The organism is Telluria sp. Soil_C_11 (assembly GCF_057657395.1).
Map to the genome: position 1 here is coordinate 56204 of NZ_JBDGIN010000009.1, position 55590 is coordinate 111793.

Genomic DNA, 55590 nt, shown 5'->3' on the forward strand with positions numbered 1-55590 from the left:
CGACGAGCTGCTGCAACTGTCCCCGGCCAGCCTTTCGCCCGAGTTCCAGCCCAACGGGCGCCGCTCCGACGAACTGGCCCACGAGTACATGCGCCGGGCGATCGATGCCGGGACCTGCAGCTTCGACTGGATCCACATGCGCCGCGACGGCACCAGATTCCACGCCGACGTGCTGCTGAACGGCGTCGACATCGGCGGCAAGGGCATCGTGAGCGGCACCATCCGCGACATCACGGCGCGGGTCGAGACCGATGCGGCCCTGCGCGCCGCCAGCCAGCGCCTCGAGCAGAGCGAGCGCATGATCCGCACCGTGACCGACAACCTGCCGGCCCTGGTCGGCTACTGGGACGCGGAGCTGCGCTGCCAGTTCGCCAACCGGCCCTACCTCGAATGGCTGGGCCGCCCGGCCAGCGAGGTGATCGGCCACACGGCATGGGAATTGATGGACGAGGCCCAGATGGCCCAGGTCCAGCCCTACCTCGACGGGGTCCTGGCCGGCGAGCCGCAGTTCTTCGAGCGCCAGCTGCAGCGCAAGGACAGCGACCAGGTGATACAAGCCTGGGGCAGCTATATCCCGGACGTCGACGACGGCGGCCGTGTGCGCGGCTTCTACATGCTGCATTCCGACATCACCGAACTGAAACGCACCCAGTCGCGCCTCGAGGAAGCCCTGCGCGCGGCCGAAGCGGCCAGCAGCGCCAAGGGCGAGTTCCTGGCGAACATGAGCCATGAGATCCGCACCCCGATGAACGCCATCATCGGCCTGGCGCGCCTGCTCGAGGAAGCGAAGCTGGAGCGGCGCGAGCGGGCTTACGTGGCGCGCATGCAGATGGCGGCCAGGTCGCTGCTGTCGATGCTGAACGACGTGCTGGATTACTCGAAGGTCGAAGCCGGCCAGCTGGTGCTGGAACACACCGCGTTCCGCATCGACGACGTGCTGGCCAGCGTCGCCGTGCTGGGCGCGGCCGGCGCCTGGCACAAGGGCATCGAACCGGTGTTCGCGGTGGCCCCCGACGTCCCGGCACGCCTGGTCGGCGACCCGATGCGGCTGCAGCAAGTGCTGCTGAACCTGGTCGGCAATGCGGTCAAGTTCACCGAGCGCGGCGAGGTGGTGCTGGCGATCGAGGTGGCGGCCAGCGCGGAAGGCCGCACTGAACTGGCCTTTTCCGTGCGCGACACCGGCATCGGCATCGCCCCCGAACAGCAGCAGCGCATGTTCGAAGCCTTCTCGCAGGCCGACAGCTCGACCAGCCGCAAGTATGGCGGCACCGGCCTGGGCCTGGCGATCAGCCGCCGCCTGGTGGCGCTGATGGGCGGCGACCTGCGGGTCGAGAGCGCGCCCGGCGCCGGCGCCTGCTTCCGCTTCTCGGCCTGGTTCGAGGTGGACGCCGCGGCGCCGCCGGCTCCGCCGCTGCCGGAACACGTCGCGCGCGTGCTGGTGGCCGACGACAACGCCAGCAGCCGCGAGGCATTGGCGCGCGCACTCGAAGGCCATGGCTGGGAAGTCGAGCGCGCCGCCACGGGCGCCGAAGCCCTGTCCCTGCTGCGCGGCGCGCGGCGCTACGACCTGGCCTTCATCGACAGCGTGATGCCCGACCTCGACGGCGCCTCGGTGCTGGCCTTCGCGCGCGCCGACCGCGCCATCCCGATGCCGCGCTGCGCCCTGCTGGCGGCCGATCCGGAGCGAGAGCGCCTCGATGCGGTCTCGGCCGACCTGCGCGTCGACGCCGTGCTGGCCAAGCCCTTCACGCCGGGCGCGCTGGCCGAGGCGCTGGCGGAAATGGCGAACGGCGGCGTGCCGGCCCCGCCGCCGCCGCCGGGCTCGCTGGGCGGGCGCCTGGCCGGCCTGCGCGTGCTGGTGGTCGAGGACAACCTGCTGAACCAGGAAGTGGCCAACTACGTGCTGCAGCATGCCGGCGCGGCGGTCGACTTCGCCGGCAACGGCCGGCTCGCGGTCAGCATGCTGGCCGAGGGCACGCAACACTACGACGCGGTGCTGATGGACCTGCAGATGCCGGTCATGGATGGCTTCGAAGCCGCGGCCGCGATCCGCGCCATGGGCTTCACGGACCTGCCGATCCTGGCGATGACGGCCAACGCGATGGAGGACGACCGCCGGCGTGCCCTGCGGTCCGGGATGGATGGCTACCTGCCCAAGCCGATCGACGTCGACGAACTGGTGGGCGCGCTGCGCCGCCTGACCGGGCGCGCCGGGACGGCCGGCGACGAGGCTGGCGCCGGCCATCCGGACGAAGCGGCGACCGGCGGCGCGGCGGCGCTCCCGCCTGGCATGCTGCCGGGCATCGACCTGAAGGCGACCCTGCCCCGCTTCGGCGGCAGTTTCGCCGGTTTCGCCGCCGTCTTCAGGCGCTTCGAGAGCTCGCAGGGCGGCGTGGTCGCCGAAGTGCGCACCCTGCTGGCGGATGGCGACCGGGTGCGCGCCGGCCAGCTGGTCCACCGCCTGCGCGGGGTCGCGGCCAACCTCGGCGCCACCGAAGTGGCCAGCCAGGCGCTCGACCTGGAACAGGCGCTGCGGGGCGAGGACGAGGCTGCCCTGGCGCTGCGCCTGGCGCGCCTCGAGGCCGCCCTGGCCACCGTGCTGCAGGCGGCGCGCGATCTGCCGGCGGAGCCTGCCGATCCCGCCCCGGATGGCGAACATGCCCGGGATGAAATGGAACAACGGACGCTCCAGGACGCGTTGGCGCATTTACGCGATTTGCTACAGAATAACAACATGAAAGCCATGGCGCAGTTCGAATCGCTGCGCCCCGCCCTGGCGCGCATGGCCCCGGACGCCGTGGCGCCGCTGGCGGATGCGGTGGCGACCCTGCGTTTCGAGGCGGCGGCCGCACTGGTGGAGCAAATCGCCGGGAATCTGTGAAACGGGGAGAGTGATGAGCTGGACCGACATGGCCGTCAACGGTCGCATCCTGGTGGTCGACGACGCGATGGAGAACATCCAGATCCTGCACGCCGCCCTGCAGGACGAGCACGAGGTCCTGTTCGCGATGGACGGCGCGCGCGCGCTCGAGATCGCCCGCGCCCAGCATCCCGACCTGATCCTGCTGGACGCCGTCATGCCCGGCATGGATGGCTACGCCGTGTGCCGGGAGCTGTTCGCGTCCGAGGAAACCAGCGACATCCCGGTGATCTTCGTCACCGCCCTCAAGTCGCCCGAGGACGAGACCCGCGCCCTCGGCGCCGGCGCCGCCGACTTCATCAGCAAGCCGGTGAATGCCGCCGTGGTGCGCGCGCGGGTGCGGACCCAGCTGACCGTGAAGCGCCAGCGCGACGCCTTGCGCGCCCTGATCCTGACCGACTCCCTGACCGGGGTGGCGAACCGCCGCGCCTTCGACGAGCGCCTGGAGATGGAATGGCGGCGCTGCGGACGCGCACAGCTGCCGGTGTCGCTGCTGATGGTCGACATCGACCACTTCAAGCTGTACAACGACCATTACGGCCACCCGGCCGGCGACGCCACCCTGGTGCAGGTGGCCAGTGCGATGCGGCGCGCCGCCGCCCGGAGCCAGGACCTGGTGGCGCGCTACGGCGGCGAGGAATTCGCGATCCTGCTGCCCCAGCTCGACGAACAGGGCGCCACCGGGGTCGCGCGGCGCCTGATGCACGAACTCGAGATGCTCGACCTGCCGCACGCCGCCTCGCCCACCAGCCAGCGCCTGACGGTCAGCATCGGCATCTCGTCGATGGTGCCTGGCGAGCACGGCGCGCCCGGCGACCTGGTGCAGGTGGCCGACGCCCTTCTGTACCAGGCCAAGGCCGGCGGGCGCAACCGCTACCGCACGTCCACCGGCTAGGCCGGCTTCCTCGCGAACATGCCCATGCCCTCGACCGTGCAGACGGTCTCGCCATGCTGGTTGATGGCGACCCACTTCGACCACACCACGCCGCGGTCGGGCTTCGAGTTCGAGGCCTTCACCCGGGTGGTCTGGTAGCGCACGTTGAGCGTATCGCCGGCGCGCACCGGGGCCAGCCAGCGGACCCCGTCCAGGCCGGGCGAGCCCATGCTGGAGGATTTCGCCATCAGGCCGTCGACCACCATCCGCATCATCATGCTGCAGGTATGCCAGCCGCTGGCGATCACGCCGCCGTAGATCGACTGCGCGGCCGCCTCGCGGTCGATGTGGAAGGGCTGCGGATCGAACTGGCTGGCGAAGGCGACGATCTCGTCTTCGCTCACGGTGCGGGTGCCGAGGTCGATGTCCTGGCCCGCGAAAAAGTCCTCGAAATACCATTCGGTCTTCATGCCGCGGCTCCTGCGGTAAAACCCGGCTGGGCCATGAAGCGCGCCAGGTGGTGGTCGGAATCGCCCAGGCTCAGTTCGATCGTGCTCAGGCGCTTGAAGTAGTGCGCGGCCGGCAGCTCGTCGGTCACGCCCATGCCGCCATGCAGCTGGACCGCCTGCTGGCCGACGAAGCGCGCGGCCTGGCCGACCCGGTACTTGGCGGCGGACACCGCCTGGCGGCGTTCGGCGGCATCGCCCGCGCGCAGGCGCACGGCCGCCAGCAGGGCCATCGAACGGGCCTGTTCGAGGTGGATGTACATGTCCGCCATGCGGTGCTGCAGGGCCTGGAACTTGCCGATCGGGACCCCGAACTGCTGGCGCGTCTTCAGGTACTCGAGGGTGGCGGCGAACAGCGCGTCCATCGCCCCGACCGCTTCCGCGCACAGCAGGCCGGCGCCGTAGTCGAGCGCGGCTTCCAGGATCGGCCAGCCGGCGCCCGGCCGGCCGATCGCGGCGTCCGGCCCGACGCGCACGCCATCGAAGCGCACGTCGGCGCCGCGCTGGCCGTCCAGCATGCGGTATTCGGTGAGGTGGACGCCCGCGGCATCGGCCGGCACCGCGAACAGCGCGATGCCGTCCTCGTCGCGCTGTGCGCCGCCGATCCGGGCCGAGACCACCAGCACGCCGGCCTGGGCCCCGTGCAGCACCACTTTCTTCTCGCCGTCCAGCAGCCAGCCATCGCCGTCCTGCCCGGCGCGGGCGGCGCTGGTCACGATATCGCGCATGTCGTGGCGCGACTGGCGCTCGCCCAGCGCGCAGGCCAGTTTCAGTTCGCCTGGCGCCACTTTCTCGAGAAGATCGGCGTGGCCGCCGCCCAGGCGCAGGAACTCGGCGCCCAGCACGGTGGCGAAATACGGCTCGACCACCAGGCCGCGTCCCAGTTCCTGCATCACGACGAACATGTCGACCGCGTCGCCGGCAAAACCGCCCTGCTCTTCGGGCACCGGCAGCGCAGTCAGGCCCAGCTCGGCCAGGGTGGCCCAGGCCTGCTCCGACGTGCCGCCGGGGGATTGCACGATCGTCCGGCGCGTCTCGAAGCCGTAGTCGCGCGCGATCCAGCGCTTGAGGGCGTCGGCCAGTTGCAGCTGCTCTTCCTTGAAATCGAAGTTCATGCTCGTTTTCCTTACAGGCCCAGGATCATCTGGGAAATGATGTTGCGTTGGATCTCGTTCGAGCCGCCGTAGATCGAGGTCTTGCGGTAGTTGAAGTAATGCGGCAGCAGCGGCGCGGCGAAGTCGTCGTCGAAGGCGCTGTGTTCGCTCTCGCCGGCAAGATAGGCGTCGTCGAAGGGCAAGGCCATCGGCCCGGCGGCTTCGACCATCAGTTCGGTCAGGCGCTGCTGGATCTCGGTGCCGCGCACCTTCAGCACCGAGGCTTCCGGTCCCGGCGCCTTGGCGGCCTGCGCCAGCACGCGCAGCACGGTGGTCTCCAGCGCCATCAGCTCGATCTCCAGCTCCGCGACCCTGGCCCCGAACAGCGGGTCCTCGAGCAGCGGCCGGCCGTTCTTCCGTTCGCGGCCGGCCAGGCGCTTCAGGCGCGCCAGCTCGCGCTTGGAGCGGCCGACGGCGGCGATGCCTGTGCGCTCGTGGCCCAGCAGGTACTTGGCGTAAGTCCAGCCGCGGTTTTCCTGGCCGACCAGGTTCGCGGCGGGGACGCGCACGTTGTCGAAGAAGACTTCGTTGACCTCGTGGTCTTCGTCGAGCATGACGATGGGACGCACCGTGATGCCGGGGCTGTGCATGTCGACCAGGAGGAAGGAAATGCCCTCCTGCTTGCGCACGCCCGGATCGGTGCGCACCAGGCAGAAGATCATGTCGGCATGCTGGGCCAGCGTGGTCCAGGTCTTCTGGCCGTTCACGATGTAGTGCTCGCCCTCATCGTCCTTGCCCCGTACCGCGGTCGTCTTGAGCGACGCGAGGTCCGAGCCGGCGCCGGGTTCCGAATAGCCTTGGCACCACCAGTCCTCGCAGGACAGGATGCGCGGCAGGTAATAGTCCTTCTGGGCCTGGCTGCCGAAGGCCATGATCACCGGCGCCACCATGTTCACGCCGAAGGGCATGATGGGCGGCGTGCCGGCGCGCGCGCATTCTTCCTCGAAGATGTGACGCTGGGCCGGGGTCCAGCCGGGACCGCCGAATTGTTCCGGCCAGCCCGGCGCCACCCAGCCCTGGCGCGCCAGGATCTTGTGCCAGCGGACGTAATCGTCCTTGGCAAGGCGCAGGTGGTTGAGCACCTTGTGCTGCAGGTCGGACGGCAGTTCGGCTTCCAGGAAGGCGCGCACCCGGTCGCGGAAAGCCAGGTCATCGCTCGTATAGTTCAGGTCCATTCCATCTCCTCTTAGCGCGCCTAACAAAAACTGCATGGCGGCGTTGCACCGTCTCGCCGTACTAAAGTACTGTCTTCGACGCTGCGTCGGCGGGCCGCACCCCTTGCCCTGCAGCTTTTGTTAGGCGCTTATATTCTTCGGGTCGCGGCAAAAAAGCACGACCGTTCAAAAGATTGTACCCGAAAAAATGGACGAAAAAAAAGCGGGCCGCAGCCCGCTTCGGGATGATGCCGTGCTGCCGAAGGATCAGCGCGAGCGGCGGCGAACCAGACCGGCGGCGCCCAGCATACCGGCCAGCATCAGGGCGATGCTCGACGGCTCCGGAACCTCGGCGGCGCCACCGCCGTTGCCGGCGCCAACGCCGTCTTCGAGGGTCGCTTTGCCGATGGTGGCATCGACGATCTTGAAGCCGTCCGGCGTCACGATCACCGACATGCCGTCACCCGCCAGGGCGGCTGCCTTGGCCGAGCTCAGTCCCGTCACGTAGACACCGTCGATGCCTTGTTTCAGGGAGACTTTCATGTCGCTGCCGACACTGGCGCTGACTTTTTGATACAGCGCTTCCACCAGGGCATCACTGCCGGCGCCGCGGTTGACCCCGGCGATCACGCTGGAGTCACCCACTGCGCCAGCAATATTGCTGCCGCTGATGACGCCAACGCCGCTGGACGTCTGGATGACGTCTGCATGGGCGGCGCAAGCGCTGGCCATCAAGGCCGCTGCGATGAAGTAACGAATTGCCATTTTGCACTCCTTGCTCTGCGTTGAAGATTATAATTTCTACAATTGCAGAGCAACTCTACCATATCTGTTCGAAATCCTAAGTTCAATTGAATCGCATAAAAACAACGAGGCTCCCACTGGGGGGGGAGCCTCGTTTCCTGGCGCTACCACAACCTTCCGGCGCGCAATTTCAATGTTGCTTTACGATTAATACATCAGTTGCCGTTCTGTTTCACTAATGACAAGTACGGCATGGTGCGCGACGCCATCCGCGTGTCGGCCTTCAGCATGCCGGCTTCGTCCGCGAGGATATGGGCGGCTTCCTGCAGGTACACGTCCTTGGCGTTCTTGGCCGCCTTCTCGGCCGCGATTTCCGCCGCCAGGCTGCGCTCGTCGCCCTGCAGGCCGTCGTCGGAGCGCGGCGCGCCTTTCAGCGCCACGTTGCTCTTCTTCGGCGCGGTCGGATTCGGGGCCTTGGCGCGCTGTTCCTTGCTGCCCGGACCGGCGACCGGCTCGTCGCCCTTGCCGGATTCGTCCGCCAGGCGCGATTCGCGCAGGCGGGCCTTGGCTTCCTGGTTCTCGCGCTCCTTGCGGCGCACCGCTTCGTTCAGCGAGATCAGGTTGTCCTTGCGCAGCTTCAGGGCCTCGGCGATGTCCTGCTCGATCTCGCGGAACTCCTTGTCCTTGGCGACGCGGGCCTCATGGCGCTTCTGCAGCGGCGACACCAGTTCCTTCAGGTCGCCGGACGGCAGGTAGGTCGCCGGCTTGATCTGCACCCAGGGCAGCGCATTGTCATAGGACGACTCGCCGAAGTTCTCGGCGTCGGAGGTCACCGGCAGCTTGATGTCCGGCGTCACGCCGCGCAGCTGGGTGGTGCCGCCATTGATGCGGAAGAACTGGGCGATCGTCATCTTCAGCTCGCCGTACTTCATCTTGTCGCTCTGCGAGAAGCGGTCGAGGTTGATCAGGGTCTGCACGGTGCCCTTGCCAAAGCTCGGTTCGCCGATCACGATGCCGCGGCCGTAGTCCTGGATCGCAGCGGCGAAGATCTCCGATGCCGAGGCCGAGCCGCGGTTGATCAGCACGCCCATCGGGCCATCCCAGGCCAGGCCGGCGTTGGTGTCGCTCTCGACCTCGACGCGGCCCTCGGCGGTGCGCTGCTGGACCACCGGACCCTTGTCGATGAACAGTCCGGTCAGTTCGACCGCCTCGATCAGCGAACCGCCGCCGTTGTTGCGCAGGTCGATCAGCACGTTGTCGACTTTTTCCTTCTTCAGCTCGCCCAGGATGCGCTGCACGTCGCGGGTCGCGCTCTTGAAGTCCTTGTCGCCCTTGCGGCGCGCCTCGAAGTCCTGGTAGAAGGTCGGCAGCGAGACGATGCCGATACGGCGCTTCACGCCCCCGTCCCTGACTTCGATGATCTGCTTCTTGGCCGACTGCTCTTCCATGCTGATCTTCTGGCGCACCAGCGGGATCGTGACGTGCTTGCCGTCCTGGCCGGCATCGCCCGGCAGCACGTCCAGGCGCACGGTGGAGTTGCGCTCGCCGCGCACCAGCTGGACCACGTCGTCGATGCGCCAGCCCATCACGTCGGTGAACGGGCCGTTGCCCTGGGCCACGCCGACGATGCGGTCGCCCACCTTCAGCTTGCCCGACTTGTCGGCCGGGCCGCCGGGGACGATCTCGCGGATCACGGTGTAGTCGTCGCGCGACTGCAGCACGGCGCCGATGCCGTCCAGCGACAGGCGCATCATGATGTCGAAGTTCTCGGCCGAGCGCGGGCCCAGGTAATTGGTGTGCGGCTCGATCGCGGTGGCGTAGGCGTTCATGAACATCTGGAACACGTCCTCGTTGTTCAGCTTCTTGAGGCGGTTCTGGTAGCCCTCGTAGCGCTTGTCGAGGGTCTCGCGGATGCCCTTGTCGTCCTTGCCGGCCAGTTTCAGGCGCAGCCAGTCGTTCTTGACGCGCTTGCGCCACAGGTCGCGCGCCTCGTCGTCGCTCTTGGCCCAGGGCGCCTTCTCGCGGTCGATCTGCAGCGATTCGTTGGCGGTGAAGTCGAAATTGCCCTTGGCGACCAGTTCGCGCGCATAGGCCATGCGGTCGTTGAAGCGCTGCTGGTAGATGTTATAGATCTGGAACGGGAGCGTCAGGTCCTCGTTGTTGATCGCGTCGTCGAACCTGGTGCGGGCCGGCGCGAACTGGTCGATGTCGGCCTGGGTGAAATAGAGCTTCTCGCTGTCGAGCGTCTTGAAGTAGTTGTCGAAAATCTTGGCCGACATCGCATCGTCCAGCGGCACGGCCTTGTAGTGGTAGCGCGCGAGCACGCGCGACGCCCACAGCGCGGCCTGGGTCTGGGCCGCGGTCGGCTTCAGCTGGAGCGCATTGGGCTGGGCCGCGCTGGCCTGGACCGTGCTGGCCTGGGCCGGGTTGACCTGAACCTTTTCCGGCTGCGCCGTGACGACGTGCGCCGAGGCGAACGCCAACGCAACCATCAACATCTGCTTCTTCATTGTTCGTATCTCCGGGCGGAATATAAGGCGGCGGCAAGGGCCGATTGGACTTGGGCCGCGCGTGTGCGACCAATTCTACAGGATAGCGCGACGGCGTAGAGTCGGCTTGTATGCTTCTTCAGCCGAGCTTAAGTCGAAGACGGCCAGGCGCGGTCACGCTTTTACAAATTGAAACAGACCGGGGCGGAACCAATACAAAGCGACCGCTGTTGCCATGATAATCACCAGCCAGGGCCAGCTGCGCCACGCCAGCCGCCAGTCCACCGGCGACGGCCAGAACGACAGGAATTGCGGCGCCAGCAGCAGGGTCAGGGCCAGGTCGGCCGGGCCGAAGCGCCATGCGCCGCGGGTACGCCACCAGGCCACCGCCAGCGGCACCAGCAGCACCAGCAGCGGCGCCAGCGCGGCCGGTGCCGCGTTATACCAGCGCAGGTTGGCGAAGGTGACGGAACCGAGTTCCCAGGTGCGTCCGGTGCGGCGCGGGACGATCGAGAAGCCGGTCGGTTCCGCGCCCAGCAGCAGGCCGACGGAAAAATGCGCCAGCTCGTGGCACAGGGTCCCGGCCGCGCTGAACACGAAGAACAGCGGGTGCAGCGAGGTCACCAGCCAGATCAGGAAGGCCAGCGCCAGCGAGGGCACGAGGTAGAGCAGGATGTCGGCCATCCCGGCAGGTCCCGCTCAGCCCTTGTAGAAGCAGCGCCCGCAGGCCTGGCGGTAGCTTTCGTTGCCGCCGATGCTGACCTGCTCGCCTTCGCGGATGCGGCGGCCTTCCGCGTCGACCCGGATGTTCATGGTCGCCTTCTTGCCGCAGGTGCAGATGTTCTTGATTTCCTCGATGTCGTCGGCCAGCGCCAGCAGGTAGGCCGAGCCGGGGAAGGGATCGCCGCGGAAATCGCTGCGCAGGCCGTAGCAGAGCACGGGCACGCCGCGCACCTGGGCCAGGCGGTGCAGCTGCACCACCTGTTCCTTGGTCAGGAACTGGGCTTCGTCGACCAGCACGCAGGACACGTCCGGGGCGCTGTCGAGGAAATCGGTGGCCCTGTCGAACACGTCCACTTCGCGCTGCGGCCCCAGGCGCGAGGTGATCAGTCCGACGCCGTAGCGGTCGTCGATGGCGGCCGTGTACAGCTTGACCTTCTGGCCCTGCTCTTCGTAGTTGTGGGCCACCTGCAGCAGCGAGGTGGATTTGCCGGCGTTCATTGCCGAATATCGAAAGTATAGTTTTGCCACTGCAGTCGCGCCCGGATTCCACTCGTCTTAATAACTTGCAAAATTATAGCAAGCGGACCCGCAATCGAAAACCGCCCGGGCCGACAACCGGCGTCCGGGCGGCTGCTTGCTGGCCGCTTATTGGCCGCTTATTGGCCAGGATGGTATCTGCGTTCCAGCTGCTTCTCGATGTCCTCTTTATAGAACAGCACGTCCTTGAACTGCCCGCGGCTGTACATCTCGGCCTGGTCGCTGAAGTGCGGCGACTTCGGGTCCCCGCTTTCGCCGCCGGCCAGGATGCTCTTGGCGCGCACGCGCGGCCCGAACTCCACGGCCGCGACGAAACTGTTGCCGCGGTCGCCGTAGATGCGCCTGGTGGTCTGCTTCGCCACCATGCCGAACGAGGCCAGCGAGCCCCAGTTGGCCGAGGTGAAGCCGACCGGGATGCTGGGCTTGCTGTCGTCGTACTGCTGGTCGACCTCGCCGCTCAGGCGCTGGAAGCGGTTGATCTCGCCCCACGGCGTCTTCCAGCTGCCGAAGTCGGCCTGCAGCCTGTCGGAAGCGCGCGCCAGCGACTCCAGGCGCTCCTGGGCCGTGAGCCTGGTCTGGATGAAGTCGACCACCGGCACCTGCTGCGCGCGGGCGCGCGCGGCGTGTTGCGCGACCATGTCCTGGCCCCAGTACACGGCCAGCGAGGTCGGGGTGGAATCGACCGCCCAGCGCAGGTCCCAGCCGCGCAGCAGCGCCGCCTGCCCGGCCAGGCGCGCCTTCAGCGCGTCGCCCTCGGGCAGCGCTTCCCAGTCCTTCAGCAACGCCGGCACCAGCGGCTCGAAGGCCGTCAGGTAGGGGTCGTAGGCCTTGCCGATCAGGCCATCGATGGTCAGGTCCCGCGCATCGTGCAGCACCCGCTCGGCGTGGATGCCGCGCGCATTCTGCGGCAGCGACCACATATAGCCCGGATAGGCCTTGCAGTCAGGGCTGCTGGCGCCGAAGCCGGTGCAGGGCCAGTTGTTGGTGTTCGAGATATAGCCGCTCTCCGGATTGAAGACGGTGATGGTTTCCCTGACCTCGTGCAGGCCCTGCCACTCGGTGGCAGGATCGCTGCCGTCGACCGGATGGGTCCAGTCGAAGCGCGGGTCGCGGCGCGGGATGAAATTGCCGTGGAAGTAGGCGATATTGCCGTCGGCATCCGCGTACACGGTGTTGTTCGAGGAGTTGGTACGCAGCTGCATCACCTTCAGGAAGCCTGCGTAGTCGCGGGCCTTGGTGCGGCCGTAGGACTGTTCCAGCGCATGCACCGGATCGTCCATCATCTTCACCGCCACCCACTTGCCGCCCTCTTCCCGGATCACCGGGCCGTGGTGCGTGAAGTACGCGGTGACGCTGCGGCTGCGCATGCCGTCCGCGGTCTTGTACGGCAGCACGATGGTCTTGCTGCGCATGGCGCGCTGTTCGCTGCCGTACTTGTAGAAGAACTTGCCGTCGCGTTCGACCACGGTTTCCAGGTACTCGTCGATGACGTCGCCGCCGCCCGAGGTATGCATCCAGCCGAGGCGCTCGTTGAAGCCCTGGTAGATGAAGAACTGGCCCCAGGTCACGGCGCCGTAGGCGTTCAGGCCCTCTTCGCTGACCATGTGGACTTCGGGTCGGAAGTAGAACGAGGTGTGCGGGTTGATCATCAGCAGCGCGTGCTTGCCGGCGCTGCGCTGCGGGGCGATCGCGAAACCGTTCGAACCCTGCGGCTCCGGATCGAAGCCCTTGCCCAGGTCGGCCATCGCCATCGACATGGCCAGGGCGGGCGCCGGGCGCTTGCCATAGAAGGCTTCGAGGTTCTTCAGGCTGATCGACTCGATGTCGCCGCCGATGCTGCCCTCGCTGAAAGCCAGCGCCATCCACGGCTCGAAGCGGGTCAGCAGCTTCGGCTTGGCCTGCGGGTGGGTGGCCAGGTACCAGTTCAGGCCATCGGCCCAGCCGTTCATCAGCCTCTTCAGCCATGCCGGGCTGGCCGCATATTTGGCGCGCATGTCGGCCGGGTCGATGTAGAGCTTCATGCGCAGGTCGCGCCAGATCTCCTTCTCGCCTTCGACTTCGGCCAGGCGCCCCATCGCATTGATGTAATTGAGCTCGACCCGGTTGAAATCGTCCTCGGCCTGGGCGAACACCATGCCGAACACCGCGTCGGCGTCCGTCTTCCCGAACACGTGCGGGATGCCCCACTTGTCGCGCAGGATGGTCACGCGCTGCGCGGCCTGCTTCAGGCGCGCCAGTTCGGCGTGCGACAAGCTGGCGGCCGCCTGCGCTGCGGCCCTGGGGGCGGCGGCCGCCACCGCGGGCGGCAGCGCCGCCAGCATGGCCAGGCTCAGTGCGGCCGAGGCGATCGAACGGGTGGTCGGCATGGGGTCTCCTGTTTGTTTTTATCTTGTCGTCATGCGGCGCCGAGCAGCACCAGCTTCTGCTTCAGCACGTCGTTTTCGCCGATCAGGGTGGCGACCCGGTCCTTCAGCTCGGCCACCTGGGCCTTGAGGGCCCTGACCTGGTCTTCGGGCGTCTCGAACTCCGCTTCCTTCTTCGGCTTGGCGGCGCTCTTCTGCTCGCGCACCTGGCGCGCGGCCTGCTGCAGCTCCTTGCGTCCGCCGGCGACGGCCGCGACCTGGGCTTCGCGCGGCAGCGACGCCACGTTGGCGGCGGAACTGATCGAGATGGTGCCGCTGCGCACCGCCTCCACCAGCTCCGGCGCGGCCGCTTTCTGGATCCGCTCGATCTGGCTGATGGTGTTGGGCGACACGCGCGCGGCGCGGGCCACTTCCTGGCGCGTATTCCACGGCGGCGAGAACGGGACGGCCTGGTCGGCTTCGGTCTGCAGTTCGTCGTCGGTTTTCTGGACCACGCGCGCGGCCAGGATCTCCTTCTTGCGCAGCGCCATCAGGCCGCGCTGGAAGTCGGTGACGCTGCGGCGCGCCAGCTGGTTATCGATCATCCACAGCTTGACGTCTTCGATCGAGTCGAAATTGTCGTTCTGGACGGTGCGAAAGGGAATCCCGTGCTGGCTGCAGATGGCGTAGCGGTTATGGCCGTCGATCAGGACGTCGCGCCACAGGATCAGCGCTTCGCGGCACCCTTCGGTGAGCAGGCTGCGTTCCAGGGCTTCGTGTTCGGCGGGCGTGAGGGGGTCGACGTAGGTACGGAGTTCGTCGTTAATCGTGATGTTCAATTCAAATCCTTGCGTAATGCGATGGCTGTGCGCATGCTACACCATGCAAGGATTCAACTAAAGTCACGCGGCAATATTGGAAGCCGGTCCAGGAGTAAAGAACAACAGTGGTGCGGGCAGCCGGAATCGAACCGGCACGCCTCGCGGCGGCAGATTTTAAGTCTGATGCGTCTACCAATTTCGCCATGCCCGCGCCGGCCGGGATTGTACTACGAGCAGCACGGACAGTGTTAGTCGTCGAGTTCCGGCCGGGCGCAGGCTTCTGGCCAGGCATGCCATCGGTGCGTATATCATCATGGAACTTGTCGCCTTCGAATCAGGAGTCACCATGCCGATCCAGCGTTTTTTGACAGCCTCCGCGTTTGTCCTGGCAAGCGCCGCCACCCCGTCGGCTTTCGCGCACGCGAAGCTGCAATCTTCCGATCCCCAGGCCGGCAGCACGCTTCGCGCGGCGCCAAAGCAGGTCCGCCTCAAGTTCAACGAAGCGCTCGAGCCGGCGTTCAGCAGGATCAGGGTGACGGGCGCTGAGAACAAGGAGATCGCGCTCGCCGCGACCACCGTCGACAAGGCCGATCCCACCGTCATGACGGCCGCGCTGCCGCCGCTGTCCGCCGGCGAATACCGCATCCTATGGACCGCCATGGCCCGCGACGGCCATCGGGTGAAGGGCGAAGTCGTCTTCACGGTCAAGTGATGGGGCTGGACCTGCAGACGGTCCTGCACCTGTTCACTGCCCTGCTGAACCTGGCGGTGGCCGTGCTGACGGGGGCCAGCGCCTGCCGCTGGCGGCTGGCCCGCGACGGCTCCGCCTGGGCCGCGGCGCGCCGCCCGCCCATCCGCAAGGCCGCATGCGCCGGCGCCGTGCTCGCGCTGGCCGCCAACGGCGTCCTGCTGTGGCTCGCATCGGCGGCGATGGCCGAGGTGCCGGTCAGCCAGGCGGCCGGCGCCACCTGGACGATGCTGAGCGCCACCCACCTCGGACTGGCGTGGGCCATCGGAATGGCCGGGCTGGCGCTTGCCGCCGCCGGCGCCTTCATCCGGAGCGAGCGCAGCCCGGCGCCGGCGCTGCTGGCCCTGGCCGCGCTGGCCGTGTTCTGGTACTCGCGGAGCATGGCCAGCCATGCCGCCAGCGAAGGCGACTTCAGCCTGCCCTTGCTGGCCGACTGGCTGCACGGCGGCCTGACCAGCCTGTGGCTCGGCGAAGTACTGGTGGCCGGAGCGATCATGCTGGCGGGCGCCGCAGACATGAGCGGCGCCGACCGGCAGGCGCGCGCCGCATATGCCGGCGCCCTGTCCAGCTCGGCCACCCTGGCGCTGGCCGGCATCGTCGTCACCGGCCTGTACGCGGCCTGGCGCAACCTGGGCGGATTCGGGCACCTGCTCGGCAACCCCTACGGCACGACGCTCTTGGCCAAGCTGCTGCTGGTCGGGTCCGCGGCAATGCTGGGCGGCGTCAACCGCCTGTTCGTGATGCCGCCCTGGCTTGCCCGTGAATCCGCGGGACGGCCCGCAGCCGACGCGTTGCCGCTGCGCTTCCGGCACATACTGTGGATCGAAGCGCTGGTGCTGGTCGCGGTCGTCGTGCTGGCGGCCTGGCTGGCGGCGACGCCGACCCCGGCCGAACAGATGTAAGATGCCTGCCCCACACCGAGGAGGAAAACATGTTCATCGAAAACGCAAAAAGACTCGCGGCCGCCGCCCTGATCGGGCTGCCGATGCTGGCAAGCGCCGCCACCCAGGCCATCGAAGTCTACAAGAGCGCGACCTGCGGCTGCTGCGAAGCGTGGGTCGAGCACCTGCGCGCCAACGGCTTCCAGGTCAACCCGCACAACGTCGCCAATCCTTCGGACATGCGCGAGAAAATGGGCATGCCGGACCGGCTGGGCGCCTGCCACACCGCGGTCGTCGGCGGCTATGCGATCGAGGGGCACGTGCCGGCCGCCGACATCAGGCGCCTGCTCGCTTCGAAGCCGCAGGCGAAGGGCCTGGCGGTGCCGTCGATGCCGCCCGGCTCTCCCGGCATGGAAGCCGCGGTGCACGTGCCGTACGACGTGCTGCTGGTCCGCAAGGACGGCACGACGTCGGTCTACCAGCACTACGAGTGAGCGGATCGCCGCCTACAGCGCCCCGATCGCCAGCTGCAGCTGCTGCAGGCGTTCCCGGTTGACGCAGTAGCAGACCCGCTGCACGTCCGACGCGCCTTCGATCAGGCCGGCCTCCTTCAGGATCGACACATGCTGCGAGATCGTCGACGGCGCCAGGGGCAGCACGTCGGCCAGGCTCCCGAAGTAGCACTCGCCATAATCGATCAGGTGGCGCAGCAGCTGGATGCGCGCGGGATGCGCGAGCGCCTTGCACATGCGCGCCAGGTCGTCGGCGTCGATTTCCGTGGCGCGCGGGACAGCGGTGGCCGGGGGGCAGCAGGATGTTGACATGGGGGTCATTCGTGATTGGGCGAATGAAGGATAGTCGTCACGCGGCACCTTTGTCAAAGGCATCGGCGGCTTGCGGCCCGCTTTCGGCGGCGATGGCCTTCAGGTAGAACGCCAGCGAGGCAAGCGACATGGCCAGCAGCACGGACAGCAGCAGCGCCGGACCGCCGGCTGGGCGCAGGACCAGCGCCGCCACGAGCGGTCCGGCAGCCTTCGACAGCAGCGCAGGGCCGGCCATGGCGCCGGCGATGGCGCCGTAGTTCTCGCGGCCGAACAAGGCCTGTGGAATCGCGCCGCGCACGATCGTCAGGATGCCGTTGCTCAGGCCATACAGGACGCAGAACAGCGCCACGGCCCAGGCCTGCGCCCCAAACAGCACGAGCGCGAGCAATGCCGCGGGCAGCATCGCGAAGGTCAGCTTGCCGACCGCCTGCGGCCGCGCATGCCGTCCGAGCGTCATCTCCCCTACCCGCCCGGCCACCTGCATCGGCCCGATCAGGGCGGCCAGCAGGACCGCCGCCGCGGGCGCCTGGCCCAGGCGTTCGAGCAGGGGGATCAGGTGCACCGCCAGCGCCGAGAAGATGAAGGTATTGGCCGAGAATGCCAGCGCCAGGGTCCAGAACGCCGGGTGCCGCAAGGCTTCGGCGAGCGTATGGCTGCGCCGCGCGCCGGCGGGCGCCTCCGCACGGCTGCGGGCGGGATCGGCGCCCAGCCAGAGATGCAGCGGCATGCACACGGCCAGCTGCACCAGCCCGTAGCACAGGTAGGTGTCGCGCCAGCCGAGCGTCGACTGGAGCTTGGCGGTGAGCGGCCAGAACAGGGTGCTGGCAAAGCCGCCGAACAGCGTCAGGGTCGAAATCGCCTGCCTGGAGCCGGTGTCGAGCTTGCGGTTGATGGTGGCGAAAGCGGCTTCGTACAGGGTCAGGGCCATCGCCAGGCCGATCAGCGTCCAGGCGAGATAGTAAGAGACGGCGCCGGTACAGCGGCCAAGCCAGGCCAGCCCCGCGAAGCACAGGAGCGAGCCGGTCGCCATCACATGGCGGCCGCCGTAGCGGTCCAGCAGGATCCCGACCGGCGTTGCCGCCAGGCCCGCCACCAGCAGCGCCCAGGAAAAGGCGCCGAACACCAGTTCGGGCGCGAGGCCCAGCTCGCGCCGGATGCCCGGCGCCAGGATGGTGAAGGCATAGTAAAGCGATCCCCAGGACACGATCTGGGTGACGGCGAGGATGCCGATGGTCTTCGATGGCTGGTGCATGGCATGCTCCGGATCAGGCGCAGCAGCCCGCCTCGGCCGGCTTGGCGCAGCCGCAGGCGCCGGACGGGGACGGCGCCGGCACGCAGCAGGATGCCGCCGCCGCAGGGGACGCGTTGCAGCACGAGCTTACCGCATTGGCCGCCGCGTCCTCGTACGCCAGCCGCGTGTTGCAGACACCGGTTTCGGGAAGGTCGAGCTGGACGTCGTCGGCGGCCGCCAGATCGCCCGCCAGGGCCGCGGCCACCGAACGCACCTGCTCGTAGCCGGTCGCCAGCAGGAAGTTCGGCGCGCGGCCATAGCTCTTCGCCCCGACCGCGTAGTAGCCGGACTCCGGATGCGCGAGTTCACGGTGGCCGTGCGGGCGGACCGTGCCGCAGCTATGCTCGTTCGGGTCGATCAGCGGCGCCAGCGCATCGGTGCTCTCGAGCCAGGGGTCATGGCGCACCCGCAGCTCGCGGGTCAGCGCAAGGTCGGGCCGTGCGCCGGCCGAGCAGACGATCCGGTCGATCCCATCGATCACCGGCGCCACGCCGCCGGCCTCCTCGCCGCCGGTCTCTTCGCCGATAATGCGCACCCGGCCGCCGGCCTCGAGCAGCTGCGCGATCCGGAAGTTCTGGTGCAGTTCCAGCGCGCCCGAATCGCGCAGGGCTTTCAGGCGCATCCCCAGCTGGCCGCGCGCCTGCAGCCCGTCCGCTTCGCCGCCGCCGAACACCCGGGCCAGCTGGCTGCCGCGGGTCGCCCAGACGATGCCGGTTCCGGGGTGATCGTGGGCCAGCTGGGCGAGCGCGAGCAGGGTGCCGGCGGCCGAGTGTCCGGCGCCCACGACCAGTACCCGGCGCCCGGCGAAGCGTTCGCGCGCGGCGCCGAGCACGTCGGGCATGCCGTATTCGATCCGCCAGGCCAGCGCCGCCTCGCCGAGCGCCGGGATGCCGTCCGCGCCCAGCGGGTTCGGCTGCGACCAGGTGCCTGTGGCGTCGATCACCGCGCGGGCCAGGTACTGGCGCGGACCGTCAGCCGTTTCCGCGCGGATGAGGAAAGGCGCGCCATCGCGGCCCCTGGTCTTGACCTTGTCGAAGCCAACCCGGGTGATGGCGGTGACACGGTGGCCGAGCCGCAGATGGCTCCCGATCGCGGGCGTCGCGGCGAGCGGGGCGAGGTAATCGTCGAGCAGTTCGCCGGCGGTCGGCAAGGCCTGGTCGGCCGGCGCCTTCCATCCATGCCGAAGCAGCAGGCGCCGGGCGGCCTTGTCCACGTTGTACTGCCACGGCGAGAACAGGCGCACGTGCCGGTAGGTCGCCAGGTTGGCCCCCGGGCTGGCGCCGGCTTCCAGAATCAGCGGCGTCAGGCCGCGCTCGATCAGGTGCGCTGCTGCCGCCAGGCCCACGGGTCCGGCGCCCAGTACGGCCACCGGCAGTGCTTGTTTGTCGTTCGTGCTCATGCTTGCTCTCCTCGTCTGGCCGGCATTGGCCGGCTGTTGGTCAGCGCCGCGCTGCGCGGCGGTTTTTTATTCGTCGAATTACGAATAAGCGGAGATGAGAATGGCCGGACTGGAACCGGCCTGGCGCTCAAACATTCTTATTCGTGATTCGACGAATACAGAATATTGCGAACAGATCCACCGTGTCAAGACATTTCGACAAAACTCGAAACGTCATCTCCAGCCGGACCCGAAGGCCGGCAGCCGCCCCTTGCGCGCCCCACGCACAGCCGGCAGTGGCTTGTGGGCGCCTGTCGATTCGACTATACTCGAAGTATCGAATGGTTAGATTGGACGATCATGGAAAACAAGGACGCGGTGCTTGCCCTGGCTGCCCTCGCCCAGGAATCCCGGCTGGCGACTTTCCGGCTGCTCGTGCAGGCCGGACCCGGAGGGCTTGCCGCCAGCAGGATCGCCGAGGCGCTCGGCATGCCGCCCTCCTCGCTGTCGTTCCACCTGAAAGAGCTGTCCAATGCGAAGCTCATCGCGGCGCGCCACGAGGGCCGCTTCGTCATCTATGCCGCGCAGTTCGACACCATGAACACCCTGCTCGGCTTCCTGACGGAGAACTGCTGCGGCGGCAATCCGTGCTCCCCCGGCGCCGCCGCAGCGTGCGCGCCGGGCGCTTCCGCCTGCGGCTCCTGAGCAGCCGCCCGCCAATCCCGTTTCCGACCGAGATCCGACGTGAACGTACTTTTCCTCTGCACCGGCAACTCCTGCCGCTCGCTCATCGGCGAAGCCGTCTTCAACCACCTGGCCCCGGCCGGCTGGCATGCCATCAGCGCCGGCAGCCAGCCCGCCGGCAAGCTGAACGAACGGGCGCTCGCCCTGCTGGCCGGCAAAGGCATCCCGACCGCGGGTTACTACAGCAAGTCCTGGGACGGGCTGCCGGTGACGCCGGACATCGTGGTCACCGTCTGCGCCAGCGCCGCCGGCGAAACCTGTCCCGCCTATCTCGGCCCGGTCCTGCGCACGCACTGGGGCGTGGATGACCCCAGCCACGTGACCGGCACCGAAGCAGAGATCGGCGCCGCCTTCGAGCGGGCCTATGCGATCCTGCGCGCGCGCATCGAAGCCTTCCTGGCCCTGCCGCTGGACGCGCTGCAGAACGACCGGGCGCGCCTGAAAGCGGAGCTGGACCGCATCGGCAAGCTGCTGCCCTGACCGCCCTACGACGAAGGAGAACCAAGCAATGACATTTGCCAGACGAATCGTCGCCGAAGGCCTGGGCACGGCCCTCCTCCTGGCCGTGGTGGTCGGCTCGGGCATCATGGCCGAACGGCTGGCCGGCGGGAATGTGGCCATCGCCCTGCTGGCCAACGCGATCGCGACCGGCACCGGTCTCGTCGCCCTGATCCTGATGTTCGGAACCATCTCGGGCGCGCACTTCAACCCGGTCGTCACGCTGTCGGAAGCGTGGCAGAAGAACCTGCCGGCCGCGGAAGTCGTTCCTTACATCGCCGTCCAGATCGCCGGCGCCTTCGCCGGCGTCGCGGCCGCGCACCTGATGTTCGAGGTGCCGGTGTTCGCCGCTTCGGAGCACGTGCGCGCCGGTCCCGCGCAATGGTGGAGCGAGTTCGTGGCGACCTTCGGCCTGATCGCGGTCATCATCGGCTGCTCGCGCAGCCGGCCAGGCCTGACCCCGTTCGCGGTCGCCGCCTACATCACGGCCGCCTACTGGTTCACCTCGTCGACCTCGTTCGCCAACCCCGCGGTGACGCTGGCCCGCAGCGCCACCAATACCTTCGCCGGCATCCGTCCCGCCGATGCCTTCGGCTTCATCGTGGCGCAGCTGCTCGGGGCTGCCGCCGCGACGCCGCTGTTCTGCTGGCTGTACCCGGCGGCGCACCGCGATGCGACGGTGGCGGGCACCGTGGCGCGCAGCGACTTCCCCGATACCGAAGAACAACCGGAGCCCAAGCATGGCTGAGCCGCTACCGAACCTCCCCAACATCCAGCCGGAACTGCTGGACCTGCCCACGCCCGAGAAGCTCGAGCCGGCGGCCGGGATGAACCACCCGCCGCGCATCCTGATGCTGTACGGATCGCTGCGCGAACGCTCCTTCAGCCGCTTCCTGACGCACGAAGCCGCGCGCATCCTCGCGCATTTCGGCGCCGAGGTGAAGATCTTCGACCCGATGGAGCTGCCGATGGTGGGCAGCGCGCCCGAGACCCATCCGAAGGTGGTCGAGCTGCGCGAGCTGTGCCTGTGGTCCGAAGGCCAGGTGTGGTGCAGCCCCGAGCGCCACGGGGCGATCACGGCGGTGATGAAGAACCAGATCGACTGGATTCCGCTGGAAATGGGCGCGATCCGGCCGAGCCAGGGCCGTACCCTGGCGGTGATGCAGGTCTGCGGCGGGTCGCAATCCTTCAACGTGGTGAACACCCTGCGCCTGCTGGGGCGCTGGATGCGCATGTTCACGATTCCGAACCAGTCGTCGGTGCCGATGGCCTACAAGGAATTCGACGACGCCGGGCGGATGCGCCCGTCCGCCTACTACGACCGTGTCGTCGACGTGATGGAAGAGCTGTACAAGATGACCTTGCTGATGCGCGGCCGCACCGATTACCTGACGGACCGCTACAGCGAGCGCAACGAGCGGGCGCGCAAGGCGATCGACCGGCAGATCAGCCGCATCTGAGTTGCCTGGCCGAAGCAGGCCCGGCCGATCAGCACAGAAATAACGATACGCCTGGCAAGCGGCTTCGGCGTACTCAGCCGGCCAGCAGCCGCGCGATGCCCTGGCCGATCAACCGCGCCCCCGCCACCGCCAGCCAGCCAAGCAGGATCAGCTGGAAGACACGCAGCGGCAGCTCATGGCCGCGCCAGCGGCTACCGAAGCGCAAGGGGCCGTGGAAACGCGTGGAGAGGTTCGATGGTGCCAGCCGAAGTTTCATGATGGTCTCCGCTCATGGGCTCTTGTGTAAGGCCAGCATACGCCTGGACAGGTGCGCCTGCAAATACATGGACGGCCAAACGTACATGCCGGACGGATCTTGTCCTATCGGCAAGGAAGTCTATACCTTATCCATTCGAACAGCGCCTAAAAAAATGCCGCTGTCGCTTGCGCGGACAGCGGCCAATGCTCAGCCGATCACTGAGGTGGAGACACAAAGAAGTACAGAGAACTTACGGAGAACTACTGAACGAACATGACAGGAATTTGGGACGACCCAGGCGGCCACAAGGGCCGATGTGGGTTAAGGACTTCCCGTCCTCACGTCAGCGCAATCGCACAATCTCCGTGGCTGCGCCGACACGTTTCCATCGGCATATTTTTCCTGTCGAGGTTAAGATCGTCCCATGCCCCGTTTCCAAGCTGTGGACGTGTTCCGGGTGCTGGCGATCCTTGCCGTCATCGCCCTGCACACGGCCCGGCACGAGGGTCCTGGCGCGGTCGGGACCGCCTTCGATGCCGCCACTTTCCTGAACCAGGTCGAACGCTTTGCCGTTCCCCTGTTCTTCATCCTGTCCGGCTATTTCTGGTCGGCGAAATGCCGCGAGCGCGCCGATTACCTGCGCTGCTCGCTGGCGCTCGGCCGGCGCGTCCTGCTGCTGTTCCTGGCCTGGTGCGCCATCTATTTCCTGGTGTCGGAGCTGGACACGATCCGCCGGCTGGGCCTGACGGGCACGCTCGCCGCCTGGGCCGCGCGGCTCGGGGCGCTGCGCGGCGGCTACGCCACCATGCTGCTGCAGGGCGCCAAGGTCCACCTGTGGTTCCTGCCGGCGCTGGCGATCGCGGCCCTGCTCAGCGGCGCGCTACTGTCGCGCCACCTGGAGCGGACCCTGTTCACACTGGCCATCCTCCTGTACGCGATCGGCCTTGCCGGCAAGGCCTACGCCGACACCCCGCTCGGCTTCCACACCGCCTTCAACCTGCGCAACGGCCCGTTCTTCAGCCTGCTGATGTTCGCCACCGGCCACGCGCTGCAGCGGCGCGGACCGCAACCCTCCTGGGCGGCCACCGGCGCCCTGCTGGCCGGTTGCGGACTGCTGCTGCAACTGGGCGAAGTCGCCTGGCTGCACCAGCGCTTCGGCACCGGCATGGCGCAGGACTTCACGCTCGGCACCTGGCCGTTCGGCCTCGGCATGGCGATGATCGCGCTGTCCGACCTGCGCCTGGCGCGGATCCCGGCGCTGGCCGCGCTGGGTCCGCTGGTGCTCGGCGTCTATGCTTCCCACTACCTGTTCGTGGACGGACTGCGCGCCTTCGACGGGATCGAGGCCGGGCCGGCCGGCGGCTTGCGCTATGTGCTGCTGGTGTTCCTGCTGTCGCTGGCCTCCACCTGGATCGTGTCGCGGATACCGGTGGCGCGGCGCGTCGTCACCTGAGCCGGCTGCTGCCCGGCTAACGGACGCCGGGCTGCGCGCAACTACGGTAGGATCGGGCCATGTGTGGACGATTTGACCAAAGCCAGACCGCGCGCCATTACGCCAATCTGCTGGGCTGGACCGATGCCGTGTTCGACAGCGAGTCCGGGCCGACCACGAACGCCGCGCCAGGCACCTACCGGCCGGTGATGCACATCGAGGACGGCCAGCACCGCGTCGACGACGTGTTCTGGAGCTACCGCCCCAAATGGGCCGAGGGCAAGATCCCGATCGCCATCAATGCGCGGCTCGAAAAGCTCGGCAGCAGCTACTGGTCGCGCCTGCTCAAGAACGGGCGCGGCGTGGTGCCCGCCGAGGGCTGGTACGAATGGACCGGCGAAAAAGGCCACAAGCAGCCCTGGCACATCCACCGCAAGGACCACGCTCCCCTGTTCCTGCTGGCCCTGGCCAACTTCGGTCCCTTCGAGGAAAACCGCGCGGAAGCCGGCTTCGTGCTGGTGACCGACGACGCCTCGGGCGGCATGCTCGACATCCACGACCGCCGTCCGGTCGTCCTCGGCGCCGAGGATGCCGCGCTCTGGCTGTCTCCCGCCCTCAGTCCGCAACAGGCGCTCGAACTGGCCCGGCACGCGGCCGTGCCGGCCGAAGCCTTCGAATGGCACCAGGTCAGCAAGGCCGTGAACCGCCCCACTGCGGATGGCCCGCAGGTTGCCCAGCCGGTCGACGACGGCGACGACGGCGAATAAAAAGCCCGCAGGCCTTGCGGCTTGCGGACTGAACCCGGCCCCCGGAGAAAAGGCCGGGAGAGCAAAACTGTTCCCGGTCAGTGCTGGCAGCCGGCAGCGTCGCAGGCCGGAGCCGCTTCCTGCGCGACTTCCACCGGGGTTTCCGCCTGGTCGGAGAAGCCTGCCGTGCGCGCTGCCTGCCGGTTGCTGTCATAGGCCGGTTCGATGTTGGCGGCAGCGCCAGCCGCGCGCGCGGCGGACGGGGCCGGTTTAGCGGCAGGTGCAGCGGCAGGCGCAGCGGCGGACGTAACGGCAGGCACGACCGCCGCAGCATCGGCCATGGCCGGCGCGGCGTCGTCGCCGTAGGGCGTGGCGGGGGCATTGTTTGCCGCGGGCCGGGCAGTGCCGCTGGCGAGCTCCGCTGCGGTTTGCGATGGCGGGCCGTTGACAGGGTCGCTCACGCCGGCGCCGCATGCGCTCAACAGGAGCGCGGCGCCGCAGCACAGCACGGCATTGAGTCGGATACCCGATACGAGGGCAACGAGTTTTTTCATCTAAAGCTTCCTTACGGCAAAAAGCGAACGTATCCCTTTGACGGAAGGAAACTGCCAGAGTTCAATTTTTTCAAAAAAAATTTACCTAGCACGGATCAGGCGCACAATGTTATGAGCTGCGTCGTATTGCGCGCGGCAACTGACTCGCGGTGAACATGGTCTTACTACCAGACCGAAGGACATGAGCGAGGATTGCGCGATGGGTGAATATCTCAGGATTCAGGAAATGCTCAAGGAAGGCGAGGCGTATGCCGGCCTCATCCTGGGCAAGGAAGGCGAGCCGGACTACCACCTGGTTCTCCTGCCGGACGATGTGTCGGATGTCAGTTGGCCAACCGCGCGCGAATGGGCGGCTTCCCAGGATGGGGACCTGCCCACGCGGCGCGAACTCGCCCTGCTGTTCGCCAACCTGCGCGAACGCTTCGACCGGGTGTGGTACTGGTCGAGCGAGCAACACGACACCCGGCCGCAACTGGTGTGGGGGCAGAACTTCGCCAGCGGCATCCAGACCGTGTACGGCAGGCCCTTCCGCGGCCACGCGCGGGCGGTGCGGCGGATCGGCAGCAGCTGAGCCGTCCGCCGCCGCGCCGGCAAATCTGATTACTTGGCGGCGGTAGTCGACGCTGCCGGCACAGCCACGTTCGAACGGCCGATCGCCTGGTCCATATTGGCCAGGAACCACGCCGTCGTCGCCATCACGGCAACGTGGCGGCGCAGGTTGTCGGGATCGACCTTGTCGAAGGTGTCGGCCGTGGTGTGGTGGTAATTGAAATAGTTGGCCGAGTCGATCCACGGCTCGAAGGTCGGCACGCCCGACGATTCGAGGTCGTGCAGGTCGCCGGAGGCGATCACGTCTTCGCGGCGGAAGGCGCCTGCGCCGATCGGATACAGCGCGGCTTGCAGCGGCGCCACCAGCTTGGCCGACTGCAGGCCGACGCCGGCGCGCAGGCCGAACGGGCGGCCCGAACCGCCGTCGTCTTCGTAGGCGGCGAAGTGCTTCTCGGCCGCCGATTTGTAGGCATCGTTGTAGCCTTTGCCGCCGCGGCCGCCGTTTTCTTCGTTCATCCAGGCGACCACACGGATGGTGCGGCGCGGACGGTAGTCGAGCTTGCGGAGGGTGTCGATCACGCCCATGGCGCTGACCACGCCCGAGGCGTCGTCGTTGGCGCCGGTGGCCAGGTCCCAGGAATCCAGGTGGCCGGACACCAGCACGATCTCGTCGGCCTTGTCGGTGCCGGGCCAGTCGGCGATGACGTTGTAGCTGTCGGCGTCCGGCAGGGTCTGCGGGGTCACGGTCAGGTGCAGGCGCACCGGGCCGCGCTTGGACAGGCGCGAGATCAGCATCGAATCCTCGATGGTGATGGCGGCTGCCGGAATGCGCTTGTTTTCCGGCAGGTTGGTGGCGCCGGTGTGCACGATTCGGAAGGCGGCGCCGCCGACGGCGCGGACCAGGGCCGCCTGGGCGCCCATCTCGGCCGCCATGCGCGGGCCGGCGCCGCGGAAGGCGACGGCTTGCCCGTAGGCGGTGCCGGCCAGGCCGCGGTCGGCCATGTTCTGGTCGAACGGCACGTCGAACAGCACGATGCGGCCTTTCACTTCGGCCGCGCGCGCCTTCAGCTCTTCGAAGGTGCGCACCACGATCACCTCGGCCGTGATGCCCTCGGCCGGGGTCGCGCCCGAGCCGCCCAGGGCGGTCAGCACGACTTTCTGGGTGACGCCGGCCGGGCGGCCCTTGTAGTCGACCACTTCACCGGTCTCGACGCCGCGCACCCAGTGCGGCACCTTGACCGGCTGCAGGGTCACCTTGGCGCCCAGCTTGCGCAGCTCGTCGGCGACCTGGGTCACGGCGGCGGCGGCGCCGGCCGAACCGGACAGGCGCGGACCGACCAGGTCGGTCAGGTCTTCGAGGCGCTGGTAGGCATAATCGCTCTGCATCGCCGTATCGCGAACCTTGGCGAGTGCGGCCGGGTCATTGCCTGGCTGGGCAGCATTCGCGAAGCCGCTCAGCAGGGTGGCGGCAACAAGAGTCAGGGCGGGAAGACGGGTGCGGCGGTCCATGCGATTGTCCTTTGGTTCGGGTCGAAATGACTGAAACAATAACGCAATCGCCGTCGTTTTAGGAAATTTATTGCAGTAAATACATAGTTGGGGAATCGTCAGGCGGGCACGAGACGCACGAGCGTGATCTCGGATGGCGCCCCGAAGCGCTTCGGCGGCCCCCAATACCCTGTGCCGCGGCTGGTGTAGACCCACAGCGAGCGCACCCGGTTCAGGCCGGCAACGAAGGGTTGCTGAAGTGGCACGAAAAGGTTCCACGGGAAGAACTGGCCGCCGTGGGTGTGGCCGGACAGCTGCAGGTCGAAGCCGGCGTCCGCCGCCGCCGGCGCGCTGCGCGGCTGGTGGGCCAGCAGCACCTTCACGGCGACGTCGTCCGGCGCACCGGCGGCCGCCAGGTGCGGGTCGCTCTTGTGGGCAGGATTGAAATGCTGGGCCGTGAAATCGGTCACGCCGGCGATCATCAGGGAAGCCTGGCCGCGCCGGCGGATCACGTGTTCATTGAGCAACACGCGCAGGCCCAGGCGGCGCACCTCGGCGATCCACTGCTCGGCGCCCGAGTAGTATTCGTGGTTGCCGGTGACGAAGAAGGCGCCGTCCGGCGCCGACAGGCGCGCCAGCGGCTCGGTATGCAGGGCCAGGCGCTGCACGCTGCCGTCGACCAGGTCGCCGGTGATGGCGATGGCGTCGGGCTTGAGCGAATTGACCTTGTTGACGATGGCGTTCAGGTAAGCCCGCTTGATGGTCGGGCCGACGTGGATGTCGGAAATCTGTGCGATCGCGTAGCCGGCCAGTTCCTGCGGCAGCCCGGCGATCGGCACATCGATCCGCACCACGCGCGCGAGCCGGCGCGCATTGACGAAGCCGATGGCGGTCACGGCCAGCGCCAGCAGGGGCACGCCGACGGCGCTGTTGCGGACCAGCGCCGGACCGACCGCGCCGGTCAGCGTCAGGATCAGCAGGAGTACGTCGCGCGCGAGCGTCAATACCAGCAGCGAGGAAAAGAATCCCATCGCCAGCAGTCCGGTCCAGGCCAGCGGGCCGGACCAGCGACTGCGGCGCAGGCTGGGCGCGACCAGGCCGATGCGCACCAGCACGGCGGACAGCGCCAAGAGGATGATGCCGATGAGCATCCCCAACATGCCCACTTCCATGCCCGGCAGCAAGCGCAGGCCGATATACAGGTGCACCAGCACCAGGATTGCAAGAACGGAAACAGAAGATCGTCGGCGCGCCATGAACTCGGTGATCAATGGAAGACACTCGCTAGATGGGGCGGCCGGGCCCGACTGCAAGCCCTGCCGGTTCGAAATGTTTCGCTCTCTGATGCAGGTGTAAGAATCTGTATTAACGGGTGGCAGCCTCGCCGGTGGGGGCTATAGTACCGTCATGCCTGGCGTTGTTGCGATCATCCTGATCCCCGTTGAGGCCCAAGGAACAGCCATGTTGAACAAAAAATGCTTTGGTGCGGTACTCCTGGCCGCGGCCGCCGTCTCCTCCACGGCAATGGCTCAAGATCGGGGAGCGAACACCGTCATCGGCGCGCTGGCCGGCGCCGCCATCGGCGGCAGTGCGGGTGGACGCGATGGCGCCCTGGTCGGTGCCGCCATCGGCGCAGCGGTCGGCAACTCGGTGCGTACCGACGACGACTATTATTACCGCAACCGCGGTTACAGCTACAACAGCTACCCGAGCGGCTACTCGAACACCTACTATTCGAACGGCTACTACCAGCCGGCCCCGGCCGCCGTGTACGTCGAATCGCGTCCGCGCTATTACTACGAACCGCGTCCGGTGTACGTCGAATCGCGCCCGTATTACGACCGTGACCGCTACTACGATCGTGGCCGCTACTACGACCGCGGCTATGGTCATCACCACGGCGGCTGGCGCCGCTGATCGTCCCTGCTGACAGGAACCGCGCTCCGGCGCGGTTTTTTTTCGCCCGTTTTCTCCTTCCCTCCGCTAGCCCGGAGCGGCGGCGCCTGTGCCGCCGTGGACGGGAGGACACATGCTCGAAGCGGGCGACATCATCACCCTGACGGCCGGCGCCTGGCGCCTGCGCGAACCGCTGGCCAGTTCCAGCTACGGCCTGCTGTGGCGCGCCGAACCGGCCGGCGGCGGCCTGCCCGCCGTCCTGAAGCTGGTGAATACCGAACAGATGGCCCTGGCCCTGCCGCCGCAGCGCCGGCGCTGGACCGACTGCCTGGAAGCCGAGATCGCCTTCCTGCGCGCGCTGCGCCCGTGGGACCAGCGCCACGTCGTGCGCCTGCTCGACAGCGGCGAGCACCTCGGCCTGCCGGCGATGGCGCTCGAACGGCTCGACGGCGACCTCGGACGCCACCTCGATGCGCTGCGCGCACGCGGCGACGCCCCCTCCTTCGGCCAGGCCCTCGACTGGACCGCCCAGGTCAACCAGGCGCTGGCCAAGGTGCACCAGTACGGCTGGCGCCACCTCGACCTGAAACCGGCGAACCTGCTGGTGGACGGCGCCGGCGCGCTCAAGCTGGCCGACTTCGGCACCAACCGCCCGCTGGCCGACCGCGCCGCCCACTCCTACGCCGGCACCGCCAACTGGCAGGCGCCCGAACAATTCTTCCCCGGCGCCGACGGGCGCTACCTCACCGATGCGCGCAGCGATTATTTCGCGCTCGGCGCCCTGCTCTACCACGTGGTCACCGGCGCCATGCTGCGCTTCTGCAGCGCCTGCGGCGGCGCCTGGCGCGAGCACGGCCCCGCGGCCGCGGCCGTCCTGCGCAGCCGGCACGAGGGCGGGCTGCCGGCCATCCTGGCGCCGGACGAGGCCGCACTCTACCTGCGCCATGCCGGACTCGCCACCGCCGCGGCCGGCGAGGCGGCCCTTGGCCTGCTGCGCGCGCTGCTGGCCCCGCGGCCGGAACAGCGGCCCCGCCACGCCCTCGAGATCAGCCGCCTGATCGAGCGTGCGCGCGCCAGCTGGACGCATGACGCGATGCGGAGCGCGGCATGAGCGGCGCGGCGCTGTACCGCCTGGCGATTCCCTGGTCCGGCGCCGGCACCGCGGCGTTCGCCGCCTGGCGCAGCGGCCGCATGCTGGCCGCGGCCCTGCTCCTGCTGCTGTGCGCCCTCCAGCTGGCTTGCCTGCTGCGGACGCCCGACGCCTGGCTGCCGGGCCGGATATCGGTCGCCCTCGGCGCCGGCAAGGACGTGCTGCTGGACGGCGCCGCCCTCGGCCTGCCGCCAGGCGATGGCGCCCGGATCCGCTTGCGCCGCGATGCCGCCGGCAACTGGTGGGCCGCCGGCGCAGGAACCCATGCACCGTTGACGGTCCAGCATGGCGAACGCCGGCGCCGTGCCGGCAGCGTGCCGCTGGCCCACGGGCAGCGCTTCCAGCTCGGCGCCTCCACGTTCGACGTCGTTGCGGTCGAGGCCGGCAGCGTGACCTTCACGCGCGGCGGCGCGCACTGGCGCTACGACGGCGCCACCCTGCTGCGCGGCGGCCTGCCCCAGCCCGACTGCCCGGATGCCCGGCTGGCCGCGCGCGCGGTGGGCGCCTGGAACCGCCTGCTGCCTTCGCTGCTCGGCATCGACCGGCCGCTGGTCTTCGGCGGCAACCTCGATTGCGGCAACCGCATCGCCATCGCCGGCATCCCTGCGCCCGCCGCCACCATCAGGCAGACCGCCGAGGGGATGCTGCTGGCTGGCGGCGCGGGCGCCGACCAGGCCCCGCTGCGCCTGCAGCCGGCAGGCAGTCCAGGCGATGCCGTCCTGCTGGCCGAGCGCGAGGAAAGCCTGGACGGCGCCAATGCCCTGCAGCTGGGCCGCACCCGCCTGCTGCTGGAACGCAACGGCGACCTGCTGCACCTGCAGCCGGCGTCCCACGTCGCCCTGTACCGCGAAGCCCAGCTGCGCCTGCCCGACGGCGTGGGCTGGTCGTGGACGCGGCGCACGCACTGGCGCCTGCCGGAACAGGCGTTGCCGCCGCTGGGCGCCGCCCTCGCGCTCGCGCTGGCGGCCGGCGCGGCGCTGTTCCTGAGCGGCGCCGCGCGCCGCCTCGGGCACATGCGCAGCCTCGGCGCGCTCGGCGCCCTGCTGCTGGCCGCGAGCGGCGGCGTCCTGATGTTCCTGCAGAAGAGCGGCGCACCGGCCGGCATCGGCATCGTGCTGCTGGCCGCCTGGACCGCGCTGTGGTGCATCTGGCTGGCCGCCGGCCGCTCGCTGGCCGCCTGCGCCGCCGTGCTGCTGTTCGCGGTCGGCCTGCTGGCCCAGCTCGAACTGGGCCTGGGCGCGCCGGAATCGTCCTGGCTGCGCCACGCCGGTAAGACCGGCGCGCTGCTGGCGATCGGCGCCGGCGCCTGCGGGCTGCTGTGCGCCCTGCGCCCGCTGCGCGGCGCCCGGCCGCTGGCGCAGGCGCAGGTCGAACTGGCCCTGCTCCTGCTGAGCGGCGTGGCCCTGCTGCTCCTGCTGCTGCAGGTCGCGTTCGGCGACGAGACCGGGGTGTTCGACCTGCAGCCCGTCGAATTCGCCAAGCTGGCCCTGGCCGCCCTCAGCGCCCACTCGCTGGCGCTGGCCTCGGGCAGCCAGCCGGCGCCGGGCGGCCTGCTGCTGCGCGCGCTGCGCCTGGGCGCGCCGGCGCTGCTGTTCCTGGTGCTGCTGGCGGTGGCGCTGGTGCAGGTCGACGACTATTCGCCACTGATCCTGCTGGCGGTGTGGGGCGGCGCGATGGCGCTGGCGTTCGCGCTGGCCGGCGGCCGGCACCGGCTGGCGCTGGCCTGCCTGGGCGCCGCGCTGGCCGGCATCGCCGGCGTGGTCCTGCTGCGCGCCGCCGGCCCCGCCGAATTCGCACGCTGGAACTTCTATGCCGACCGTTTCATGGTCTGGCTCGACCCGGGCTCCCATCCGCACACGGGCCAGCAGCTGCTGCTCGGCGCCCAGGCCATCGCCGGCGGCGGCTGGTTCGGCGCCGACCATGCGTTCGGCCTGGCCGCGCTGGGCCAGGACGCCGGCGCGGTGCTGCGCATCCCCGCCGTCCAGGACGACTTCGCGCCGTCCTTTTTCCTGAACCGGCATGGCCTGGCCGCCGCCCTGCTGCTGTGGGGCCTGCAGGCGCTGTTCCTGGCCGGACTGCTGCACAGCGCCGTGCGCTGCTGGCTGGACGCCGCCGGCGCGCGGGACTTCCGCCTGGCCTGGCTGGCCCGCTTCCGCTGCTTCCTGCTGTGCGGCGGCGCAGCCTTCGTGGCCGGCCACTTCCTGCTCTCGTGGGGCACCAACCTTGCGATCTTTCCCGTGATGGGCCAGCCGATGAGCTTCCTGTCGGCGGGCGGCTCGCACCTGCTGTTTTTCATCTGCCCCCTGCTAGCTGTCGGCGTCGCCAGCGAACACGCAACCCGCGCTCAACATTAGAGGAGAACGAATCATGCCGGTCTACGTACAGCACGAAACCCTTGCCAGGATCAACGATGTGTTCAGCCCCGAGGCGATCTGGCAGGCGCCCGGGCTGGCCCTGTTCTCGCGCCGTCCGCTGCTGCGCGACCTGCTGGAACGCGCGCCGCGCGAGCAGCGCGGACGCGCGGCCACGCGTTGCTTCTCGCACGTGACGCTGGCGCTGCCGCAGGAAGAGGTCGACGACGACCGCCACCTCACGCGCGGCGCGCGCGTGCGCGACCTGGCCCAGGGCCTGGCGGCGCTGCACCAGAAGGATTTCGGCGACCTGCTCGGCGGCGATGAAGTGCGCTACCACGTGGTCGGCGCCGAAGACCTGGCCCCGGGCGAGGTCGAGGTCCGCTTCGGCCACGCGGTCTACCTGCCGGCGCCGGGCGAAAAGGTGCAGTACACGGTAAGCGTGTCGCGCGACAGCGCGGTGTGGAAGACGGTCTGCCCGGTCTACCCGAACCAGCGCCTGACCCTGATCGGGCATGACGAGCACGAAGCGACCCACGCGGCGCCCGGCTGGCCTTTCGGCGCGGAAGGCGCGATCCTGCTGATCAACGACGGCCCGGAGTCTCCGCTCGAAGTGCAGGTGCGGCCCAAGGACGCCTTCGAGTGCAGCTACGACCCGGCCGGCGGCTATTACACGATCCGCTCGCGCCGCGGCGGGGCCGACGCCGGCGGCGCCGCGCCGCGCCTGCTGCTGCGGATTACCCCGGCGCCGGGCGCGCGCACCAATCCATCGCCGGCCCCGGTCCGCAGCGCCGCCTCGGCTATCCCGGCCCCGGCCCGCACCCCGTCGGCGCCGGCGCCCTCGGCCCGCCCGGCAGTCTGGAAGCCGCGCCAGGCATTGGCGCCCGACATGACGGCGGTGCCGCTGGCCCGGCCGGCGGCCGGCGCGGCGGAAAGCGACGCCACCTATGCGCCGGTGGCGCGCCAGCGGGTGGCGCTGGCGGCGCTGGCCCTGCCGCGCCTGTCGCGCTACCGCGAGACCGGCGCCCAGGCGCTCGAGATCGGCCTGGACCGCGCCCTGGCGCCAGTCGCCCCGGGCGCCGACACCATCCTCGGCTTCGCGGTCGACGATGGCGACGTCCTGCACGCGGTCACGGCCGCCGGCCGCGAACCGGTGGCCGCCCCCGGCAGCTTCAGCCCGGTCGACGGCGCCAGGGTCGAGCTGCTGGCTCCTGCCCCCGAAATGGCCGAGCGCTACCTCGCCCTGCTGCGCCTGCCGCACGCGCCGGCGCTGCCGGTGGCGCCGGGCGCGCGCTTCCTGTTCGGCCGCGGCGCGCCGATGCTGGCCGGCCTGCGGGTGCTGGATTCGCCGCGCTTCCTGCGCGCCGGACCCGGCGCCGCCCCGTCCAGCGCAGACCGCCTCGGCCTGTCGCGCAACGCCTTCAGCTTCGAGGCCGGCCCCGACGGCTACCGCATCGCGCGCGCCAGCGCCACCCAGGCCCTGTACCACCTCGACGAGCAGTTGCGCTTCGTGGCGGCGATCGGCGATGCGACGCCCGAGCAGCCCTACCGGCTGCCGCCCGGCCACCACCTGGTCGCCGGCCACTACGTGCTGCGCTTCGACGCCTGACGATGAACGCCTCCAACCATTGGGCGCTTGCCGCCGCTTATGGCCTGGGCCTGGCGCTGACCCTGGTGCTGGCAGGCTGCCTGACGCCGCGGCGCTGGTGGCGCCGTCCGACCGCCGGCACGCTGGCCCTGGTCGGCGGCGGTACGCTGGCCTTCGGCACCCTGCTCGCGGGCCTGCTGCCGGCGGCCGCGCGGCCGGCGGCGGCGCCTGTCCCGCTGGCGGCGGCGGTGGTTCCCGCGCCGGCGATGGCGGCATTGCGCTACCGGGTCGTCGACGACCTGAACCTGCGCGCCGCCACGGCGACCGGTGCTCCCCGGCTGGCGGTGCTGCCGGCCGGGACCTTCGTCACGCGCACCGGCGCCGCCGACGGCGACTGGTGGCGGGTGCGCGCCCGTGTCAAAGGCAGGGAGGTCGAGGGCTGGGCCAGCAGCCTGTGGCTACGCCGGATCGACGAGGGGGCTGTCGGGGCCAAGGACTAGGCGCATCGGGTTGTAGCGCACGATGCCGACCTGCGTGGGCGCGGTCGGCACGAAGCCCAGCGAGGCATAGAAGGGCAGCGCGTGGTTCGATGCATTCACGGTGAAGGCGTTCGGATGGCCAGGCCCGAGGGCGGCCTGCTTCGCCGTCTCCCATAGCCTGCGCGCGATGCCGCGCCGATGGAAGCGGCTGTCCACGTACAGGCTGTAGACATGGCTGCGCTCGCGGATCGCGATGAAGCCGGCCAGCGTCCCATCCACCTCGGCCACGTGGTAGACATAGCCTTTGGCGAGGAAACCGCGCATGCCCTCCTCGCCCTGCTCGGCCAGGAACACGGCGCCATCGGCCGGCGTGGATTCGTGCAGGATGAATTCCCCGGCGGCGCGGCGCAGCAGCGCGGCGGCGGCCGGGATGTCGTCGGGGACCAGGGAGCGGATCAGCATGGTGTATCGAGTATAAGGGAAACCTGCCTCTAATCGTCGCTTGGCTTTTTGCCATTTCGGTTAGAGTAGGGGGATGCAGACTTCCGAAGGTTTGAACACTTCCTCGCTGCGCTTCGGCGCGTTCGACGTGGCTGCCGCTTCGCGGCTGGGCGCCGGGCCGCGCCTGCGCGAAGAAAACCAGGACAACCTGCTGCTGGTCGACACCTCCGGCCACGCCGTCTGGCTCCACGGCCAGCAGCCGCAGCGCCGCCAGCTGGCGCGCTGGCGCCCGGGCCATGCCCGGCTCGCCGTGCTGGACGGGATGGGCGGCCATGGGCATGGACGCGAAGCGGCGGAAGCGGTCGTGGCCGGCCTGCTGGCGATGCCGCCCTGCGATTCGGCAGCCGCACTGACCCGCCACCTCGACCAGCTGCACGCCGGGCTGCAGCGCCATTTCGCGCAGCTGGCCGGAGCCGGGCCGCGTCCCGGCACCACCCTCACCCTGCTGGAGCTGCCCGAACACGGCGACCCGATCCTGTACCACATCGGCGATTCGCGCCTGTACGAGATCACGCGCGAGCGCGCGGCGCCGCTGACCGTCGACCACGTGCCGGCCACCGCCTTCGCGATGGCAGGCCTGATCGGCGAACAGGAATGGTGGCAGCAGGTGCACGGCGAGCACCGGCCCCAGGTCTCGCAAGCCTTTATCCTCGGGAATGCCTTCGCCAACCCGGCCCAGCTGAACGATGCGCTGTTCGAACTGACCCCGCTGAACCTGCCGTCCTGGCTGTGCGCCCTGCCGGACCGGCGCGTGCTCCACCTGCGCCCGGACGCCACCTACCTGCTGGCCACCGACGGCCTGTGGTCCTGCTCCGATCCCTACGGCTGGGTTGGCCAGTGGCCGCAGCTGCTCGGCGGGCGGCTCGATGCGGCCGGCATGCTGGCGGCCCTGCTGCGGGCCTACGAAGCGCACCCACCCGCCTTCTTCCACCCGGACAACGTGACGGCCATCCTGCTGCGCACGCCGGGCCCGGGTCCGGCCCCGGGTGCGCGCGACGAAACCGTCCTGCCGGGCGCCTGAGCCCAGCCAACATCACGTAAGCTATCCCTGACGAGAACCAGCCGACCGACCATGAAACGCTGCAGCAGCCCCGACCATCCGCACTGCACCGCCTGGGTCATGCCCGGCGAGCAGGCCTGCGCGCACGGCCATGGCCAGCCTGCGGTGGCGGCGGATGCCCTCGGTTCCAGCTTCGACATGCTGCAGTCCGTCCGCGCCAGGCGCGACGCCGCCGATGCGATCCGCCCCGGCGCCGCCGCACTCCCGGCGCATGGACAGGCCGGGCCGCTGTTGCACATCAGCGATTTCGACCCGCGCGCCGCCGGCGGCCGCCAGGCCATCAGACTGGAGCTGCGCGGCATGCCGGACGACACCCCGGCCGAGCTCACCATGCTGCTGCGCTCGGCGCTGCTGCCGCAGGGCGGCGGCCGCCAGACCTTCACGCGCAGCCTGCGCGGCGGCTGGCGCCCGGTGGTGGTCGAGTTCTCGTCGCGCGGCCGCGAACATGGCCAGTACCGCGTCGACGTCGAGCTGCACGCCCGCGATCCCGGACAGCCGGGCAACGCCCGCACCTGGGTCGCGACCGTGGTGCTGCTGGTGCCGCGCCTGGATGCCTCGCTGGCCGAGATCCACCAGACTTACCTGGCGGCGCGCAAGAACGTGCGCATCCACGCCGACGACGCCTCGATCGCGCGCCTGCACGGCCTGGACGCGGCCGGCCCGCTCGACATCGCGATCGAGGCCCGCAACGCCTCCATCGCCCAGCTCCAGCTCGGACCGCAGTCCGGCGCACCCCAGGGCAAGATCGACCTGGCGCTGCCGACCATCGCCTGGGACGAAGAGCTGATCGAGATCGACCTGCCGGCCACGCGCGCGGCCCACCCCTGCCCGGCCTCGCGCGCCTGCCTGGTGCATGCCGAACCGGATGCGGGCATGCAGCGCCACCTGCGCCTGTTCGCCCTCGACGAATGCGTACTGGGCCGGATCGACGCCGAGGCCGACCTGCTGCTGTGCCATTACGGCGAGCATGGCCCCGAGTACGAAGGCCTGACGCGGCGCATTTCGGCGCGCCACGCCGTGATCCGGCCGGGCCGGCACGGGTTCGAGATCGAGGATGTGTCGCGCTACGGCCTGCTGCTGGACGGCGCCTGGCCCGGCAAGTCCAGCCCGGTGCCGCTGCGGCTGGGGATGCGCATCGAACTGACGGCCAGCATCCGGGGCGTGGCCGCGCTGGTGGTGACGGCGCTGCTGCCGCATGCCGTGGTGCTGCACCGCGTCGACGCCGGCGGCGCCGCCGAATGCTTCACGCTGCTGGCGCCCGGCGTGGCGCCGTCCACCGATCCTGGCAGCGCCCTGCCGCGCGCCGCCGTGCTGCCGCAACTGTTCCACCGCGACGGCGGTTTCTGGCACCGCGATCCGGGCACCGGCGCCGACACCCCGCTGGGTCCTGCGGCCGCACTCGACCGCCTGGCCGGTTTCCACGGCCAGGTACGCTTTACCGCCACGCCCTACCCCGACGTCCGGGCAGTGCGCGGCGCCGACCGCCGCGCCGTTCCGCAACTGTCGGGCGCCTGAACGGCGTTCCGGTCAGCCCGGGCGCAGCACCAGGAAGATCAACGCGGCGCCTGCCAGCAGCGCGGCTTCCAGCGAAAACACGATGACGGGAATACGGATACTCTCCGGAATACGCATGATAGCCCTCCGTTGAGCGGTGGCGTCGACTCATGCGTGCACGGCCGACCGCCGGTCACTCGAAATGCACGACCGATTATCCCACGGACCTACAGCAAGTCGCGCACGACCCGGAAGCCGACGATGTCGTTCGACAAGGCGCTCGAAAAGCCGTTGCGCAGGGCCGAGCGCAGGTAGCGCGGGTTGTACAGCCAGGAACCGCCGCGCAGGATGCGGCGGGCCTGGTCGCCGCCCTCTTCCCAGGCGCTGCCGTCCAGCGGCGCGCCTTCGTAGTTGTCATGCACCACGTCCTGCACCCATTCCCAGACATTGCCGTGCATGTCGAACAGGCCCCATGGGTTGGGCGGGAACATCCCGGCCGGCGTGGTGCCGCGCCGGTATTCGCCGCGCGCGCCGCCGTTGTACGTGAAATTGCCGTCGTAATTGGCCTGCGCGGTCGAGATGGTGTCGCCGAAGCTGAACGCGGTTTTGGTGCCGGCGCGGCAGGCGTATTCCCACTCGGCTTCGCTCGGCAGGCGGTAATGGCGTCCGGTGGCCTCCGACAGCCAGCGCACATAGTCCTGGGCGTCGTACCAGTTGACGCCGACCACCGGATGCGCATCGGTCTGCGCAAAGCCCGGCGCTTCCCAGTTCACTTCACCGCTCTGGCGCCAGCCCGTGGCGCGCACGAAGGCCCGCCACTCGCCCACCGTGACCGGGTAGCGGCCCATCGCGATCGGCCGGTCGATGCCGACCCAGTGCTGCGGCAGCTCGCGCGCCAGCCAGCTCTTTTGCGAGCCGGCCTCCATCGCGAGCCGGCGCTCATGCTCCGGTGAGCCCATCTGGAAGCGCCCGGTCGGCAGCAGCACCAGTTCCGGGCCCTGGCCCTCGCCGTCCAGGAAGCGGTCGCGCAGCACGCCTTCGAGGTCGGCCACCGGACTGTGCGGGGTCGGCATCAGCGCTTCGAGCTCGGCCTGGTTGCGCGCCGCCAGCTCCGCGCGCGCACGCTGCTGTTGCGCGAGATAGGCCGCGGCGGCCCTGGCTTGCGCCAGCTTGCGGCGGGCCTGCTCGGCTTCCTGGCGCGCCTTTTCCGCCTCGAGCGCGCGGCGTTCCGCCAGCTGGCGCCGCAGTTCTTCCTTGCGCACCCGCCGCGCTTCCTCGGCCGCGATGCGCGCCAGGCGCTCCTGTTCGCGGCGCTGGCGGTCCAGCGCGGCCTGGGCCGCAGCCCTGGCCTTGGCCTCGGCTTCCGCACGGCGCCGCAGCGCCGCTTCCTGGGCGCGGCGCAGCAGCTCGGCCTCGGCCGCTTCGCGTTCGGCTTGCGTGGCCTGTTCGGCGTCCTGCCCGGACTCGCCGTCGGCGCGCCGTTCGGCTTCGCCGGGGCCGGTGCCCTGCTCCAGCCGCTCGATCAATGCGCTCACGCTGCCCGGGCGCGCGGCGGCGTCGGCCGCAAAGCCGGCCTGCAGCGTCTCCCACTGGGCGTCGGAAAGCCCGTCGGGACGGGGCGGCAGCGGCCGCTCGTCCTGGCCGGCGCCGAACGGCAGGCGGCCGCTCAGCATCCGGTAGACCATCACCGCCACCGCATGCACGTCCAGGCCGCGCGCCGGCGTCTCCGGCTGCGCGCCGCGTCCCGCTTCGGGAGCGCGGTAGCCGGCCGTGCCCGAGCTGGCCGGCGCCTCCAGCGGCGCTTCGCCCGTGCCGCTCGCGCGGGCGGCGATGCCGAAGTCGAGCAGCTTGACCTCGCCGGCGCGGGTCAGGAACAGGTTGGCCGGCTTGATGTCGCGGTGCACCAGCTGGTGGCGCTCCCAGGCATGCTCGAGGGCGGCCGCGACCGGCTTGAGCAAGGCAAGCGTGCGCTCCAGGCCGAGCGGTCCCTCGCGCGCCAGCAGGCTGTCGAGGTCCTCGCCTTCCAGGCATTCCATGATGATGAAGTAGCTGGCCGTGGCCGGGTCCTGGGCCCAGTCGTAGACCCGCACGATGTGCTCATGGGCGAGCTGGCGGGCGCGCGCGGCTTCTTCGATGAGCAGGCGTGCATGGGCCGTGTTCAGGGTCAGCCGGGGCGGCAGGATCTTCAGCGCGACCCGGGCGCTGTGGCCCAGTTCCGCGTGGGTGGCGAGGTCGGTGGCCTGCCACACCTGGCCCATGCCGCCGTGGGCGATCAGGCGCTCGAGGCGATAGCGGCGTCCGATGGGGCCGACTTCCTGGCCCGTCATCAGGCCGATCTCGGTGCCGCGCTCGGCCGCCGGGGCGCGCAGCGGCATGGCGGCCTGCCCCGGCGCGGCGTCGGCCGGCAGGGGCGGCGCGTAGGCGGCGTCGAGGATGGCGTTCTTGCGGCTGTCGAATTCCTGGCGGCTCAGCAGGCCGTCTTCGTGCAGGGCGCGCAGTTCGCGCAGCTTGTCGATCGCGGTCTGCATCATCCCCGTGCCGGCAGCGCGGCGCCGCAGGCCGCGCAGAAACGGTCGCCCGGGTGTGCGCCGGCGTGGACGCAGGCCTTCACGGCTCCGGCCAGCGCGCCGGCGACGCCGGCGCCGAGCTGGGCCTGGGTCGCCAGCGCGGTCTTGTTGACGTCGTTCTGCAGGGCGAGCAGTTCGAGCTGGTGGCGGCGTTCGCGCTCCAGCTGGGCGTCGCGCCGCACGCGCTCCTGTTCCACCTGCTCTTGCGCCAGGCGCCAGGCATCGGTATTCGCGGCGCCGACCACGCCGGCCAGGGCCGCCAGCTGATCGGCGCGCATGCCGGCATGCATGCGGGTCTTCATCACGTCGGCAAGCAGGGCCGCGTTGGCGGGCGCCACCAGCGCGACCTTGGCGCTGTCGTCGAGGGCGCCCAGCGCTGCGGCGCGTTCGATCTCGGCCCGGACCAGGTCGAGCTCGTGCATGCGCTTCTCACGCTCGCCCTCGCGCTCGTTGCGCGCGGCGATGGCGTCGGCCTCGATCGTGCGCAGCAGCTTTTCGTGCTGGGCCAGCGCGTCCTCCCGGGCGCCGCCCCGGCGCAGGGTCTCGAGCTGCTGGCGCACCTGCTCGGCGTCCAGCGACAGGCGGCCCGCGGCCTGGGCATCCTGCCACTCCAGCACCCGCTCGGCTTCGCGGCGGTGGGCCTCGTTCTCCAGCCGCAGCAGCTTCAGGCGCGCCGCATGGCCCTCGTCGTCGATCTCGCGCGCGCGCCGCGCCGCCGCCTGCTCGGCCTCGTGCAGCCTGGCCAGCTCGGCGCGCTGGCGGCTGGCGTCCTCGATGCCGCGCGCCTGCTCGATCTTGTTGCGGATCTGCTGCTGCAGCAGCTGGTGGGCGAAGCGCTGCCGGGCCACGGCGCGCGCCTGCGCCGCATCCTGCTGCGCGACTTCGAGTTCGGTGCGCATGCGGATCGCGGCCAGCTCGCGCAGCTGCTGCCATTGCGCCGCCTCGTCCTGGCGCGCGCCGTGCTTGCCCTCGAGCGCGTGTTCGAGCGCCGCCACGGCATCGACGGCGCCGCGCTCGATCGCCTGCTTGCGGGTGCGCGATTCGACGATGCGGCCGTACAGTTCGATCTGGCGCGCGCGGATCGCCTGGGCGCGCTCGGCGTTCTTGAGCGACAGGCCGGCGTGCTCCAGGCTCCCGTCCTGGCGCAGCTCGGCGCGGCGGTGGCGCAGGCGGCTTTCCTGTTCCTCGCGGCGGATCCGGTTCCACTCCGCTTCGCCGTACAGCTCGTCGAGCTGCTTCGCGTGCTCGATGCGCACGCGCTGCTCGTCCGCGGCCAGCCACAGGGTGCCGATGCGCTCCCGGTTGGCGTCGAACTTGTCGTGACGAAGCGCGATGGTGTCGACCCGCACCACCGCCAGGCCGTAGCCGGACAGCAGCAGCGCCAGGCCGCCCTGCAGATGCTGGTCGAGTTCCAGGCGCAGCTCGCGGCGGCCGGCCATGTCGCGCAGCGAGCGCGCCGCCACGAATTCGCGCGCCAGCTGGCGCACCGGCTCCAACAGCAGCTCGCGCAGCTGCGCGTCCTTGATCGTGCCGGGCATGGTCATGAAGTGGCGCGCGAAGGCCGGCACGTTCTCGATCTTCAGCGACAGCGTGAGCGTGGCCTCGACCTGCAGGTGTTCGCAGGTGGCCAGGCCGTCGAGCACGAATTCGACCGGCAGCGCGGCGCTGCGGGTGACCAGGATTTCCGCATGCTGGTCGCGCAGCAGGTTGTTCAGCCGGGTGAAGAAACCTTCGATCTCGTACTCCCCCTGCGGCACCTCGGTGGCCTGCCCGCCCTGCAGGATGTAGGCGCGGGCCGTGGCCGGCACGTGCAGGGTCTTGACGAAGATGCCGGACAGGTCGCGCACGCCGAAGAATACGGCCAGCTCGTCCGGACCCGGCGCCCAGCGGTTCTCGACCAGCACCGGACGGTGGCGCGGCGCGCCCAGCAGCAGGCCGCAGGAGGCGCAGTACGCGGCCCCGGCGGCATTGCCGTGCTCGCAACGGGGACAGGCGCCAGCGCCGATTCCGAACATCTTCAACATGACCCGCTCCTCTTCATACCGCCCAGTTCATACAGCCCGGTTGCCAGCCGATTCTAGCAGCCGCCCGCCCGCCTTGTTGTCCACACGACAATCGTGCGCAGGCTTCAAATGATCCCGATCCGCTCCACGCAGGCCACGCTCGCGCCTTGTGCGCGCAGCCCTTCTGCGAAACCATCCGGCAGCTGCTCCTGCCAGGCGCGCGGCAGCAGGATGCGGTCGCCGGGGCCGGCCTCGCGCAGCAGCAGCGCGCACTTCGGCGCGACGCCGTCGACCGGGTCGACCCGGCCGGCATGCCAGGCGCCGGAACAGCCGCTGGCGATCAGGCGTCCGCGCGGCACGAACTCGCGCCCGCGCGCCAGCCGGTCCGCCATCACCAGCGCCAGTTCCCAGGAATTGCCGGCAAACGCTTCGGCGCCGAAGCGCACCACGCTGCGCCAGCGGCCCAGGGCGCGGCCGTCGAAGTGCCGCGCGCCGCCCAGGACCTGGCGCACGGCCAGCTGGCGCGCCGCGTCCTGGTCCGGCGCGGCGATGGTCTGCTCCTCGTCCGCCGCCTCCGCGCCCGCATGGCGCCCGAGCGGATGCACGCTGACCTCGACCCAGCCCATCCCGCCGTCCGCGCCGCTGTGCAGCGGAAACCAGGCGCGCGCGGTCGATACCGCCGCAGCCGGATCGGCGTGGCCGCTCAGCAGGCCCAGGTGCGGCAGGCCGGCGCCGCCCAATAGCGCATCCGCGGCCTGTGCCGCCGATGCCGCGCCGAGGGTGTTGCCGGCCACGCGACCACGCTCCCATTCGTCGGACCAGCCGTTGGCCAGCAGCCCGGGCCGGGGCCGCTGCAGGCCGCGCACCATCCGGTCGGCCAGCACCGCGGCCAGCTCCCAGCCGCGCTCGCCCGGCGGCGGCCGGCGGTCGAGGCTCAGCACGACCTGGTCGCGGCTGTCGAAGCGCGGCTCGGTCAGGCGCGCCAGGCGCACCACCTGCTGCATGCGGCCGGCCAGGAGCGCATCGTCCGGCACCGCGCATTTGACTTCGGCGCGCCCGGCGCGCGGGCGGCGCGTGGCGGTCAGGGTCAGGATCGCGCCGTCGGCCAGCGGGCAGCGCACCAGCACCGTGTCGGGAATCGGGTTCATGATGCCTCTCCTTCGCCGGTGACGCTGCGGCGCCCGGCGCAATCGGCCTCCAGGTTCGCGACGATACGCTCGGCTTCGTCGTACAACCGGGGCAGCGCGGCCTCGCCGGCCTGGCGCAGGCGGGCCAGCAAGGCCCAGGCCTCGTCCAGCGACACGCAGGCGCGGCGGCTGTGGCGCGCGCGGCGCAGCTGTTGGTCCGCGGCCAGCGGCTGGCCCGGCGCCGCCAGGTCCAGCGCCGGCATCGCGTTGACGGCCACCGACACCAGGTCCAGGCGCTGCAGCAAGGCTTGCTGGCGCTGGAACTGCGCCGAGGCCGCCGGCATCGCCGCCAGCCGCGTCCCGCACATCAGGCAGGGCAGCTCCAGGAACAGGCGGCGCAGCGCCTTCGCGTCCTCCTGCACAGGATCGAAACGCTCGATGGCCACCGGTTCGGGCGGCGGCGCGGCCGGCGCCGCGGCCTGGCTTTCGGCCCGCTCCGCCAGCGCGCGCGCATAGTCATGCGTATCGGCCAGGTCGACCGGCACGCAATCGTCCACGGTCACGCCGAAACGCATGTAGAGCAGCTGGTTCAAGCCCTGGCGGAAGGCGTTCCACTCGTCCAGGGTAGTACAGGGCGGCAGCTCCAGGCCGCCGGTTTCCAGCTCGTGGCGCAAGGAGGACTCGATCGCCGCCGCCAGCGCGGCCAGCTCCAGCCGCCCGGTCACCTCGGCCGCGAGGTAGAGGTCGAAGCGCTGCTGGGACGCCTGCGGATCCGGCGCGTCGACCGCGAAGCTGGTGCGCAGGCCGATTTCCGGCGCCGCGGCGAAGGGCAGCAGGTCGGCCGTGTAAGGACCCGGGTGGAAGGCATAGGCCGTCTCTTCCGGCCGCGCTTCGATGCGGCGCGCGGCCTGCAGGCGGCGGGTGCGGCCATCCGTGCCGACCACCACGGCCTGGCATCCGGCGGGAGGCGCGGCGCCCGCGGGGAGCGCCAGCGCGACCACGGTCCGGCCGAGTTCGCAGGCCTGTTCGGGGACGGCGGCGCGCTTGAAGAAACCCAGCATCATGTCCTCATCCGGGCAGCGCTTCGACGGCGAAGGCGGCGCCGGCCGCCTGCAGGTGGCTGGCGGGCGCATCCCGGAACGGCCAGGCGGCTTCGCATTCGCCATCCGCGTCCAGCCGGCCCTCCAGGATCGTGCGGCCGGCGCCGTCGCGCACGCGCAGCGCCGCGCGCGCCGCCAGCAGCGCCGGCGCGAACGGCGCCTCGGCCGCCAGCTGCAGGATCGTCTTCCACCCCGCCCCGTCGGCGACCAGGTGCAGGGTGAACCAGCCGTCGTCGGTGCGCAGGGCGTCGATCGCGCCGCCGCTGGCCGCGCGCAGGCGGCCTGGGCTGGCGCGCCATCCCGGGGCCCCGGCGCTTCCCGGCTGCGCGGCGCGCCGCTCGAGCGCGAGCTGGCGCAGGCGGCGCAGGGTCAGCGGCGAAGCCTGCAGGGCGGCGCGCTCGCCCGCCGTCAACGGCCGGCTGCCGTCCAGCGCTGCGACCAGGGTCGCGTCGGCCAGCACCAGGCGGTCGCCCTCGACGCGCCGGTCCAGCAGCAGGCGTTCCTGCAGGCGGCGCTCGATGCCGCCGTCGCGTGCGGTGTTCGTGTTCATTCGCTTCTCCTCATGGTTGCCGCTTGCAGGCGGGCGATCGCCGCGTCGCGCCGCTTGCGCAGGGTCGGCAGCGATACCTGGGCCAGTCCGGCCAGCTGCTGCATGGTCGGCAATTCCCCGGTGGCCGGGTCGCGCCAGGCGTCCGGATACGCATCGTCGCCCGGCCCCAGCAGCTTCGCATACACGGCCAGCCGCAGCGCCAGGCCGTCCCTGGCCAGTTCGCGCGCCACCCAGCCCGCGCGCTGCTCGGCCTCGCCCGCCGCCAGCATGTAGCCGGGGGGAAGTGAAACCGCGGCGGCCAGCGCCTCCCATTGCGGATCCTCGTCGAGCGGCGGATCCGGCTCGGGCTCCGCCGCGCCATCCACATCGAGCGCATCTTCGCACGCTTCCAGGATCCGGTCCGGTCCGGGCGTGGCCGCCTGTTCCGACTCCTGCAGCACGCGCCAGTAATCTTCCATCCACAGCGCGGCGTCGTCGCGGTCCTGCAGCCAGTCGCGGTCCTGGTTCGACGACAAGGCTTCGTAGTCGCCGATCTCGGCCAGCATGGCGGCGATCCGGTCGGGTGCGCCCTTCAGGCTGGCGAAGCGCTTCGAGCGGGTGTGCAACGGGCCGGCGCTGCCGGTGAAGCGCTCCAGGGTCTCGCTCCAGCGCAGCAGCCATTCGGCGCGGCAGTCGGCGATCGAGCGCAGCTGGCGCACTTCGATCGGCGTGCCCTGCAGTTCGCGCCCGAGGATGGCGCCGACCTGGGCGCGGTGCTGCTCCCAGCCGGCGAACAGGCGGGCGATCTCGCCATAGGCCGTGTCCAGCATGCGGTAGGCGTACATCCGGTTCGGGCTGCAGGGGCGGCCGCAGGCGGCCAGGTAGTTGTCGGCGTCGACCTTGTCGCGCAGGACGGCGTACATATCGTTCACCTTCTTGCGCAGCAGGGCCTCGCCGCCGGCGTCGCGCCAGAAGGCCCCGATGCGCGCCTGCTCGGCCGCGATGGCGGCGCAGAAGGCGTGCCAGTCGGCGGGACGGGCCCGCAATTCGTACAGCAGGCCCAGCGAAAGTTCCAGCACCGTGTCGCCGTAGCTGTTGCCCGCCGCCAGCGCGCGCGGGGTGCGCCGGGCCTGGCGCAGGCGGTCGGCGGTCAGCTCGACGTAGTCGGCCAGCGTCTCCTCCATGACGGACGGGTCGGACAGGCGCGCAGGATCGACCAGGCGCGCACAGCCGCGCAGGGCCGCCAGCGAGCATTGCCCCAGCAGCTTGCGCACTTCCTCCCAGCCCGGCTCCTGGTACCGGGTCCCCGGCAAACGCATACCTTCCTCTTTCGTGTCAATCCAGCAAAATAATGCCATACAAACACGAAAGCGAGGCGCGCTGGAGGACGCGAATCACCCGCCAATTCCGCCTATCGCGCCGCCGGCGTCCATTTCATGTCCTGCATCGCGCGCAGCAGCGCCGCCACGACCGGCGCCGCATGGCCACCGCCGGTCTCGTCCGAGCGGCTGGCGAACACGGCGAAGGCCAGCCGGCGCGTCTGGCCCGGCAGGCTGCCGGGTTCGAGCCAGCCGGTGAACCAGACCGTGGCCAGGTCGCCGTCGCCGACCGGCGCGGTGCCGGTCTTGCCGTACAGGCCGCGCCGCAACGCCGCCAGCTCGGGCGCGCGGAAGGCGCCGGCGGCGGTGCCGGCGTCGATCACGCCCTTCATGCCGGCACGGATGCGGTCCAGGCGCACCCCGAGCTCCGGGCCGGGATGCGCGTCCGCGGCGCGCCCGTCCAGGCTGGCCAGCAGGCGCGGCCGGATCACGCGCCCCTCGCCCACCGCCGCCGCCACCAGCGCCATCTGCAGCGGCGTGGCCTGCATGCGCAGCCCGATCGCCATCTGGCGCAGTTCGTGGCGCGTATGCACCGGGTCGATGCCGCTGGGGCTGGCCTGCAGCGCGTCCCACGCCGACCACGGGTAGTCGGCCGGCAGCAAGCCGCCGTCCAGGCGCAGCGCCTCGCCGAAGCCGAGCCGGCGCGCCATGGCGACGATCGGCCGGACAGGGTCCAGCGCGCCCGGCGTCAGCGGCTGCAGGTCGGGCGCGCCACCGTCGGGCCGGCCCAGCAGGCTGCGGTCCGACAGTTCGCCGGCCCAGGCGAACCAGGTGTTCAGGCTGTAGGTGATGGCTTGCTGCAGGCCCAGGCGGCCATCCTGGGCGCGCCGGTCCAGCCCCTGGTCGCGGAAGTTCGTGATGCGGGCGCGCCCGTCGGCCGGATAGGTGGGCGCATCGGTGCGGAAGGCGAAGCCGCGCGCCGCGGCGGCCGCATTGATGGCGGCCAGCGGCTCGCCGGCCAGCAGCGCGTCGAGCCGGGCGTCCTGGCGCGCCGCCCGCTCCAGCCCGAGTGCGCTGACGATCTTGAAGGTCGAGCCCGGACTCCGCTCGGCGCCGCCGTCGTGCTGGAAGGCCGGCAGGCGCAGCGGGCTGGCGGCCGGGTCGATGCGGTCGAAATCGCGCACTTCGGCCCAGTTCGCGCCGTCGATCCCGCCGGCCCCGGCGCCGGCAGCGGCCAGCACCTCGCCGCTGCCGGCGTCCATTACCACCATTCCCGCCTGGCGCCCGGCCGGCGGTGCGCTTCCACCGCTGCAGCGGCGGCCATCCCAGGCGCCGCGGCGCATGGCGATGCAGTCGAGCGCCGCCTGGGCCGCCGTCTGCAGTTCGAGGTCGAGCGTCAGGACGGCCTGGTGGCTGCCGCTGCCCGGCAACCGCGCCAGCATGCCGGCCACGCTGTTGGCGTGCCCGGCCCGCACGCCCAGCAGCGGGGCCAGCCCGGCCTGGCGCGCCGCCTCGCTCGGGGCGCCGTCGATCCACAGGCTGCGGCCGCGGCGGTCGCGCAGCGCCACCTCGGACCCGGCCGGCGCGCGCCGCCCCTGGCCGGCCGGCAGCGCCTGCCATGCGAGGCCGCCGTCCTTCAGCACGATGTGGCGGTAGCGGGCATCGCCCGGCGCCGCCAGCGCATCGATGCCGAGCGGCGCGGCATCCAGCACCACTTCGCGCGCGCCCGGGTCCGGCGCCAGCGCGAGCACCTGCACCTCGTCCGGCCGGGTGCAGGCCCGCCCGCCGCACGCCGGCGCCGCCGAGACCAGCCGCGCGCCGCGCAGGCCCACCAGGCGCCCGGCCAGCATCAGCTCCAGCGTCGCGGCTTGCTGCCCGTCCGGCAGGCGCAGGCGCAGGCGCGCGCCTTCGCCGCCGAGCGGCCAGGCGGCGATTCGCTGCCAGCCGCCCCAGCCCTGCGGCAAACGGGCAAACAGCCGGGCCGCCGCGGCCGGCAGGTCGCCCGCCAGCGGCGCCGGCGCCCCGCCCGCCTCGGCCTGCCAGCGGCCGGCGTCGAGCGCCGGGCGCAGGCGCCAGGCCAGCAGCCGGCGCTCGCTGTTGAAGATCCGTACCTGCTCGCGCACGAAATCGCCGTCGGCGTGCCGGTACAGGCGCTCGAGCAGGCGCAGCGTGGCCGGGTCGATGGCCACCCGCTCCCAGCCGGTCTTGCCCTGTGTGCGCCAGGCCGCCAGGTCCGGCGGCGCCAGCTCGGCCAGGCCGTCGGCTTTCATGCGCAGCAGGCCGCGCGCGTGCAGGCTCTCGAACAGGCGCTGGTCTTCCAGCGCGGCTGCGGGCAGCGCCGGCACGCGATAATCGCCGGGCGCCAGCCAGGCTTCGGCCGGCGCGCCCGCCGCCGGAAAGGCGACCGCCAGCGCGCGCGCGCCGCCCTGCGCCGGCGCCGCCGGGCGGTAGAGCTGCAACACCAGCTCGCCCGCCGCGCAGGATGGGGCCGGACGGCGCAGGAAGTGCAGCGCCTGGCGGTCCCACAGCAGCCAGCCCTGGCGGCCCAGTCGTGCCTGCCCGGACGCCGCCGCCTGGTAGGCGACGGTCCCCTGGTCGCCGACCCAGCGCGCCGCATAACCCTCCCAGCGCAGCTCGGGCGCGGCGACGCTCCCTTTGATCAGGACGCGCGGCATGGCGTCCTCGGCCAGCACCACGTTGCGCAGCAGGACCGGGCTGGCCGCCTGCGCATTCCGGGCCGCCAGCGCCGCCACCTCGTCGAAGCGCACGCCGATCCGCAGCGGCAGCAGGCGGCCGCTGGCCGGGTCGAGCATCTGGCTGCACAGGTCGATGCGGCGCGCCGGTTCCGGGTGCAGGCCGGACAGGATCAACAGCGCGGCGCCGCCATGCGGTTCGAGCACGGCCGCCGGGCCGGGCGGTACGGTGAAGGCGGCGCCCGGCAGCACCGGCTGCAGCGAGGCCAGGCCGGCCGGGCCGGCCGCCGCCGCTTCGCCCGCGGCCGCGATCCAGCGCGCGTGCACGCCGATCGCGACGGCGCCGCCGACGGCCAGCAGGCAGCAGGCCAGGCCAAGCCAGCGCAGCGCGGCCGGACGCGCCCCCGCCTCGCGCGCCGGCGCCTGGGTCCGTACGGGCGCCCGCGTGCGCGCCTGCCCCGCCCGCAGGTTGCGCGCGCGCCGCCAGCGCGCCTGCCCCGCCGCCAGGGCCCCGAACACCGCTCCGATCATGCCTGTCCTCCCGCTCGAATGCTCGAGCAGCCCTAGCGGGGGAAGCAGGAAAACTGTGCGGCTTCGGCGGCGGAATTTCGCACTTCATGCCGCATTTTTTGCGGCCTGTCGCACGCCGCTGGAGACGCCGGCGCGGCTTCGATACAGTGCACACATCGACACACGAATCACCACCCAGAAACGAAAGGAGAACCATCATGAACGTCCTCAAACACATGGAAGCCGCTTTCCTGATTTCCCTGAGCGTCGCCGGCGTGGCCAGCGTGGCGCTCGATGCGATCCCGCCGGCCGAGGCCAGCGCCCCGGTCCGCGTCGAGGCTGCCGTCCAGCCGGACATGCCGGTCGTGCACGTGGTCGCCAAGCGCATGACCGACGCCGAAAAACGCCAGTCGCTGCAGGCCGAACGTGCCGGGAGCCAGACTTGAGCGCCGGCGACCGCGGGCGGTTCCCCTGCCGGAACCCGCCCGCGGCCAGCTGAGCTCCCGCATTCCCTCCACGCAATTCCCGCCCCGCTTTCCCCTCCGATCCTCTCCTGTTGCAGGCCAATGTGGCTACCAGGCATCATCGAACGCCCGTATTCTGTTTCAGATGTAAGCACTTCTTTCAGGGACGCACAGCCACTGCGCAGCGAGCTATAGTGAACTCGTCGCAAACGCATCTTGATCCGCACTGGACTGGAGACCGAATATGAAACGCACCCTTACCCTTGCAGCCCTGATCCTCGCCGGCGTCGCCGCTGCCCCGCTGCCCTCGCTTGCCCAGAGCAACGTCAGCCTCTACATCGGCACCGCGCCGCCCGCGCCGATGTACGAACGCGTACCGGCGCCGCGCCCCGGCTATGTCTGGGCGCCTGGCTACTGGAACTGGAACGGCCACCGCCACGTCTGGGCGCCGGGCTACTGGGTCGTCGAACGCCCGGGCTATGTCTACAACGCGCCGGTCTGGTACCAGAACAATGGCGGCTGGTACATGCAGCCGGCCCGCTGGTCGGCCTACGGCGGCTACGACCGCGGCTACCGCGACCGTGACCGCGACGGCATCCCGGACCGCTACGAGGCCCGCCGCGGCGGCTGGGACCGCGACCGCGACGGCATCCCCGACCGCTACGAGCACCGCCGCGGCGGCGGCCGCTGGGACCAGGACCGTGACGGCGTGCCGAACCGCTACGACCGCGACCGCGACGGCGACGGCGTCCCCAACCGCTACGACCGCCGTCCGGACAACGCCTGGCGCCGCTGATCCGCGCCGCCTCGGCCCCACCCACGAAAGCGCCGCCCGCCGGCGCTTTTGTCGTTTTCGGGTATCCTCCCGGCATGATCGAGTTTTCCCGTCTTGAAGAAATCGCCTACAAGGGCGAACGCGCGGCCAGCCGGCGCCTGGCCGCCGCTTCCGGCCTGTCCGACGAGCAAGCCCTGCGCCGCACGCTCGAACTCAAGGCCGGCAAGGCGGGCCTGGCCGCCCTGGTCGAGGCGCGCAGCGCCGAGCAGCTGGCGCAGGCCGGCCGCAGCGCGGCGCGCGACGCCGTCCGTGCCGCGGCGCGCGCACGCCAGGCCCGGCGCCACGATGGCGCGCCCAGCACCTGGCGCGCCTGGTTCGACGGTTCGGCGCGTCCGAATCCTGGCCGCTGCGGCATCGGGGTCCGCCTCGAGGGTCCGGACGGCGCCGTCGAGATCGCCCAGGCCGCCGGCTATGGCAACAGCAGCGAAGCGGAATACCGCGCCCTGATCGCCGTGCTGGAAGCGGCCGTCGCGCGCGGCGTGGCGAGCCTGACCGTCTACGGCGACAGCCAGGTCGTGATCGGCGACGCCAGCGGCCCGGACGCCCTCGCCGCCCCGTCCCTGCAGGCCTACCGCGCCACTGCGCGCGCACTCATGGCCCGCATCGACGGACTGGCGCTGCGCTGGGTCCCGCGCCACAAGAATGCCCAGGCGGATGCCCTTTCGCAGCGCGCCTTCGACGATTTCCCCCTTTCCGACACCGATGCAGAACACACACCCTGAACCCGGCGCCTGGCGCCCGCGCCTGGCCGCCCTCGCCATGGAATGCGCCGCCGGCGACCTGGATGGCGCCCACGACGGCAACCACCTCGACCGCGTCTGGCGCAATGCCCAGGCATTACTCGCCGATTACCCTGACGCCGACGCGCTGGTGGTGCTGGCGGCCTGCTACCTGCACGACCTGGTCAACCTGCCGAAGAACGACCCGGCCCGCGCCAGCGCTTCGCGCCGTTCGGCCGCACTGGCGCGCGAACGGCTGGCCGCGCTCGGCTTTCCGGCCGATAAGCTCGACGCGGTGGCGCATGCGATCGAAGCCCACAGTTTCTCGGCCGCGATCGTCCCGCGCACCCTGGAAGCGCAGATCGTGCAGGACGCCGACCGCCTCGACGGCCTCGGTGCGGTCGGACTGGCGCGCATGTTCTACATCGCCGGCCGGATGGGCAGCGGGCTGGCCCACGGCGGCGATCCGCTGGCAACGGACCGTCCGCTCGACGACCGCGCCTATTCGCTCGACCACATCCCGGTCAAGCTGGCGCGCCTTCCCGGCATGATGCAGACCGAGGCCGGGCGCCGCCTCGGCGAGCGGCGCCTGCGCCTGTTGATGGAGTTCCGCTCCGCGTTCGCCGCCGAGTGGACTGGCGACAACGCGATGGATTAACCGTCAGGCAACAGTGCTACCATAGGGATTTTCGACATCGCGACGCCGCTCCCATGTCCAGCACTGCGACCCTCGCCAGCCCGAAGGCCGGCAACCTGAACTTCGTCCTGATCTGCGTGTTCATCGACATGCTGGGCATCGGCCTGATCGTGCCGGTGCTGCCGGCCCTGGTCGGCGAATTCGTCCATGGACGCGAGCAGCAGGCGTTCTGGTACGGCATCCTGTCGGCCGTGTTCGGGCTGATGCAATTCCTGTTCATGCCGATGGTGGGCGCGGCCAGCGACCGGCTCGGCCGGCGTCCGATCATGCTGTATTCGATGGCCGGGATGGGCATCAACTTCCTGGCCACGGCCTGGGCGCCTAACCTGGCCTGCCTGTTCATCGGCCGCGTGATCGGCGGCGCCTCCTCGGCCAGCATGTCGGTGGCGATGGCCTATGCCTCCGACGTCACCGCACCCGAAGAGCGCGCGAAGAGCTTCGGCAAGATCGGCGCCGCCTTCGGCTTCGGCTTCGTCTGCGGGCCGATGCTGGGCGGCCTGCTCGGCAACATCTCGCTGCACCTGCCCTTCTACGTCGCGGCCGGCCTGTCGGCCGCCAACTTCGCGTACGGTTTCCTGGCGGTGCCGGAATCGCTGCCGCCGGGGAACCGCAAGCCCTTCCGCTTTTCGGACATCCATCCCTTCGGCGGCCTGGCGCGGCTGGCGCGCAAGAAGGAGATCCGCGGCCTGGTGGTGGTCACGGTGCTGGTCACCTTCGCCCAGATGATGCTGCAGTCCACCTGGGTGCTGTACACGACCTTCCGCTTCGACTGGACCCCGCGCGACAACGGCATCGCCATGTTCTGCGTGGGCGTCGCCAGCATCGTGGTGCAGGCCGGGCTGCTGGCGGTACTGATCCGGCGCTTCGGCGAGGTGCGGCTGTCGCTGCTCGGACTGGCCTCGGGCGCGGTCACCTACATGCTGTACGGCCTCGCCACCCAGGGCTGGATGATGTACGTGTTCATCCTGTGTAACCTGCTGGCCTTCGCCGCCGGCCCCGCCCTGCAGGGCATCATCTCGAAGAGCGCCGGCCCCGGCGAGCAGGGCGAGCTGATGGGATCCCTGCAATCGGTCGGCAGCCTGGGCGTGATCCTGATGCCGCTGCTCGGCACCTTCATCCTCGGCGCCGCCAGCCACCTGCCGCCGCAGGACTGGCGCGTCGGCGGTCCCTTCTTCGTGTGCGCGGCGATGCAGACCGTGGCGATCGTCGTGGCGCGCCGCTACTTCCGCTCGCACGGCCAAGCGTGACGGCGGCGATTCCGCCTCATGTGATCGTGGCGGTGCTGGGCGCCGCGCTGCTGCATGCGACCTGGAATGCGCTGGTCAAGGGCCGCGCCCCTGCCGCGCAACGGCAGCGCGACCCGCTGCCCGCCACCGTGATCGTGGTCGCCGGCGGCGCGCTCGCCAGCGCCCTGCTGCTGCCTTTCGTGAACGCGCCGGCGCCCGCCAGCTGGCCGTTCATCGGCGCGTCGAGCATCGTCCAGGTGGCCTATTACCGGTTGCTGATCCAGGCCTACGCGCACGGCGACATGAGCCATGCCTATCCGCTGATGCGCGGCAGCGCGCCGCTGCTGGTGGCGGCGGTGAACGGCGTGCTGACCGGAGAACGGCTGAACGGCGCGCAGTGGATCGCCGTCTGCCTGATCTGCGGCGGCGTGCTGGCGATGCTGCTGGGCGCACCCGCGCCGCACGCCGACCAGGCCCGGCGCAGCCAGCGCCGCGCCACCGGCTTCGCGCTGGCCACCGCCTGCGTGATCGCGCTGTACACCATGATCGACGGCGCGGGGGTGCGCCGTTCGGGCGCGCCGGCCGCCTACACGATGTGGATCTTCCTGCTGAACGGCACGGCGGTGACGGCATGGGCCGCGCGCAGGCGCGCCCGCGACCTGCTGCGCCTGGCCGCCGCGCGGCCCCTGCTGCTGCCGCTGGGCGGGGTCAGCACGCTCGGGTCCTACGGCATCGCGCTGTGGGCGATGACCCTGGCGCCGGTGGCCGCCATCGCCGCCCTCAGGGAGACCTCGATCCTGTTCGCCACCGCCATCGCCGCGCTGATCCTGCGCGAACGGGTCGGACGCTGGCGCCTGCTGGCGGCCACGCTGATCGCCTGTGGCGCCGCCGCCATGCGCCTCGCGTGAAGCGGTTGTCGAGCTCGTGACAATTTGCTAAGGTCGCTAGCAGGCTCCACCAGCGCGATGCGCTCCACTTTCCCGACGGAGGTTTCATGCATTTCCGTAACAAGCCCCTGTGCGCCGCCCTTTTCCTGTTCGTTTCGGCATCGAATGCGGCGACGGCGGCGAAAAGCTATACCTACTCCTATCTCGGGAATCCGGACAATCCCAGCGTGTCCGCCACGCCTGCCTCCTGCGCCAAAGGAAGCTGCACACCCTCGATCGCCCTGGTCGGCGGCGGCTACGACGTCGGCGAGGCCTTCCGCTGGATGATCGCCCGCGCCGGCATCTCGAAGAGCACGGGCGGGCGCTTCGTGATCATCCGCGCCACCGGCACCGATGCCTACAATCCCTACATCTACAGCCGCCTCGGGCAAGTCGATCCAACCAGCCCACGCGGCTACGAAATGGTGGGCGGCGCGGACCTCGGGCTGACTTCGGTCGAAACCCTGGTCATCCCCAACCGGGCCGCCGCAGAAGATCCCTTCGTGCTGAAAGTGGTCGGGCGGGCGAGCGCCATCTTCGTCGCCGGCGGCGACCAGGCGGATTACTACAATTACTGGCAAGGCACCTCGCTGACCCAGCTCATCCAGAAAGCCGTGGCGGCAGGCATTCCGGTGGGCGGCACCAGCGCCGGCACCGCCATGCTGGGCCAGTTTGCCTTCGCGGCGTTGAACGGGGCCGTGGAATCGCCCGCGGCCCTGAGCGATCCGTTCAACCGCTACGTGACGATCGATCCGCTGAACACCGCGTCGAAGAAATTCGTCCAGACCGGCAGCTTCCTGAATATCGCGTCGCTGGGCAACACCATCACCGACACCCATTTCAATACCCGCGACCGGCTCGGCCGCCTGTTCTCCTTCGTGGCGCGGATCGGCAAGGACTGTCCCGGCGGCGTGGTGAATACCGGGGACGTCGCCGGCATCGGCATCGACGAGGAAACCGCGCTGCTGGTCTCCGGCGCGCCGGGCAGCGCCAAAGCGGAGATGGCGGTCAATCCCTACAACGCCGAGAACACGACAGCGCAATATACCGCGCAGAATTCCGCCTACTTCGTCAAGTACACCGGCGCGCCGGTGCAGTGCGTGGCCGGCAAGCCCCTGGTCGACAACAGCGGGATCCAGGTGTACCGCCTGAGTGCGCAGCCGTCCAGGCCCTCGCCTTACGCCAGCGCGCCGCAGTACAGCTTCAAGGTGAGCGCTTCCTTCAATACCTCGAACTGGACCTCGCAGTCCGTGCAGACCTA

At 70.3% G+C, this 55590-nt stretch carries 50 protein-coding genes and 1 tRNA gene (2 of these 51 only partly in view); 26 read left to right on the forward strand and 25 right to left on the reverse strand.

Translation table 11 applies throughout. The features are described 5' to 3' along the window. Both AC3A6M_RS16200 and AC3A6M_RS16205 read left to right on the forward strand, forming a co-directional pair. Window positions 1-2881, forward strand: the 3' portion of a protein-coding gene (locus AC3A6M_RS16200) for a response regulator (protein ID WP_487853754.1). Its footprint begins 1613 nt before the window's first position; only the last 2881 of its 4494 coding nucleotides appear in the window; its start codon lies beyond the left edge, outside the window; its stop codon occupies window positions 2879-2881. Window positions 2882-2894: 13 nt separating this feature from the next. Next, window positions 2895-3815, forward strand: coding sequence for a diguanylate cyclase (locus AC3A6M_RS16205; RefSeq protein WP_487853755.1), 921 nt, complete (start codon window positions 2895-2897; stop codon window positions 3813-3815). Here AC3A6M_RS16205 and AC3A6M_RS16210 read toward each other — a convergent pair. From AC3A6M_RS16210 to AC3A6M_RS16255, 10 genes are all read right to left on the reverse strand, one after another. Then, window positions 3812-4264 (reverse strand): MaoC family dehydratase, encoded by a 453-nt coding sequence (locus AC3A6M_RS16210; protein ID WP_487853756.1) that lies wholly within the window; start codon window positions 4262-4264, stop codon window positions 3812-3814. The two genes, AC3A6M_RS16205 and AC3A6M_RS16210, sit on opposite strands and share 4 nt — an antisense overlap. After that, window positions 4261-5415: an acyl-CoA dehydrogenase family protein gene (locus AC3A6M_RS16215; protein ID WP_487853757.1), complete on the reverse strand. Its 1155-nt coding sequence runs from the start codon at window positions 5413-5415 to the stop codon at window positions 4261-4263. Before AC3A6M_RS16215 ends, AC3A6M_RS16210 begins: the two co-directional genes overlap by 4 nt. A gap of 11 nt (window positions 5416-5426) precedes the next feature. Beyond that, window positions 5427-6629, reverse strand: coding sequence for an acyl-CoA dehydrogenase family protein (locus tag AC3A6M_RS16220; protein ID WP_487853758.1), 1203 nt, complete (start codon window positions 6627-6629; stop codon window positions 5427-5429). A gap of 246 nt (window positions 6630-6875) precedes the next feature. After that, window positions 6876-7373 (reverse strand): PEP-CTERM sorting domain-containing protein, encoded by a 498-nt coding sequence (locus AC3A6M_RS16225; RefSeq protein ID WP_487853759.1) that lies wholly within the window; start codon window positions 7371-7373, stop codon window positions 6876-6878. 194 nt (window positions 7374-7567) lie between these two features. Next, window positions 7568-9862: a carboxy terminal-processing peptidase gene (locus AC3A6M_RS16230; RefSeq protein ID WP_487853760.1), complete on the reverse strand. Its 2295-nt coding sequence runs from the start codon at window positions 9860-9862 to the stop codon at window positions 7568-7570. Window positions 9863-10015: 153 nt separating this feature from the next. Beyond that, on the reverse strand, window positions 10016-10525 hold the full coding sequence (locus AC3A6M_RS16235) for a hypothetical protein (protein WP_487853761.1): 510 nt from the start codon (window positions 10523-10525) through the stop codon (window positions 10016-10018). A gap of 15 nt (window positions 10526-10540) precedes the next feature. Beyond that, entirely contained in the window at window positions 10541-11092 is a 552-nt protein-coding gene (locus AC3A6M_RS16240) for a thymidine kinase (RefSeq protein WP_487853762.1), read from the reverse strand. A gap of 128 nt (window positions 11093-11220) precedes the next feature. Continuing rightward, window positions 11221-13467 (reverse strand): penicillin acylase family protein, encoded by a 2247-nt coding sequence (locus AC3A6M_RS16245; protein ID WP_487853763.1) that lies wholly within the window; start codon window positions 13465-13467, stop codon window positions 11221-11223. A 29-nt stretch (window positions 13468-13496) separates the two neighbouring features. After that, window positions 13497-14282 carry a hypothetical protein gene (locus tag AC3A6M_RS16250; RefSeq protein ID WP_487853764.1) on the reverse strand — a complete coding sequence of 262 codons (786 nt, stop codon included), beginning with the start codon at window positions 14280-14282 and terminating at the stop codon, window positions 13497-13499. A 108-nt stretch (window positions 14283-14390) separates the two neighbouring features. Beyond that, window positions 14391-14475 (reverse strand) — tRNA-Leu (locus AC3A6M_RS16255). Window positions 14476-14610: 135 nt separating this feature from the next. Between AC3A6M_RS16255 and copC the strand changes: the two genes are divergently transcribed. The 3 genes from copC to AC3A6M_RS16270 are packed head-to-tail and all read left to right on the forward strand — an operon-like array spanning window position 14611 to window position 16387. Beyond that, window positions 14611-14976, forward strand: coding sequence for a copper homeostasis periplasmic binding protein CopC (copC, locus tag AC3A6M_RS16260; protein WP_487853765.1), 366 nt, complete (start codon window positions 14611-14613; stop codon window positions 14974-14976). Then, window positions 14976-15914: a CopD family protein gene (locus AC3A6M_RS16265; RefSeq protein ID WP_487853766.1), complete on the forward strand. Its 939-nt coding sequence runs from the start codon at window positions 14976-14978 to the stop codon at window positions 15912-15914. Before copC ends, AC3A6M_RS16265 begins: the two co-directional genes overlap by 1 nt. Before the next feature lie 29 nt (window positions 15915-15943). Next, complete coding sequence (locus AC3A6M_RS16270) at window positions 15944-16387, forward strand: DUF411 domain-containing protein (protein ID WP_487853767.1); 444 nt, start codon at window positions 15944-15946, stop codon at window positions 16385-16387. Between the two features lie 12 nt (window positions 16388-16399). Here AC3A6M_RS16270 and AC3A6M_RS16275 read toward each other — a convergent pair whose 3' ends face one another. From AC3A6M_RS16275 to AC3A6M_RS16285, 3 genes are read right to left on the reverse strand one after another with little or no spacing between them, the layout of a single operon-like run. Further along, window positions 16400-16717 (reverse strand): ArsR/SmtB family transcription factor, encoded by a 318-nt coding sequence (locus tag AC3A6M_RS16275; RefSeq protein ID WP_487853768.1) that lies wholly within the window; start codon window positions 16715-16717, stop codon window positions 16400-16402. A 37-nt stretch (window positions 16718-16754) separates the two neighbouring features. Continuing rightward, complete coding sequence (locus AC3A6M_RS16280) at window positions 16755-17969, reverse strand: MFS transporter (RefSeq protein WP_487853769.1); 1215 nt, start codon at window positions 17967-17969, stop codon at window positions 16755-16757. Between the two features lie 13 nt (window positions 17970-17982). Next, the gene (locus AC3A6M_RS16285) at window positions 17983-19407 is read right to left on the reverse strand and encodes an FAD-dependent oxidoreductase (protein WP_487853770.1); all 1425 of its coding nucleotides are present in this window, start codon (window positions 19405-19407) and stop codon (window positions 17983-17985) included. Window positions 19408-19746: 339 nt separating this feature from the next. On the opposite strand from AC3A6M_RS16285, the gene AC3A6M_RS16290 reads away from it, so the two are divergent. From AC3A6M_RS16290 to arsH, 4 genes are read left to right on the forward strand one after another with little or no spacing between them, the layout of a single operon-like run. Beyond that, the gene (locus AC3A6M_RS16290) at window positions 19747-20091 is read left to right on the forward strand and encodes an ArsR/SmtB family transcription factor (RefSeq protein WP_487853771.1); all 345 of its coding nucleotides are present in this window, start codon (window positions 19747-19749) and stop codon (window positions 20089-20091) included. 39 nt (window positions 20092-20130) lie between these two features. Continuing rightward, complete coding sequence (locus AC3A6M_RS16295) at window positions 20131-20610, forward strand: arsenate reductase ArsC (RefSeq protein ID WP_487853772.1); 480 nt, start codon at window positions 20131-20133, stop codon at window positions 20608-20610. 28 nt (window positions 20611-20638) lie between these two features. Beyond that, window positions 20639-21376, forward strand: coding sequence for an aquaporin (locus AC3A6M_RS16300; RefSeq protein WP_487853773.1), 738 nt, complete (start codon window positions 20639-20641; stop codon window positions 21374-21376). Beyond that, entirely contained in the window at window positions 21369-22088 is a 720-nt protein-coding gene (gene arsH / locus AC3A6M_RS16305) for an arsenical resistance protein ArsH (protein ID WP_487853774.1), read from the forward strand. The genes AC3A6M_RS16300 and arsH overlap by 8 nt, the downstream gene beginning before the upstream one ends. A 73-nt stretch (window positions 22089-22161) precedes the next feature. On the opposite strand, the gene AC3A6M_RS16310 is transcribed toward arsH, so the two are convergent. Next, on the reverse strand, window positions 22162-22344 hold the full coding sequence (locus tag AC3A6M_RS16310) for a hypothetical protein (protein ID WP_487853775.1): 183 nt from the start codon (window positions 22342-22344) through the stop codon (window positions 22162-22164). A gap of 406 nt (window positions 22345-22750) precedes the next feature. Between AC3A6M_RS16310 and AC3A6M_RS16315 the strand changes: the two genes are divergently transcribed. Continuing rightward, window positions 22751-23779, forward strand: a complete 1029-nt coding sequence (locus AC3A6M_RS16315) for an acyltransferase (RefSeq protein ID WP_487853776.1) — start codon at window positions 22751-22753, stop codon at window positions 23777-23779. A gap of 59 nt (window positions 23780-23838) precedes the next feature. Continuing rightward, a complete protein-coding gene (locus AC3A6M_RS16320; protein ID WP_487853777.1) occupies window positions 23839-24525 on the forward strand; it encodes an SOS response-associated peptidase in 687 nt (228 codons plus the stop codon). Between the two features lie 77 nt (window positions 24526-24602). On the opposite strand, the gene AC3A6M_RS16325 is transcribed toward AC3A6M_RS16320, so the two are convergent. Then, on the reverse strand, window positions 24603-25058 hold the full coding sequence (locus AC3A6M_RS16325) for a hypothetical protein (RefSeq protein WP_487853778.1): 456 nt from the start codon (window positions 25056-25058) through the stop codon (window positions 24603-24605). Between the two features lie 199 nt (window positions 25059-25257). On the opposite strand from AC3A6M_RS16325, the gene AC3A6M_RS16330 reads away from it, so the two are divergent. After that, window positions 25258-25629 (forward strand): Lcl C-terminal domain-containing protein, encoded by a 372-nt coding sequence (locus tag AC3A6M_RS16330; protein ID WP_487853779.1) that lies wholly within the window; start codon window positions 25258-25260, stop codon window positions 25627-25629. A 29-nt stretch (window positions 25630-25658) separates the two neighbouring features. On the opposite strand, the gene AC3A6M_RS16335 is transcribed toward AC3A6M_RS16330, so the two are convergent. Next, on the reverse strand, window positions 25659-27116 hold the full coding sequence (locus tag AC3A6M_RS16335) for a M20/M25/M40 family metallo-hydrolase (protein WP_487853780.1): 1458 nt from the start codon (window positions 27114-27116) through the stop codon (window positions 25659-25661). 98 nt (window positions 27117-27214) lie between these two features. Next, the gene (locus tag AC3A6M_RS16340; RefSeq protein ID WP_487853781.1) at window positions 27215-28351 is read right to left on the reverse strand and encodes a metallophosphoesterase; all 1137 of its coding nucleotides are present in this window, start codon (window positions 28349-28351) and stop codon (window positions 27215-27217) included. A gap of 205 nt (window positions 28352-28556) precedes the next feature. Between AC3A6M_RS16340 and AC3A6M_RS16345 the strand changes: the two genes are divergently transcribed. The 5 genes from AC3A6M_RS16345 to AC3A6M_RS16365 all read left to right on the forward strand — a co-directional run bounded on the left by AC3A6M_RS16345 (window position 28557) and on the right by AC3A6M_RS16365 (window position 34580). Next, the gene (locus AC3A6M_RS16345; RefSeq protein ID WP_487853782.1) at window positions 28557-29012 is read left to right on the forward strand and encodes a YMGG-like glycine zipper-containing protein; all 456 of its coding nucleotides are present in this window, start codon (window positions 28557-28559) and stop codon (window positions 29010-29012) included. 112 nt (window positions 29013-29124) lie between these two features. Beyond that, entirely contained in the window at window positions 29125-30102 is a 978-nt protein-coding gene (locus tag AC3A6M_RS16350) for a protein kinase domain-containing protein (RefSeq protein WP_487853783.1), read from the forward strand. Beyond that, window positions 30099-32495 carry an FtsW/RodA/SpoVE family cell cycle protein gene (locus AC3A6M_RS16355; protein WP_487853784.1) on the forward strand — a complete coding sequence of 799 codons (2397 nt, stop codon included), beginning with the start codon at window positions 30099-30101 and terminating at the stop codon, window positions 32493-32495. Before AC3A6M_RS16350 ends, AC3A6M_RS16355 begins: the two co-directional genes overlap by 4 nt. Window positions 32496-32508: 13 nt before the next feature. Further along, window positions 32509-34101 (forward strand): hypothetical protein, encoded by a 1593-nt coding sequence (locus AC3A6M_RS16360; protein WP_487853785.1) that lies wholly within the window; start codon window positions 32509-32511, stop codon window positions 34099-34101. A gap of 2 nt (window positions 34102-34103) precedes the next feature. Continuing rightward, the gene (locus AC3A6M_RS16365; RefSeq protein ID WP_487853786.1) at window positions 34104-34580 is read left to right on the forward strand and encodes an SH3 domain-containing protein; all 477 of its coding nucleotides are present in this window, start codon (window positions 34104-34106) and stop codon (window positions 34578-34580) included. Here AC3A6M_RS16365 and AC3A6M_RS16370 read toward each other — a convergent pair. After that, complete coding sequence (locus AC3A6M_RS16370) at window positions 34539-35021, reverse strand: GNAT family N-acetyltransferase (protein ID WP_487853787.1); 483 nt, start codon at window positions 35019-35021, stop codon at window positions 34539-34541. The genes AC3A6M_RS16365 and AC3A6M_RS16370 overlap by 42 nt on opposite strands. Before the next feature lie 73 nt (window positions 35022-35094). Here AC3A6M_RS16370 and AC3A6M_RS16375 point away from each other — a divergent pair, with 73 nt between their 5' ends. Both AC3A6M_RS16375 and AC3A6M_RS16380 read left to right on the forward strand, forming a co-directional pair. After that, on the forward strand, window positions 35095-36081 hold the full coding sequence (locus AC3A6M_RS16375) for a PP2C family protein-serine/threonine phosphatase (protein ID WP_487853788.1): 987 nt from the start codon (window positions 35095-35097) through the stop codon (window positions 36079-36081). A gap of 51 nt (window positions 36082-36132) precedes the next feature. Beyond that, window positions 36133-37635, forward strand: coding sequence for an FHA domain-containing protein (locus AC3A6M_RS16380; RefSeq protein ID WP_487853789.1), 1503 nt, complete (start codon window positions 36133-36135; stop codon window positions 37633-37635). Between the two features lie 206 nt (window positions 37636-37841). Here the strand turns inward: AC3A6M_RS16380 and AC3A6M_RS16385 are convergent, their stop codons facing one another. The 7 genes from AC3A6M_RS16385 to AC3A6M_RS16415 form a co-directional block, all read right to left on the reverse strand. Beyond that, on the reverse strand, window positions 37842-40145 hold the full coding sequence (locus AC3A6M_RS16385) for an SUMF1/EgtB/PvdO family nonheme iron enzyme (protein ID WP_487853790.1): 2304 nt from the start codon (window positions 40143-40145) through the stop codon (window positions 37842-37844). Then, window positions 40142-42205: a coiled-coil domain-containing protein gene (locus tag AC3A6M_RS16390; protein WP_487853791.1), complete on the reverse strand. Its 2064-nt coding sequence runs from the start codon at window positions 42203-42205 to the stop codon at window positions 40142-40144. The genes AC3A6M_RS16385 and AC3A6M_RS16390 overlap by 4 nt, the downstream gene beginning before the upstream one ends. 104 nt (window positions 42206-42309) lie before the next feature. Beyond that, entirely contained in the window at window positions 42310-43332 is a 1023-nt protein-coding gene (locus AC3A6M_RS16395; RefSeq protein WP_487853792.1) for a hypothetical protein, read from the reverse strand. Further along, the gene (locus tag AC3A6M_RS16400; RefSeq protein WP_487853793.1) at window positions 43329-44375 is read right to left on the reverse strand and encodes a hypothetical protein; all 1047 of its coding nucleotides are present in this window, start codon (window positions 44373-44375) and stop codon (window positions 43329-43331) included. The genes AC3A6M_RS16395 and AC3A6M_RS16400 overlap by 4 nt, the downstream gene beginning before the upstream one ends. Window positions 44376-44379: 4 nt before the next feature. Further along, a complete protein-coding gene (locus tag AC3A6M_RS16405) occupies window positions 44380-44961 on the reverse strand; it encodes a hypothetical protein (RefSeq protein ID WP_487853794.1) in 582 nt (193 codons plus the stop codon). Then, window positions 44958-46259: a hypothetical protein gene (locus AC3A6M_RS16410; protein WP_487853795.1), complete on the reverse strand. Its 1302-nt coding sequence runs from the start codon at window positions 46257-46259 to the stop codon at window positions 44958-44960. Before AC3A6M_RS16410 ends, AC3A6M_RS16405 begins: the two co-directional genes overlap by 4 nt. A gap of 92 nt (window positions 46260-46351) precedes the next feature. Further along, window positions 46352-49483 carry a penicillin-binding transpeptidase domain-containing protein gene (locus tag AC3A6M_RS16415; RefSeq protein ID WP_487853796.1) on the reverse strand — a complete coding sequence of 1044 codons (3132 nt, stop codon included), beginning with the start codon at window positions 49481-49483 and terminating at the stop codon, window positions 46352-46354. Window positions 49484-49680: 197 nt separating this feature from the next. On the opposite strand from AC3A6M_RS16415, the gene AC3A6M_RS16420 reads away from it, so the two are divergent. The 7 genes from AC3A6M_RS16420 to AC3A6M_RS16450 all read left to right on the forward strand — a co-directional run. Further along, window positions 49681-49908, forward strand: a complete 228-nt coding sequence (locus tag AC3A6M_RS16420; protein ID WP_487853797.1) for a hypothetical protein — start codon at window positions 49681-49683, stop codon at window positions 49906-49908. Between the two features lie 262 nt (window positions 49909-50170). After that, window positions 50171-50722, forward strand: a complete 552-nt coding sequence (locus tag AC3A6M_RS16425; protein ID WP_487853798.1) for a YXWGXW repeat-containing protein — start codon at window positions 50171-50173, stop codon at window positions 50720-50722. Between the two features lie 74 nt (window positions 50723-50796). Continuing rightward, a complete protein-coding gene (locus AC3A6M_RS16430; protein ID WP_487853799.1) occupies window positions 50797-51483 on the forward strand; it encodes a ribonuclease HI family protein in 687 nt (228 codons plus the stop codon). Continuing rightward, window positions 51464-52138: an HD domain-containing protein gene (locus AC3A6M_RS16435; RefSeq protein WP_487853800.1), complete on the forward strand. Its 675-nt coding sequence runs from the start codon at window positions 51464-51466 to the stop codon at window positions 52136-52138. Before AC3A6M_RS16430 ends, AC3A6M_RS16435 begins: the two co-directional genes overlap by 20 nt. Window positions 52139-52191: 53 nt before the next feature. Then, window positions 52192-53424, forward strand: coding sequence for a TCR/Tet family MFS transporter (locus AC3A6M_RS16440; RefSeq protein WP_487853801.1), 1233 nt, complete (start codon window positions 52192-52194; stop codon window positions 53422-53424). Then, a complete protein-coding gene (locus AC3A6M_RS16445; protein WP_487853802.1) occupies window positions 53421-54311 on the forward strand; it encodes an EamA family transporter in 891 nt (296 codons plus the stop codon). The genes AC3A6M_RS16440 and AC3A6M_RS16445 overlap by 4 nt, the downstream gene beginning before the upstream one ends. An 86-nt stretch (window positions 54312-54397) precedes the next feature. Next, window positions 54398-55590, forward strand: the 5' portion of a protein-coding gene (locus tag AC3A6M_RS16450; protein WP_487853803.1) for a cyanophycinase. It continues 79 nt past the right edge of the window; the window shows 1193 of its 1272 coding nt (coding positions 1-1193); its start codon is at window positions 54398-54400; its stop codon lies off the right edge, out of view.

What these genes read in the sequence shown, in the direction of transcription:
- AC3A6M_RS16205 (WP_487853755.1), top strand. Translation starts at nt 2,895, where the DNA reads ATGAGCTGGACCGACATGGCCGTCAACGGTCGCATCCTGGTGGTCGAC.
- AC3A6M_RS16210 (WP_487853756.1), bottom strand. Translation starts at nt 4,264, where the DNA reads ATGAAGACCGAATGGTATTTCGAGGACTTTTTCGCGGGCCAGGACATC.
- AC3A6M_RS16215 (WP_487853757.1), bottom strand. Translation starts at nt 5,415, where the DNA reads ATGAACTTCGATTTCAAGGAAGAGCAGCTGCAACTGGCCGACGCCCTC.
- AC3A6M_RS16220 (WP_487853758.1), bottom strand. Translation starts at nt 6,629, where the DNA reads ATGGACCTGAACTATACGAGCGATGACCTGGCTTTCCGCGACCGGGTG.
- AC3A6M_RS16225 (WP_487853759.1), bottom strand. Translation starts at nt 7,373, where the DNA reads ATGGCAATTCGTTACTTCATCGCAGCGGCCTTGATGGCCAGCGCTTGC.
- AC3A6M_RS16230 (WP_487853760.1), bottom strand. Translation starts at nt 9,862, where the DNA reads ATGAAGAAGCAGATGTTGATGGTTGCGTTGGCGTTCGCCTCGGCGCAC.
- AC3A6M_RS16235 (WP_487853761.1), bottom strand. Translation starts at nt 10,525, where the DNA reads ATGGCCGACATCCTGCTCTACCTCGTGCCCTCGCTGGCGCTGGCCTTC.
- AC3A6M_RS16245 (WP_487853763.1), bottom strand. Translation starts at nt 13,467, where the DNA reads ATGCCGACCACCCGTTCGATCGCCTCGGCCGCACTGAGCCTGGCCATG.
- copC (WP_487853765.1), top strand. Translation starts at nt 14,611, where the DNA reads ATGCCGATCCAGCGTTTTTTGACAGCCTCCGCGTTTGTCCTGGCAAGC.
- AC3A6M_RS16265 (WP_487853766.1), top strand. Translation starts at nt 14,976, where the DNA reads ATGGGGCTGGACCTGCAGACGGTCCTGCACCTGTTCACTGCCCTGCTG.
- AC3A6M_RS16270 (WP_487853767.1), top strand. Translation starts at nt 15,944, where the DNA reads ATGTTCATCGAAAACGCAAAAAGACTCGCGGCCGCCGCCCTGATCGGG.
- AC3A6M_RS16275 (WP_487853768.1), bottom strand. Translation starts at nt 16,717, where the DNA reads ATGTCAACATCCTGCTGCCCCCCGGCCACCGCTGTCCCGCGCGCCACG.
- AC3A6M_RS16280 (WP_487853769.1), bottom strand. Translation starts at nt 17,969, where the DNA reads ATGCACCAGCCATCGAAGACCATCGGCATCCTCGCCGTCACCCAGATC.
- AC3A6M_RS16285 (WP_487853770.1), bottom strand. Translation starts at nt 19,407, where the DNA reads ATGAGCACGAACGACAAACAAGCACTGCCGGTGGCCGTACTGGGCGCC.
- AC3A6M_RS16290 (WP_487853771.1), top strand. Translation starts at nt 19,747, where the DNA reads ATGGAAAACAAGGACGCGGTGCTTGCCCTGGCTGCCCTCGCCCAGGAA.
- AC3A6M_RS16300 (WP_487853773.1), top strand. Translation starts at nt 20,639, where the DNA reads ATGACATTTGCCAGACGAATCGTCGCCGAAGGCCTGGGCACGGCCCTC.
- arsH (WP_487853774.1), top strand. Translation starts at nt 21,369, where the DNA reads ATGGCTGAGCCGCTACCGAACCTCCCCAACATCCAGCCGGAACTGCTG.
- AC3A6M_RS16310 (WP_487853775.1), bottom strand. Translation starts at nt 22,344, where the DNA reads ATGAAACTTCGGCTGGCACCATCGAACCTCTCCACGCGTTTCCACGGC.
- AC3A6M_RS16315 (WP_487853776.1), top strand. Translation starts at nt 22,751, where the DNA reads ATGCCCCGTTTCCAAGCTGTGGACGTGTTCCGGGTGCTGGCGATCCTT.
- AC3A6M_RS16320 (WP_487853777.1), top strand. Translation starts at nt 23,839, where the DNA reads ATGTGTGGACGATTTGACCAAAGCCAGACCGCGCGCCATTACGCCAAT.
- AC3A6M_RS16325 (WP_487853778.1), bottom strand. Translation starts at nt 25,058, where the DNA reads ATGAAAAAACTCGTTGCCCTCGTATCGGGTATCCGACTCAATGCCGTG.
- AC3A6M_RS16330 (WP_487853779.1), top strand. Translation starts at nt 25,258, where the DNA reads ATGGGTGAATATCTCAGGATTCAGGAAATGCTCAAGGAAGGCGAGGCG.
- AC3A6M_RS16335 (WP_487853780.1), bottom strand. Translation starts at nt 27,116, where the DNA reads ATGGACCGCCGCACCCGTCTTCCCGCCCTGACTCTTGTTGCCGCCACC.
- AC3A6M_RS16340 (WP_487853781.1), bottom strand. Translation starts at nt 28,351, where the DNA reads ATGGCGCGCCGACGATCTTCTGTTTCCGTTCTTGCAATCCTGGTGCTG.
- AC3A6M_RS16345 (WP_487853782.1), top strand. Translation starts at nt 28,557, where the DNA reads ATGTTGAACAAAAAATGCTTTGGTGCGGTACTCCTGGCCGCGGCCGCC.
- AC3A6M_RS16350 (WP_487853783.1), top strand. Translation starts at nt 29,125, where the DNA reads ATGCTCGAAGCGGGCGACATCATCACCCTGACGGCCGGCGCCTGGCGC.
- AC3A6M_RS16355 (WP_487853784.1), top strand. Translation starts at nt 30,099, where the DNA reads ATGAGCGGCGCGGCGCTGTACCGCCTGGCGATTCCCTGGTCCGGCGCC.
- AC3A6M_RS16360 (WP_487853785.1), top strand. Translation starts at nt 32,509, where the DNA reads ATGCCGGTCTACGTACAGCACGAAACCCTTGCCAGGATCAACGATGTG.
- AC3A6M_RS16365 (WP_487853786.1), top strand. Translation starts at nt 34,104, where the DNA reads ATGAACGCCTCCAACCATTGGGCGCTTGCCGCCGCTTATGGCCTGGGC.
- AC3A6M_RS16370 (WP_487853787.1), bottom strand. Translation starts at nt 35,021, where the DNA reads ATGCTGATCCGCTCCCTGGTCCCCGACGACATCCCGGCCGCCGCCGCG.
- AC3A6M_RS16375 (WP_487853788.1), top strand. Translation starts at nt 35,095, where the DNA reads ATGCAGACTTCCGAAGGTTTGAACACTTCCTCGCTGCGCTTCGGCGCG.
- AC3A6M_RS16380 (WP_487853789.1), top strand. Translation starts at nt 36,133, where the DNA reads ATGAAACGCTGCAGCAGCCCCGACCATCCGCACTGCACCGCCTGGGTC.
- AC3A6M_RS16385 (WP_487853790.1), bottom strand. Translation starts at nt 40,145, where the DNA reads ATGATGCAGACCGCGATCGACAAGCTGCGCGAACTGCGCGCCCTGCAC.
- AC3A6M_RS16390 (WP_487853791.1), bottom strand. Translation starts at nt 42,205, where the DNA reads ATGTTGAAGATGTTCGGAATCGGCGCTGGCGCCTGTCCCCGTTGCGAG.
- AC3A6M_RS16395 (WP_487853792.1), bottom strand. Translation starts at nt 43,332, where the DNA reads ATGAACCCGATTCCCGACACGGTGCTGGTGCGCTGCCCGCTGGCCGAC.
- AC3A6M_RS16400 (WP_487853793.1), bottom strand. Translation starts at nt 44,375, where the DNA reads ATGATGCTGGGTTTCTTCAAGCGCGCCGCCGTCCCCGAACAGGCCTGC.
- AC3A6M_RS16405 (WP_487853794.1), bottom strand. Translation starts at nt 44,961, where the DNA reads ATGAACACGAACACCGCACGCGACGGCGGCATCGAGCGCCGCCTGCAG.
- AC3A6M_RS16410 (WP_487853795.1), bottom strand. Translation starts at nt 46,259, where the DNA reads ATGCGTTTGCCGGGGACCCGGTACCAGGAGCCGGGCTGGGAGGAAGTG.
- AC3A6M_RS16415 (WP_487853796.1), bottom strand. Translation starts at nt 49,483, where the DNA reads ATGATCGGAGCGGTGTTCGGGGCCCTGGCGGCGGGGCAGGCGCGCTGG.
- AC3A6M_RS16420 (WP_487853797.1), top strand. Translation starts at nt 49,681, where the DNA reads ATGAACGTCCTCAAACACATGGAAGCCGCTTTCCTGATTTCCCTGAGC.
- AC3A6M_RS16425 (WP_487853798.1), top strand. Translation starts at nt 50,171, where the DNA reads ATGAAACGCACCCTTACCCTTGCAGCCCTGATCCTCGCCGGCGTCGCC.
- AC3A6M_RS16430 (WP_487853799.1), top strand. Translation starts at nt 50,797, where the DNA reads ATGATCGAGTTTTCCCGTCTTGAAGAAATCGCCTACAAGGGCGAACGC.
- AC3A6M_RS16435 (WP_487853800.1), top strand. Translation starts at nt 51,464, where the DNA reads ATGCAGAACACACACCCTGAACCCGGCGCCTGGCGCCCGCGCCTGGCC.
- AC3A6M_RS16440 (WP_487853801.1), top strand. Translation starts at nt 52,192, where the DNA reads ATGTCCAGCACTGCGACCCTCGCCAGCCCGAAGGCCGGCAACCTGAAC.